This window comes from Arthrobacter sp. sptzw42, from assembly GCF_059089685.1.
The window spans coordinates 56534-107275 of sequence record NZ_JBNHEX010000013.1 but is presented as its reverse complement, the minus strand read 5'-3'; the positions used below and the strand labels follow the sequence as shown (position 1 = coordinate 107275).

Here is a 50742-nt window from a genome sequence, read left to right as displayed (position 1 = left end):
CTGCTCCGCCAGTACTTCCCGAAAGGAACAGACCTCGGCGTCCATAGTCCCGAACACCTCGCCAGAGTCGCCGCTGAACTCAATCGCAGACCACGCGAAATCCTAGGCTGGCAGAGCCCCATGGAGCACCTGGCTAGACTGACTTCACCGGCGATAGAACCATAAACCGTTGCAACGACCGCTGAACTCCGCCGCCCTCACAATGGCTCAGTTTTCGACCGTCACCGACAGTCCTCGTCCGGTGAGGATAACTTCGCCCCTATCTGTGGTGCGCGCAAGAACGACGTTGTTGTGAAGCGCGCAATACCTCCACGTTGTCCTCCTTTCGTCATTGACGAGACCGGCGGATGCTGAGGCTCAAGCAGTTCACAGCGATGCCAGCCAATATTCTGGCCGGCGCTGACTCTTAGAGGCTCTCGCCGTTGCCTGGTATGGCTGCTTTGCGTCGCCCGTTTGGCGAGAGCGTTTAAGGCAGGCGGCCTGTTGGCCGCTGCTTGGTAGCGGCGGGGCAGTTGCCGTTGCGATTGTCGACGGCCCGGGTGGCCGCCATACTGCCCCGCCGCAGTCAGGGGGCGGGCGGGTAGGTCCCGAGTGAGATCGCTGTGCCACTCGTGGAGGTCCGGTAGAGGAAACCCGGCCGGTCCTCGGAAGTCCATGCTTCGTAGCGTGAGGCCTTGTCATAGAGCCGTCTGTCGCCGCTGTGCTGCCGGACCCAAAGGATGTCTCCGTTCGAGGTGACAGCATCAACAAGGCCATGGCAGACGCTGTGTCCGTCCTGGCGGATTTCAACCCCGATTCCGGGCAAAGCACTCCAGTCCAATACGCGGCGCATCAAGTCAATCCTATGAGGCGGCGGCGAGGTGCCGGGTGTGAAGTCCCGTCAGAAAGCCCGAGGCGAGGTCCTTGGTGGCCGACGGTCAATTCCCGAACGGACCAATCCTTCCCATCCACCAGCAGCTCATACTGACCAAGCGTGTGCATCAGCGGAGCGTCACCGCCCAGCAGCCATCGGGTGTAATGGGCAGTGGCAAGCCACTGGCCGTCCTCCGGTGCCGAGTTCACGATCAGGTTGCTGATGTCATGCCGGTGCCCGTCCGGGGCACTCCACAACCGAGTGAACAACTGCCGCGCTCCCGCAGGATCCAGGAAGTGGCTGCAGGAAAGTACACGTAGCTGTTTCCCAGCAAGTCCACCACGGCTTCGACGTCCTTACGGTCTGCGATCGGGACGTACGTCTGAAGGAGATTGGCGATCTGGTGTCTGGCCTCAGCGGCATGGATGTTCATCGGGCCAATTCCGAATGTGCCGCCTGCCATTGACGGACCCAGGACCGGCCGTAGTCGTTGCCATGCGGGGTCCGCAGGACAGTGTGGACGTGGAACTGCTTGGGCGTGCGGTAATCCAGGAACACACCGCAGTGATGGTCGAGCTCGGCAATGATAACGGGGGACTGGATCCGGTAATAGAAGACATCGCCGGGCTCGTGCCCGCCGATCCAGGAAAACCAGGTCTCATCCAGATGCTCCCGGATTTCGCGCGTTCGTGCCGCGCGAGGGCCTTCCGGCAAGGGCAGGACGAATTTTTCGACGATCGAAAGGGCGATCTGTTGTGCTTCAGCGGGCATTTCTGCCACTCGGATTCCTTCAAAGGGGATAACCCGGTTGTCCTGGAACGCCCCGGCAAGGTGCCTTTCGTCCCCGGGATGCACCCGCCCTTCCGGCATGGCCGGGTCAACCATCTGCTGGTAGACCGTCGCGGCGGCCTTCTGTTCGGCGGGCAGTGCGGCCATGAGGTCGGTGCCAAGTTGGATCCGGTCTCCGAAAGCGGCAGTACCGGCGTGAGGGCCCTCGTCAATCTCGTTGGGTTCGGCTCCGAAAAAGACCGGGCTGAGGGACATGCGTCCTTCCACGACAAGGCAGTTGACGGCGCAATGATGCCCGAACAGTTGCCACCCCCACGGTGCGGTCTGATGCGGCGTCCCGTACAGGGCGAAGTTGTAGCTGAACTCGTTCAGGACACTTTCGAGTCCCACGACCTCTCCCAGGAAGCCGTTGATCAGCATCATGCCGTGGGCGAGTTCGTAGCCTTCCGGGCTTAGCGACGCTTCCACGAGCGCCAGTGCCATTTCACGGACGTTCCGGGGTTGGAACTCAAGCCTGAGGCCGGTATCGAACTGCATGAATTCGGGATTGGCCCAGGTCTGCCACTCCACGGCGTCCACCGGGTACGTGAGCTTTTCCCGGTCCTCGGCGGAAACCGAAGCCAGCAGAGCCTCGGCTGCCTCGGTCATGGCGGCAACCGGAGCCTCCTCGCCCGGCAACGCCGGCGCAAATGGGTAGAGACCTTCCCGTAGGGTCCCATCCTCGGTGACTCCACGGAATTCGTTCAGGTAGAGAGGTGTCCAGCCCTTAACCAGCTCACCGGTGAAGGTCCCCTCCTTTCGGGCCTCCTTGCGGTAGGCGTAGGCATCGAGGCCCTTCACGTCTTCAATGCGGGGATGGCCTTGCGGGAAGAGATACTGGCGGAACTCTGCTGTGCTCATGGGCGCACTCCTTCGTGCTCGGTAATCGGGTCAGTTGTTGTGGTTGGTGACGGCTTGCCTGACAGTGGTGATGTCACCACTGGCGATCGCTTCCACAAGTTCGGCGTGAACGCGCAGACGCTCAGCTCTGTAGGCCGCCGCTGCGGCCTCGTCCTCATCAACGCGTGAGGAAGCTGACGAAGACAAGTGCCCGAGCGTGCCGGTATATACAGCCCGGGCCATCGCGTTCGGGCAGATAGCGGCGATCCTCTCGTGCAGGGCCCAGTTCGCCCGCATGAATCCGTCCCAGTCCGTGGACGATTCCATGTTGGCCACGAGAAGACGCAGCTCGGAGATGTCCTCGTCGGTGCGGCATCGGGCAGCCCCGACGTCAATGAGTTCTTCGAGGTGGTCCCGCAGTTCAATGGCATCCATGACGGCCGAGGGCTGCTCACCGACCGTCAGAAGCGTGTGACGCAACCGGACCACAGGGCTGGGCTCGGCGACGAAGAGCCCTCCGGTACGGCCTGGACGGATTTCCAGCACCCCCCGCTCACGCAGGAGCCGGACCGCCTCGCTGACCGTCGCACGGGCATAACCGGTCTCTTCACGCAACGAGGCCAAGGTGCCCACGAGGGCGCCCGGTTCAAGACCCTGGGCACGGATCCGCTCTTCCAGGGCAGCAGCGAGATGATCCGCCCGCGAACGCGGCGCGGCCAGATTCAACCCGGCCACCGGAACCATGTGCGGTGTCCCGGAATCCTGCACGGCGGGCTGTACGGCGCCGGAAGTCTGTGTCATGCTCTTATTCAAGCACAAAAGGTGCGAATGTTTTAGCTCTTTTCGACAATGGCTGTCGGAACGTGAAGGGGAGTCCCATGAAGATCGTTGGTATCCGTCGCAATGCTGGTCCCGTGGAAGTCGCCGCACTTTCCCTGGACGGGCAGAGCGTCTCCGTGCTGGCCGGGCTTGAGCAGTTCTGGGCCGCCCCGGCCCAGCACCTTGCTTCAGCTGCCTCCGGGGAAACCCTGCCGTCGACCGGTGTCGAGTTCGTCCCGCCGGTTCTGCCCGGCGCCCGGGTGATCTGCATCGGGTTGAACTACCTCAAGCACGTCGCCGAGGGCTCCTTCAAGGACCAGGAACTGCCCGAACACCCGACCCTGTTCGCGCGGTGGACGCAGTCCCTCACGGTGGATGGAGCTGCGGTACCTGTCCCGTCCGGGGAGGACGGACTGGACTGGGAAGGCGAGATCGTCGCCTGGGTTGGTGAAACTCTCGTTGACGCCTCCCCGGAAGAAGCACTGGAAGCCGTTGTCGGCTATTCCGTTTTCAACGACCTCACCGCCCGGCGCGCTCAAAAACTCACCTCCCAGTGGATCCTGGGCAAGAACGCTGACCTTTCCGGTCCGGTCGGACCCATGGTTCCCGCCGGCGAGGTCGGTGACCTGCGCGACGGCCTGCGGGTCCAGACCCGTGTGAACGGTGAGACCGTGCAGGACGGGAACACCACAGAGATGGTCTACACCGTAGGTGAAACCCTGGCGCACATCTCCAAAACGTTCACCCTTCGCCCCGGTGACCTGCTCGCTACCGGAACGCCCTCAGGTGTTGGCTACGCACGCACCCCCCAGTGGCTCCTGCAGCCCGGGGACACCGTTGAAGTCGAGGTTGAGAAAATCGGCACGCTGCGCAACTCCATTGTTGGCAACGAAGCCCGCCATGCCGCGGCCCGCGAGATTCAGGCAGCACTGCGGTGATGGTCCACCGCCCCTCTATCGGGCTCGTGGGTAAAGGCGCAGCGGCATGAACAGGAGTGTTAGCCCACAAGGCCCCCTGGCTGGGCACCTCGTCGTCGACCTGAGCCGGGCACTGGCCGGACCGCACGCCGGGATGATGCTGGCCGACCTTGGAGCCCGCGTCATCAAAGTGGAGAACCCGGGAACCGGGGACGACACCCGCGGCTGGGGCCCGCCCTTCGTCGGCCCCGAAGACGACCTCCAGTCCACCTACTTCATGTCCTGCAACCGCAACAAGGAGTCCATCAGCCTGGACCTGAAAAGCGGCGACGGTCGGGCGGTGCTGCGCGGACTCCTGGAGCGGGCCGACGTGGTAATCGAGAACTTCCGCCCCGGAGTCATGGACCGGCTGGGCTTCTCGACCACGGCGATGCACGAGCTCAACCCGCGGCTGGTGATCTTGTCCATCACCGGATTCGGCCACGACGGGCCCGAGTCCCAGCGCAGCGGCTACGACCAGATCCTCCAGGGCGAAGCCGGGCTAATGTCCCTCACTGGCTCCGGGCCCGACGACCCCCAGCGGGTCGGCGTCCCCATCGCCGACCTGCTGGCCGGCATGAACGGCGCGTTCGGCGTACTGGCTGCGCTGGTGGAACGTGGCCGGACCGGCCACGGCCAGGTGGTCCGCACTTCACTGCTGGCGTCGCTGATCGGAGTCCACGCTTTCCAGGGCACCCGCACCACAGTGGCGGGTGACGTGCCGCAGGCCCAGGGAAACCACCATCCATCCATCGCGCCCTACGGCTTGTTTGCCTGCAAGGACGGAAGCGTGCAGATCAGCGTCGGCAGCGAAAAGCTGTGGTCCTCCTTCGCGGCGGTCTTCAATCTTGACCCGACGGCGCCGGGCTTTGCCAGCAACGCCGAAAGGGTGCGGAACCGCGCCGGGGTGATTGCCGCCGTCGAACGGGCCTTTGCTGCGTACGGTGCGGCGGAACTGCTGCAAAAGCTGAACGCTGCCGGGATCCCGGCAGGGAAGGTCCGCTCGCTGGATGAGGTGTATGCCTGGGAGCAGGTGGCGTCCCAGGGGCTCGTGGTGGATGTGGAGCATCCGCTGCTCGGGAAGGTGAGCCTGCCCGGGCCGCCGCTGCGGTTCTTCGCGCCCGGGGACGCCGCGGAAACCACGGTCACGGAACACGACGCGCCGCCGCTGCTCGATGAGGATGGTCCGGCGATCCGGGACTGGCTGGGACTGGCTGCCACCGTTGCGGAGGCGAAATAGCATGACGACGTCTGAAAAGGTGCGGCATATGAGCGCAACCGAGCTGCTGGAGACGGTGGTAGACCCGGGATCGTTCGTCTCCTGGGACACGGAACCGGACCAGCCGGAGATGTCCGCGGAGTACGCACGGGACCTGGCCAAGGCCCGTGAGCGCAGCGGCGCCGACGAATCGGTGCTCACCGGTGCAGGACTCATCCGCGGCCGCCAGGTGGCGCTGATCGTCAGCGAATTCTCTTTCCTGGCGGGATCGATTGGCCACGCTGCGGCGCAAAGGATCGTTGCCGCCGTCGAACGTGCCACTGCTGAGGGGCTGCCTCTGCTGGCCGGCCCTGCCTCCGGTGGGACACGCATGCAGGAAGGGACGCTCGCGTTCCTGTCCATGGTCAAGATCACCGGCGCTGTCCGTGCGCACCGCCAGGCCGGGCTTCCCTACCTGGTCTACCTGCGGCATCCCACCACCGGTGGCGTCATGGCATCCTGGGGATCCCTGGGGCACATCAACGTGGCCGAACCTGGCGCTTTGCTGGGCTTCCTGGGCCCACGCGTGTACGAGGCGCTGTACGGTGAGGCGTTCCCGGAGAACGTGCAGGTGGCGGAAAACCTCTTCAACAAGGGGCTGATCGACGGTGTAGTGGAGCCGGGCGATCTGGCCGACCTGGTGGGCCGAGCACTCGACATCCTCTCCTCGGGGAATTCGGTGGCTGAAGGGGCGACGCCGGCCCCACCCGAAACCCTGGACATCCGGCCCTCAACCGTCGACGCCTGGACCTCCATCGAGATCTCCCGCCGGCAGCGGCGCCCGGACCTGCGCCAGCTGCTGAAGTTCGGCGCCAGCGACGCGCTGCCCCTCAACGGAACCGGACAGGGGGAAAAGGACCCGGGGCTGCTGTTGGCGCTGGCCCGCTTTAGAACCCAGTCCTGCATTGTGCTGGGCCACGCCCGTCCGCTGCGGAGGGACGGAGCAGGGATGGGCCCCGGTTCACTGCGGGAAGCGCGCCGCGGGATGAAACTCGCTGAGGAACTGCGGCTTCCCCTGCTCACCGTCATCGACACTGCCGGGGCAGCGCTCTCCCAGGAAGCAGAGGAGGGCGGGCTTGCCGGAGAGATCGCCCGGTCGCTGCACGAGCTGATCGGGCTGGAATCGCCATCTGTCTCTGTGCTGCTTGGCCAGGGCGCCGGTGGCGGAGCCCTGGCGCTGCTGCCGGCCGACCGGACCATCGCCGCCCAGCACAGCTGGCTCTCGCCGCTGCCTCCGGAGGGCGCCAGCGCCATCGTGCACCGGACCACCGCGTTCGCGCCCGCCATGGCGCAGGCACAGGGGGTAAACGTGGCCGCGCTATATGCGAACGGCCTGGTGGACCACATCGTGGACGAGCGCGGGGATGCTTCCCTGGAGCCGCGGGAGTTCTGCACCCGGATGGCCCGTGCCATCGAGTACGAGCTAGCCTCGGTTGGCGTGGTGCCGGTCTCCCAGCTCGTGGCGTCACGGGCACGCAAGTACCGGAACCTCGGCAGCTAAGACCTGTCCGTCCGGCGGGCGCCGTCCTTCGCGGCGTCCGCCGTTGATACTGCACTCATCGCTATGCCGTTCCCCGTGGGCTTGCTTGGAACTGCAGCTTGCAGGCACAGGCAGACGGTGTTCACCCCACACCCCGCCACGGCCTCCGAGCCCTCGAACTTATGCTGCGGGAAGGCGTTCATGCGCCATGGAACGGGAGTTCTCGCAGCTACTTCTAATCCCGTTTGTTTAACCGCCGATAATGGATATTCCGTCAACCTGCCCAAGCCTTTCAAGAAAGCAGAAATCACGCCCGCGGCAAGTCGCCCTGCTTGATGCGCGGGAGAGGCAGCTGCAAGGCGAACTGTGTCCGTCCCGGTTGTGACGTTACGGTTACCCGGCCGCCGTGGGCTTCAACGATGGATTGGACGATGGACAGGCCCAGGCCGCTGGTGCCTTCGGCCGCTGATGCTCCCGCCTGGTCTCCTGAACCCTTTCGGGCCGCGTCTGCGCGGGCAAAGCGTGAAAAAACATGGTCCACGAATTCGGCTGGGATGCCGCCGCCGTCGTCCGTTACCGTTACGATCGCCGCGCCCTCGGGTGAAGTGCCGACGCCGGTCACCACTGTTGTGCCGGACGGTGTGTGCTTGCGGGCGTTTGAGAGCAGGTTGATCAGCACCTGGCGCAGCTGCGAGGCGTCGCCGTTGACCACCACCGGCTCATCGGGCAGCTCGAGGCGCCAGGTGTGTCCGGGGGCCATCACCTTCTCGTCGCTGACGCTCTCCACCACAAGCTGCGTGAGGTCCACTTCGCTGAGTTTGAGCGGCTGCCCCTCGTCCAGGCGGGCGAGCAGCAGCAGGTCCTCCACCAGCGCCGTCATCCTTTCGGACTGGCTCTGCACCCTGGCCAGGGACTTCTGGCCGTCCGGAGTGAAGTCCTCAGTCATCCTCATCAGCTCGGTGTAGCCGCGGATGGCGGTCAGCGGGGTCCGTAGCTCGTGCGATGCGTCCGCCACGAACTGCCGCACCTTGGTCTCGCTCTTCTGCCGCGCCTGGAGCGCACTGGCCACGTTGTCCAGCATGAGGTTCAGCGCATGGCCAACGCTGCCCACCTCCGTGCCAGGGTTGGAGTTCGACGGCGGCACGCGCACCGCCAGCGCCACCTCACCGGCGTCGAGCGGCAGCTGCGACACCCGGGTGGCCACCTCGGAGAGCTGCTCCAGCGGCTTCATGGTGCGCCGGATCAGTATGGTCCCGGCCAGCCCCACCAGCAGCAGGCCGCCCAGCGAGACGAACACGAAGGTCCACACCAGGGACGTGAGGGTGCTTTCCTTGACCGCGAGGGGGAGTCCGGTCACCAGGACATCGCCGAAATTGGTTTTCACCGCGACTAGACGGTAGTTACCGTTGGAGAGGTTGCGGTTCACCGGCTGCTCGTCAGTGTTGAGCGCGAGCAGGACTTGCTTGTCCTCAGTGGACAACGGGGACCGCGTGGTGTCCGGGGCGAGGAATCCGGCGCTGTTCACCTGGCCGTTTACCACCCGGGCGTTCAGGGTGCCCACGCTCTGCCCGCGCGCGTCCAGCGGGTCGCGTCCGTTAAAACCGCCCATCGGGGGACGGCCGGGATCGTTGGACCGCTCAGCGGCCTGGCTCAGCTGGTCATCGAGCTGCCGTGTCAGGAAGGCGTCCATGGACGCGTAGCTGACCACACCCACGGCACCGCAGATGGCGATCAGCAAGGCCATGGCCAGGAGGATCAGCCGGGTCCGGAGGTGCCAGGTGGCGGGTTTGAGCCAGCTCCGGCGATGGGACTGCGGAGCTTCGGGGGAGCTCATGGCGCCTACTCCGCCGGCTTGATGACGTAGCCGGCGCCGCGCACGGTGTGGATCATGGGCGGGTGGACGGCATCGATCTTCTTGCGCAGGTAGGAGATGTAGAGCTCCACGATGTTGGCCTGGCCGCCGAAATCGTAATCCCACACCCGGTCCAAAATTTGTGCCTTGCTGATCACCCGCTTGGGGTTCTCCATCAGGTAGCGGAGGAGCTCGAACTGGGTGGCCGTGAGCTGGACGTCTTCACCCGCCCGGGTAACCTCTCGTGTATCGACGTTGAGGACAAGGTCGCCCACCACCAGCTCGGCGGTGTCCATGGCGGCAACGCCCGAACGCTGCACCAGGCGATGGAGCCTGAGCAGGACTTCCTCCATGCTGAACGGCTTGGTGACGTAATCGTCGCCGCCTGCGGCCAAACCCACAATCCGGTCCTGGACGGCGTCCTTGGCCGTGAGGAAGAGCGCCGGCACCTCCGGCGCGAAGGCCCGGATCCTGCCCAACAGCTCAACGCCGTCGAACCCGGGAAGCATCACGTCAAGCACCAGCACATCCGGGCGGAAGTCTTTTGCAAGCTTCATGGCCTCCGGGCCGTCGGCGGCCACAGCGACCGACCAGCCCGCCATCCGCAGGCCCATACTCATCAGTTCGGAGAGGCTCGGTTCATCGTCCACAACCAGGGCACGGATGGGGGAGCCGTCCGGGTGGGTAAGCGTGGGAAGGTTGTTGGTCATGGAGTGCGAAGTGCCCATGGGACAACTCTCCGATCATTCGTTAAAGCCGGGCTATGGTGTTCCTGTGCCCAGGCTGTGAATAGCTTAGCCAGCTGGTGCCGACCGGACGCACGACCTGACATTCCCGGGCAGTGGCGCAGCAAAATTTTTTCGCTCCCGTCGGCTCCCAGCTGGATATGCAGGACACGGCGCTTCTGTAGCCGGATCAGCTAAGTCTTTCAACCCCTCCTGCCTGATCGTCCCCGCCATAAAGGCGCTATTGCTAACAGGGTTTACTCTCCCGGAGATCTTGGACAAAAACCATTCTTGGGTTTCCCATGCTGCCCCCTTCTGGTAAATCAATAATGGACGTTCCGTAGCCTGCCTCGGCCGGACAAATCCATGCTTGCTAATCACGCTCCGGACCTCGGGCGACTTTGAACCCGGCTACAGCTGGGGTCACGGGCTATCTGCGGCTGGAAATGGGAGACGTTGGAGTCGCTCCCTGACAACAGGTGTCTTCGTCAGGAACCGGCACGGGCCGGAAGGATAGCGGGCATGATGTTGCGGTCCAGTAATCCGTAGGGGGCGATGGCACTGGACTGAACGGTCTTGTCCGGGGTCAGGTCCAAATCCGCGGGCTATTGGAACGGAGGCTGCAGAAACGTCCGGGCGATGGCGGGAGGTGCAAGCGTGGGGCAACACCGTGCAAAAGGGTGTCAGAGGTTAGCGGCGCGGTCCGCCGCCACCGCCGCCGGGGCCCTGGGCCGCGGTGTACTCGCCGGCCGTAACCGTGCCCTGCTCTGTGGCGCCATCCAGGGACCCTTCGCCGATGCCAGCGCTGACCGTCGCCGTGCCGCCGGTGTAAATGGTGTATTCCTGTCCCTCGGCGATTGCAGCGGAGGAGAAGACCAGTGAGGCGGTGGCCTTGCTGGTGACGAATGCCGCCACCACGGTGCCGGAGGAGTCGGCAATCTGGACCACGGTTCCCGCGGCGACTGATGATCCAAGCGTGACCTGCACGCCGGACTGGGTGGAGGATGAGCCGGGCGTAACCACCATGCCGGCGCTTCCTGCCGCCGCCAGGGTTCCGCCGGTAACGGCCAGTTCTCCATTGACGTCGAGGGCACCGTTTCCGCTGTTGGTGGGTCCGTTGACGACGACGGTGCCGCCGGAGATGCTCGCGTTGCCGTTGGAGTCCAGGCCGTCGCCCTCGGAGTTGATGGTCAGCAGGCCGCCGCTGATGTCCACGGTGTAATCGCCTGCGGCCATTTCACCGCCGCCCATCCCGCCGGTGCCGGTGCCGGAGGTGCTGCTGCCGCCTGAGGCGTTAACGCCGTCGTCGTTGGCCGTGACGGTGGCGGTGCCGCCCTGCATCATGATGTGCTGGGCTTCCAGGCCCTCCTCGGATTCCTCTACCGTGGTGGTGCCTGCCGCGATGGCGAGGGTATTGAAGGCCTTGAGGCCGTCATCCCCGGCCACGACGTTGAGGGTGCCGCCGTTGATCAGGACCCATCCGCGGCCCTCGTCTTCCTCGTTGTCGGACTTGAATCCGTCACCGGCCGCGGACACCTGGTATGCCCCGTCGAGCAGCACTGTGTAGTCCTTGCCCACGATGCCGTCGTCCGCTGCGTCCACTGTCACGGATCCAGCCGCCAGGACCAGGCCGTCCTTCGAGGAAATGCCATCGTTGAAGTTGCCGTCCACCGCCAGTGAACCGGTGCCCGCGATCGTCAGGTCCGCCATCGAGTACAGCGCGGCATTCGGCGCGTCCGTCCCCTGGGCTGCGTAGGTTGACGCATCGGTGAGGGAGTTGGAGGTCTCATCCTCGAGGTAGATGATGGCCTCGTTGGCGCTTTGCACTACAAACGGGGAGCCGGTGGTGCTGGTGATGTCCGCGCCGTCGAGGATGATGCGGACCATGTCCTCTTCGCCGGCTGCCACCACGATCTGCCCGTCGGACAGCGAGCCGTTGAGGCGGTAAGTGCCGGCCGCGGTGATGGTGACGGTGCCGCCGTCGACCTTTACGGAGTCTGACGAGCCGGCTGTCACCGTGCTGGCACCATCAGCGAGGGTCACGGCTACTTCGGAGGGAGCATCCCAGGTGAGGTCGTCGGCGTCGTAGTGGGTGTCGGCGGCCAGGGTGTCCAGGGAGACGGCCTGCGTGGTGCCGGAGGTGGCGGCGGACGAGGTGCCGGTGCCGCTGATGGCTGAGACGCCGGTGGGGGAGGTGCCTGCTGCCGAGCAGCCGGCCAGGCCAATCGTGACGGCGAGGGCCGCGACGGAGAGGTGGGTACGGAGGTTTTTCATCGCAAATCCTTTGGGAAGTCTTGGGTGAGGGTTTAAGTGGGAAGGGGGGAAGCCAGGTTGGGGACTAAGCGGCGGCGCGGAGGGACAGGCCGCGGCTCAGCGTTCGGTTCCAGCGGTTGGCGGGAAGGTTGGGGCAGAGGGCGGCCATCCCGGTGGCGAACTTGGAGATCCGGGAGGGCCGGACGCCGTGGGCCCAGAGATGCCGGTCGAGCGGGCCGGCAGTGGAGCCCGATTTGGTCTCCAGGATCACAGCGTCATCCAGTACCCAAGCGGAGTGGGCGGGGCGCTGCCACGTCACGCCGGTATCGATCGTGGCCCGGCTTCCGGACTCCGGCAGGTACAGGGTGGTTCGCTTGTAACGGGTTTCCAGCACTGGCCCGAGACGGCCGGAGGGCATGGCACCAACTGACGCAGTGAGCGTTTCGCGTACGTAGTCCAGGCCCTGGGTGGTGAGCCGGGCGCGGTCTTCAAGGTGGTAAGGAATGCGCTCTTTGACCGTTGCTTCGCGGGCGCCTTCGGTTTTGACCTCCAAAAAGCTCACCCCGCTTTCCACGTAGGTTCGAGTGCGGATCTTGTAGCGGCGCCGGCGGCCACGGGCGGCGAGCAGGTAGCTGTCCAGGTTGGCGGTATCAAAGTAGACGGAATCGTAGGCGAAGCTGCGGGAGCCGCTCATCTCCAGCACCCGAACATCGGCCCGAAACGTGTCCAGCAGTTGGCGGGCGAGCCCTGCGTGAACCACGTACTTGCGGTCTACGCGGGTCTGGAGCGCGGCTTCGCTGTTGAGCTCTTCCAGCCCTACCGGGGGGAGGGAACGAAGATTGCCGGTGACGTCTGTTCCGGTGGTGCTCATGCGGCACCTGCCCGGGCCGTGCCGTGTGAATAGCCCGGAGCTACGACGCCCGGCTCAACGGATGGGTCTTCCGTATGGCGAGGTGCCGCCGTCGTGACGGCCGGGCTGCTGGCGGGAGCGGTGAAGACGGCGGGGGAGTAGGCGTACCGGACGTCAACGATGGTTTTGTCGTTGACAAGGTCCAGCTCCTGAACGGTAGCCGAGTGGACCTTGCCGTGCAGTACTTCCTCAAGCCGGGCGTAGAGTTCGCCGTCTTCCGCGATGGCGCGGTCCAGGACCACGGTCTGGTGGCGGTGGGCCGGCAGCACGCGGGGGTGGTCTCCCACGAACATCACCAGCAGGATCAGGGCCATCAGTGAACCGGTCAGCCACAGGGGTTCGATGCCCAGGCCCGCGATCAGGCCGAGTGCCAGGGCTGAGAAGTAGTAGGCGACCTCGTGCTGGGCCAGCTCGGTGGAGCGGAGCCTGATGATGGACAGGACGCCGAAGAGCCCGAGTCCCAGGCCGAGCCCGGCGGCTGATCCGGACAGTGCCGTGGCCACGGCCAGGACGCCGACGTTCATGCCCAGGTAGGACACCACCAGGTCGCGGCGGCGGTGGCGGCGGAGGTACAGGGCGAAGGTCAGGAGGCTGATGGCCGCGAGGTCGGCAAGGATGAAAATGACTGAGTTCATGGGATTCTCCGGGATGTTTCGGTGGGCTGGTCTTTACTTTCCCGGCCCAACCTGTGCAGGTGCTGTGCCCGAACCTAGCCGGATGTATGAGTGCGGACCGGTGCTTCACTGGATGTGCTGCCAGCCGCTTCCGCGGATGGCTTGCGCGCGAAAAGCCAGCGCTGCTGCACCGCGAAGCTTGCTGCCAGCAGGACGATTTCGGCCAGGATCTTGGCCGGCAGTGCCAGCAGGCCGGCGGCTTCGAGGGCCCAGATCAGGCCGAAGTTCGCGGCAAGCAGCACGGCGGCAAGGCTGAAGTAGCGCAGCCCCGTAGCCGTGGCGGGTTTGTCCCTGCCGTGGTCGAAGACCACATTCCGGTTCACCATGAAGTTCACGCCGGCGCTCACCGCGCGGGCGCCCAGCACTGCCAGGAGCAGGGAATCGACAAGCAGCGTGAGCAGCAGGAACAGCACGGTGTCCAGCAGGAAAGCCGTGAAGGACGAAGCCAGGAACTTCAGCAGCGGCGCGTAGATCCGCACCGAATCTGCCACCGGCCGGAAGTGCGATCCGGCGTTCTGGTCCAGGTAAACAGTGGCGATCTCCAGTGACCGGATGGAATAGCCGGCCTGCCTGGCTTCAAGCAGCAGGTTCAACTCATACTCGTAGCGGTCGCCGCGGACCGACCTCAACCAGGGGATCATCGCGGCCGGGTAGCCGCGGAGGCCGGTCTGGGTATCGGGGATACGCTCGCCGGTCGCCAGCGTGAAGAGTACCTTGGTGGCGTTGTTGCCCAGCCGGGAGCGCGCAGGGACCTGCCCGGTGAAGGACCGGCTGCCCAGGACCATGGTGGCCCAGCTTTCTGTACCGGCGCGGTTCTGTCCGAGGACTTCCGCCACCCGCAAGATGTCCACCACTGTGTGCTGGCCGTCGCTGTCGGCGCAGACCACATCATGGCCCGGGAGGTTGTCGGCAATGAAACCGAAACCGGTTTTAAGGGCAAAGCCCTTGCCGCGGTTGCGCCCATAACTGATGACGTGGCACCCAAGTGCCCTGACGCCGTCGAACACGTCCCGGTACTGCGGGCCGCTGCCATCGTCCACCACCACAATGGGAACATGCGGCTCGTCTTCGCGGATGGAACGGATCAGTGCAGGCAGCTGCTGATCCGGCTCGTAGCCCGGGATCAGGATGATCATGACGTGCCCTGGCCCTCGATGTAGAGGATGTCGGAGGTGCCGCGTTCCTTGTTCTCACCCAGCGGGTTGTTCACCAGTCCGCCGTTGAAGTACATGGTGGACGAGCCGCCGCCGTCGATGTTGTAGGCGGTGGTGGCGCCCAGGCCCTGCATAATTTCGGCGAGGCCGGTCATGGTGACACCGGCGCTGTAGCCAGGGCTGCGGCCGTCCACCACCACAAACACCAAATGGTTCTGGTCAATAATCCCAACGGCGGTACGCGGATGTTCTCCCTGGATGGAGTGGTTACCGAAGTTGGTGTCTACTTCAACGTCCTCGATGCCCTCGGCCACCTCGCCGTTGTCGAGGAGGGAAGGGCCAAACGAGAGGGTGTTCCAGACGCCGTCGGCCAGCAGCTGTTCGGCGGTGGTGGTGGTTTCGTCGTACACCTTGACCGTGCCGTCGTGGTAGAAGGCCAGGCCCTGCCGGGCGCCTTCATCCCGGAAGACCACGCCGTTGCGGATCACGATGCCGGTGTCGCGGAAGCCGTAGTAGTCCCCGTTGATGGCGAAGACGGCGTTGTTCGCCTCGGCGATCGCAGAGGTGGTTTCGGTGATGTTCTCACCGAAGCTGTCATTGGCGAACGCTGACTGGAGGGTGGTGGCATCATCGAGGACGACGTCGGCCACGTAGTAGGTGACCGTACTGTCGCCACTGCCGGTGGTCACCGTGGAAATGGTGATGTTCGACGATTCGGAGGAGTAGGTGGTGTCCGTGGTGACGGCAGTGGCGGAGGCCGTGTCCGCCGTCGTGCTGGTGGAGGTTCCCGTGGAAGTGCCAGCCTGGCTGGCCTCATAGGCGGAGACATCAGAGATCTCCACGTGCTGGACAACGAAACGGTCCAGAGCCCATGCGGTGGCGCCGCCGGCTGAAAGGGTCAGCGCCACGGCCCCCGCGACGACGGCGCGCCGGAAGCGGCCACCTTTACGAAATTTGATTTGCTCAGAAGTCATGCCTCATTTCTAGGCAGGACACTTAGCAGAGGGATGTGCCGGGTATGTGTGGAACCTGTGAAACGAGCTTGCTAAAAGGGTTCTGCTGTAAAGCGAGAGGCAGAAACCATTTGAGATCCTGCATTGTTGCATCGGTGTGGGCTTGCGGGCTTGGAGGAAGCGCTGGGATTGACGTTTTCGTGGATGCCCGTTTTGCCCGGACCGGGGGTCTGTACGTTCCGTGGCGTAGGAGGAACGCTTGCTCGTTCGCTCGTATCCCAGCTCCTTGATTACAGGCGTTTGGCCGGCCGTCCGGCTTACCTTCGTCTCCCGCTCGTCAGTGAGCACCCTGCCGCTGACCCAGCGCAGCCTCGGCGTTCCCCGGGGCGCCTCCTTCGCGGTGCCGCTGGGCGCCACCACCAAGATGGACGGCTGCGCCGCCATCTACCCGGCCATCGCGGCAATCTTCGTCGCCCAACTCTTCGGCATCCAGCTGGACTTCACCCAGTACCTGCTGATCGCCTTGGTCTCCGTCCTGGGCTCCGTGGCGACCGCCGGAACCACCGGCGCCGTCGTGATGCTTACGCTGACCCTCTCCACGCTGGGACTGCCGATGGCCGGCGTCGGCCTCCTGCTGGCCATCGATCCCATCCTGGACTGGGCCGCACCGCGGTGAACGTGGCAGGCCAGGCCTTGGTCCCCACCATCGTAGCCAAGCGCCGGGGCATCCTGGATGAGTCGCTGTACAACGCACCCCGCAGCGGCACACCGTTTGTGGATGACAGCGACGACGCCTCTGTAGCGTCCGACGGAACCAGCACGTACACCGCGCGGCCTGAACTGCAGGATGCGAGGGCATAACTGCACAGTGTGATCTGGGCGGTGTGATCCGCAGAGTGTGATCAGAAGGAAGTCCCCGGGAATCTTACCCGGGGACTTCCTTGTGTTGCGGGCTTTTTGGCGCCGGGTCAACGGCCGCCGATAACCCCGTTCTGCACTGCCTTGGTGACGGCATCGGCCTCGGTCTGGGTCAGCTTGCCGTCCGTCACCGCCTGGTCCAGCCGGGTCTTGAGGGCCGCAGCCTTCTCCGCCTGCCGCTCGCTGCGCAGCTCCTCCAGCGCCGCAGTCACCGTGGACTCGTCGATGTCCAGCGATTCGGCAAGCGACGTGGCCAGCGCAGCATCGCGAGTGGCAGCGTCCGGTTTGGTGCCTTCGGCCGGCGGCGTGGCGGGCTTGTTGGCTTCCCGGAAGGCCTGGAGCGCTTCCGTGACCTTTGCTTCCTCAACCCCGAGCTTTTCCGCGAGCACGGATGCCTGCGCCACGCCGCGTTCGCCGCCGCGGCCGCCGTGCTTACCCATGCCCTGTTCCGTGCTGCCATGGGCAGAGGCGCTGCTGCTCGCGCTCGGGGAAGGAGTCGGCGTGGTGGTGGCGGAGGCCATGCCGGCGACTCCAAGTCCGGCACCTAGGGCCAGCGCCGTAGCTGACAGGCCGAGGGTCATTTTCTTTGTGCGTGACATGTGTTTGTCTCCTGAATCCGCCGTCATTGACGGCTGCTGTTGGTTTGCCTCGTTTGGGACGTTTCCAGCATCGGAAAACAGCTTCTGGAGAACCTTTCGGGAACCTTTCATTCAGCTGTGAAAAAACTTGCTCAGAGTGCAAAGCTGCACGGAGCGTAAGGGCGTGACGCCCCCCTCCTCAGGGGCAACAGAAGCTCCCGCCGCCCTCTCGCGGCGCGAGCTCAACAAAGCCGCCACGCGCCTGGCCATCACTGAAGCCACACTGGACCTGCTGCGTGCCAAGGGACCGGGCAATTTCACCGCCGAGGCTGCCGGGATCTCCCGCCGCACGTTCTTGAACTACTTCAGCAGACTTCGAAGGAAAAGCCGCCTCTGACCCTGCACAAACAAAAAGCAGTGTCGGACGAGCTCTCTCATTAACTTCTACTCGTCCCACTCAAAACATCCACATTGGAGATTCCGTCAAGCTAGCTCGGCCGGCAAACCTTGCTTGCTGATCACCGGCCGGAACTGGGGATGACTTCAATCCATCGGTGGCTGTGGTCAAATCGGGTTAACCACGGCTGGGATTGGGAGCCTTTGCGGTAGCTCCCTGGCAGCGGTAGCGGTGGATAACCTATGAGAATTGTCCCCGGCTGTGGGCCGTGGCAGCAGACTTCTTCACTGTGATGCGAGAACCAATTCGGACTGTTTCTGCAGTGCAGGCACGGGGGTGTTTGTCAGGTTGGGGTGTGCCCTAGCTAGGCGAACCCCTCGTGATTCTGTGCCGAACAGGACTTTGTCCTGCAGCACGGAGTTGGCCGACGCGGAGGTGGGATTCAGGGAAGTATTTGGGGGAGTTGTGGGTCTCCGACTTCCATCTAGATCCCGGGCTCCTAGGCCGCTAGGATCTCGAGACTGAAAGTGAGCCTGCAGCTAGGGGCGAGGTGTAGAGCGAACTCCGGTGACGCAGGGCCTTTGGAGTTTCGAGGATGGTTAGGTCCTTCCCACGGAATTTTGAGGGATCGGAACAGGTTTCGTAGCCGCTGTCAGCCTAGTCGGAGCGGGCATCGGTACGTTCCTGATGCCCGTGTCCATGGAAAACGGACCCTCAGAAAGGGCTTCCACGGGCTAGTTGCTCTGGGGCAACAGATAAGTTCTTGAGCGGGCGGGCCATTCAAGGAGCGAACCTGGGTTCGCTGTCATCATTCCCCCAAGGAGATCATCCCCTGCCAGGGCCTGTACCTAGGCCAAGACTATATGTAGGGCCTTCGTGCCGGGTGAACGGCCAGTCGCTGCCGGAGACGAGCCTGTCTGCGCAATCTCGCTCCAAAAGTTCGGCGAACATCATTTCGGCCTGCTGGGGAGAGGACCGGTAGGGGCCGGATACTTTGACCCATACATGCTCGAGGAGGGCGAGCTCAAGCACCGTTTGGATGGCCTCGGGATAATCCGGTTGCGGAAGTCCGAGGTGGTCGATGACCAGCTTCCCGGGCCACGCCCGAAGCGCCGGAGTGAGATGGAGCCATTGCTGCCCCGAAGGCTGGATTTCCAGATGCCATCCATGCTTTGCCATCCCGGCAGTAGCTGCGGCTCGCCACGCCGAAGAGAAGAGGTCCGGAATTGTTTGGCCGATGGGATTTAGCCTTACCCGCGGACCCTGCGGCGTGCAGGCGCCCCAGGCTCTCATCGGCCAGTTCGGAGCGGACGTCTCCGGATGACAGCACGGCCGCTCCCGAAGTCTTTCGGGAGCGGCCGCAAGAGCAGACAGGAGATAGCTGTTATTTGAGCCGAGAAAGCTGGGCTAAACCAGAACAGCCCGGTCTACACCGTTAGCGTTCAGCAAAGCGAGGTACTGATCCAAAGTAGCCGCATAGTCCGGCACGTAACTTGCATCAGAAACCGCACGCAGAGCGGGCTCAAATATGGAGGAACCCGAGCGAAGATGGGAGCAAGGCTGCGCCGTGAGCCCATCTGCATAAGCGTCAATCGATGTACCGGAGTCGCTGCTTCCAGCGGACCGCGCACCGAGTAGATGTCCAAGCCAAGTTCGCCGGCGGTAAAGCGCCGGCGTTTGCCTTCTTTGCGGTTCGCTTTTGTGCTCTGCCGCTGCTACGTCGGCGGCCGGGGACGACGATGACGTCGTCGACCGGCAATTAGTGCAGCCACATTCTCCGGGGTCAGGCCTTAGATTCGGTGCGCACCATGGAGTCAAAGTCTGGTGCGTCCTTGACGAGGCCGCTCTCGTCGTGGAACGTGCGGGACACGTTGAATGAGGCGTCCGAGATATCAGGGCTTTTAGGTGTTTGTTTGGGAAGAATGTCCATCAACGCTGTGACGGTCGCTGGATCCGTTTCGTTCAGGTATTTGCTCAACAGTTCCTTGGTGCCGTCCGGATTGTTGTGAATTTCATCGAGTGAGCGTCCGATTGAGGTGTGGAATGCTTCGATCTGTTTGGGCTTGTCGGAGATAATCTGTTCACTGCTGAAGGCCACACCATGGAGTGCGCCCTTGAGGATCGGAACGTCACCCCGGCCGGGAGAGATGTAGATCTTGCCGACGTTCTGCGTCTCAGCCATCTGGCCGATGGGCTGGAAGAAAGCCAGTGCATCAACGCGGCCGGCCGTGAGCGCGCCGATGGCTGCTGTCGCTGCCGAGCCGAGGTTGACCAGCGTCACCTCCCTGGAAGCGTCCATGCCAACGGTACCCAGCAGGTAGTTCACCAGTGCTTCGGTTCCGCTGCCCGGGCCTGTTATGCCAACATTCTTCCCGGAAAGTGCACGGATTTTTTCCTCCAAGGGAGCATCCGCGCCGGGTCCTGCGAAGTTGGTGCCGGTAACAACGTCAACGTAGTATTCCGTAACCAGCGCCGACACGAGCTTTGCGCCTTTGTCGACCTTCGCCAGGTTGAACGCGTCGGTCATGACGCCCGCGCCAACGTCAATGCTGCCGGAGCGCAGGGCAGCCGCCAGTTTTGCGCCTGTGCCCAGGCGCGGACGTTCACCCATCTTGAGACCGGCATCGGTGAAATAGCCCTTTTCTTCGGCAACGAAGAGCGGGAAGAACGCCACTGAATTGCTGATCTGCCCAATGTTGAGGACTGACAAGCTGCCTGAGCCCGATGAGCCCGATGAGCCGGATGTCGGGTCAACGCACGCCGTTGTCCCCAATGTTCCCAGCAGGGGAACGGCAAGCATTGATTTCAGAATGTTTCTGCGGTTGGTGGTGTGCTGCGGGTTGAAGCGCTCTGCATTCATGGTTTTCCTTCTGAGTCTTTGTGCCTGTGGGTCCGTAGGACGGACTGCGCAGTCAGGCGGCTTCGCCTGTTGGCTTCCAACGGTTGACGCGCCTGCCCAGGCTGGCGACGGCGAAGTTGAGGATGGACGCGATGATGGTCAGGACGACGAGGGTGGCGAATACGCCTGCAGTGTCGAACTGTGAGGCCGAATCGTTGATGAGATAGCCAAGCCCGGAGTTCGAGGCCACCAACTCACCAATGACGGCTCCGATGAGCGCATAGGGGATGGCTACCTTCAGTCCGGTCAGGACGCCTGTCATGGAGGCAGGGAGGACGACTTTCAGCAGGACTTCTTTGCGGCCGCCGCCCATAAGGCGGACGGCGTCGATGAGGCCTTTGTCCACCTCTCTGACTCCCGCTGCGGTGTTTAGGAAGACCAGGAAGAAAACTGTTGCGGCGGCAAGCAGCACTTTCATGTCCATGCCGATGCCGAACCACACAATGAACAGCGGGGCGAGTGCCACTTTGGGAATCGAATAGAGGGCGAGCATGAATGGTTCGAACACCTCGTAGACGAGGTCCCAGGAGGCGAGCAGGTAGCCGACAACGGCGCCAGCCACCGCGCCCAGCAGGAATCCGTAGATGATCTCCTGGACAGTTACAAGGCTGTGTATCCAAATGGTTCCGTCTGCCATCCACTGAACGAGGCGTTCGACGATCAGGCTCGGACGGCTGATGAAAGTGGCATCGATCCAGCGCCCGGCGGCCACTTCCCAAAGCACCAGAAAAAGGGTCAGTGTCAGGACCCGAAGTATCCAGATAGTGGTTGATCGCCCGTTCTTTTGCCACCAGGACCGGTTGACTTTTTCTATAACGGGCCCATGGCCCGCGGTGGTGTTCACGTCAGTTTCCGACGGGATTTTGGTTTGGTGGACGACTGGCTCTGTGGCGCCGGCGGAGCTCATTGGGAGCCCTCCTTCAATGCTCGGGACATGCGGTGGTGGAGTTCAACGAAGACCGGGTCAACCCGGGCGTCGTCCAAATCCCGGGGCCTGGGAATATTGATCGCTTCGTCGAGCATGATCCTTCCAAGCTTTCCAAGAACAACGACCCTGTCCCCCATCAACAGGGCTTCCTCAATGTCGTGTGTCACGAAGATGACTGTCTGGCCGCTGCCTTCCCAAAGGCGGAGCAGTTCAGCTTGGAGTTCGGACCGCAGTTGCGCATCCAGCGCACCGAAGGGCTCGTCCAGCAGCAGCGTTTCAGGGGAGTTGGCGAGCATGCGCGCGAGGCTCGCACGTCGGCGCATGCCGCCGGACAGTTCACGGGGATAGTGTTTTTCAAAACCCTTCAGGCCCACGCGGCGGATTAGATCGGCCGCGGCGGTCCGCCGGGCATCCTTCTCGGTGCCCCTCAGTTCCAAGGGCATTTCGACGTTGCGCTGCACGTCGCGCCATGGCATCAGTGTGTCTGACTGGGTGAGGTAGCCGATATCGATCCGCGGGCCGCTGAGCTTCTGCCCTTTGTAGTGAACTTCGCCCGCGCTGGGTTTGGTGAGGCCCGAGAGCAGATTCAGCATTGTTGACTTGCCGCAGCCGCTCCGTCCCAGGATTGTGACGAAGCTGCCCTTGTGGATTTCGAGGTCGAAGTCGCGAAGGGCGACTGTGGCCACGTCATTGCGTTCAAACTGTTTGGTGAGGCCTTTGATTTCCAGGAGCGCGCTCATAGCGAATCAACAACTTTCGGCATCAGCCGGCGGGAAGCTTCGACTGGATATGGGGGTGGTACGGCCAGGAGTCTGTGCTGTGCCATTACGCCTTCTTTCAGGGGATCTTGTTAGTTCTCGTGATGGAACTTGGAGGGTGCGTCTTCAAGAGGTGCAGCGCCGGCAAGCCACCGGCTGTTATGGACCGCCATGGTGCGGATTTCTTCGTCAGAAAAGCCGACCTGGAGAAGGCGGTCCGCCGCCAGGGCCAATCCGTGTTCGACCGGAGGATTAAACGGCTGGCCAAGGTCGCTGCTTATGACTGAATGTTCCGGGCCAGCGTGCCGGATATTGTGAAGCCAAAGTTCCCAGGAGACTTTTCCCGTGAGGGGAGTGGTCAAGCACCGTTCCAAGAGCGCGCCCCGGTCCGCGAGTTCCTGTTGCCTCTCGAGCACCATCCGCTGGGATGTGAACTCCGGATGCGTAATTACCATCCGTTTTACACCCAGCTCGCATGCTGTCCGGATGATGCTGCGGGATTCATCGGGATGCAGATGCCCGGTAGCAAGTGTCATCTCGTGTTTTGCTATCAACTGCAGCACCTGCCGCGCCTTGATCGTGACGTTTCCATCACTGTCCAGCAGCTCGACGGCGTCTGCAGCCATGCCGGCTTCGCGAAGGTCGTCCTGAAGCTGTGCCCACATCGGCGGAGTTGCGCCTTCCGGTTCTTCCGCCAGGCAGGAGCGCTGATTGGAACTGTCAACGGTCGGCAGCCAAACAAAGCGTGCCCCTCCGCGCGCCGCAATTTCGACGGCAATGGGATTCAGGCCACCGACTGAGGCGTTCAGCGTTATGGCACCAACCGCGTCGACGTCCGGACGCAGGCGCCTTACGACAGCTGCACGCTCCGCGGTGGGAACGTAATGCGACTTCAGGACGAATCCCGCCAGGCCTTCTTCCGCAAAACGCTCACTCAGGGTGACATCGTCGATTCGGCGCTTCATGACGTCCGGGGCGACATGAACATGCACGTCGTAGCCACCCTTCACAAGCTCCCGGGCGTGAGCGCTCGGTACGGGATCATCCACGTTGTTTGCTCCTTTGCTAACAAGGTTGTGTCTTTATTGTGAACAATCTTGATCACAATGTCAACGATTTTTGTGACCCACGCCATGCCCGCGGCTGCGGGACCCGGCGCCCGTGCAACGGGGTGGACGGAAGTGGACTCCTCACCTATGGTGAGGGGCAGTTAGCGGGCGACCGCCCGAGTTGTGTCAAGAATTGGGAGTGGATTTCAGGGACGATATCCACTCCAAGGTCCCCTGGGTCATCCAGTATGGCGTGCCCAGTTCCTTGAGGAACCTCAGGGCCTCGTTGACTTCATGGGTCCGGCGAGCTGCATGGTGGTGCGAGCCGCTGATAAGCCGGTCCACAAACTCCCTTCCATTGGGACCTAGCTCTCCCGCAATGTCAGCGAGGAGCCATTCCGAGCAGTCCGCAGCTTTTCCCGCAGCTTCACATTCGAGTACCAGGCCGGCCAGGCCCTTCATGAATACGCTCCGCAGAAGCTTCCTGCCGGCTGCTGCCCCGGCTGGGCCGGGCACGATATCTACCGGAGTTTCCAATGATCTGAGAATCGCGGCGAAATCGGCGGCTCTTTCGCCACTCACCATCAAGGGCGTCCTACTGCCGGCCCGTGGGACTGGTGCCATGACCGCAACGTCGACCATGGAGGCCCGATGTGATGAAGCCAGTGCAGCCAGCTCGGCCTTCGCGGAGGGGCTTGCGGTGTTGAAATCTGCGTAAATGGCGGAAGTCGGCAGGAGCGGCATTATGCTTTGGGCAACTCGCAGGCAGGCAGCTGCACCTACCAGGCTGATAACCACATCGGAGCCCTCAACGGCGGCCTCCATATCGTCCAACTGGGTTATGCCGGCGGCTCGGACGTCCACGAACGGGTCGTAACCGCGGACCGTGGCACCTGCCTCGTTCAACCCTTTGACATAGAACAGTCCGGCTTCGCCTAGACCAAGAACGGTTATAACGCTCATAACCTTGCCTTCGGTAACTTCATGTTCACCTTCTGTTCTCGAGTAAGTGCGCGTTTGGACTCTTAGGCGACGGGCCAGGACGGCCATTGCGGAAGACTCGGGGCATGCTTCGTGAACCGGCGCCGGTGCTCCCTTCTCACTGCAGACGTGTGCTCATGGCACCCGGGAGGTGGCGCTCGGCAAGGTCGCCGACGGTGTAGGCGTCAGATCCTCGTAGCGGCTCGCCTGGGAGGGGGGCGCCGGGCGTGTCTTGGGGCCGAAGATGGCGAGGACAATTGCCCCGAAGAGCCAAGTGCCGGCAATAAAGAAGAACACGCTTTGGTAGCCACTCCCTGTGTACAGGCCCGCGATGATCAGCGGACCCGCGGCATTGGAAAGCCGGCCCAGCCCGTAGGAGATGCCAGTGCCCAGGGAGCGACCGGCGATGTCAAACACTTCGGGGGAGTAGGCGTAGGCGAGGGCCGTGTAGCCGCGTTCGAAAAGGTTCACCAGGAACCCGAAGACGACGATCAGGATGGGGTTGAAGGTGAGCCCGTAGACAAGTCCGCAGATGGCTATGGTGGTGCCGAAGACGACGAGGCACCACTTGCGCTCGAAGCGGTCGGTGACCAGGGAGGCCAGATAGGACCCCAATGGTGCTCCCACGGTGGTGAGGGCCACAAAGAAGATCGAATCCTTTACGCTGAAGCCTTCCTGGGCCAGCAGTGTCGGCGCCCAGCTGGAGTAGCCAAAAAAACCGATGGTTTGGGTGACCCAGAGGACCGTGAGGAGCAGGGTGGGGCCGAGGTACTTTTTCTGTAGCAGAAGTGTGAGCGGTGCCTTGGCCTTCGTTGTCTGTACTGGCGCGGATACCGGCGCCAGAGGCGTGGGCAGCTTTCCCGTCTCCGCCGTGACGCGGGCTTCGATCTGGGCGAGGACGGCCTCCGCCTTGTCGTACTGACCCTTGCTCTCGTACCAGCGGGGGGACTCTTTGAGGTATTTGGTGAAGAGGATAAAGAAGACGCCGAGCGCTCCCCATAGGTATACGAGCCGCCATGACCAGTCACTCAGTGGAACCACCGCGCTGGCAAGGAGGTTTGTGGCAGGGGTTCCACAGATTCCAATGACGATGGCGTATGCCTGGTACTTTCCGCGGACAGCAGCGGGGAAAATTTCGTTGACGTAGATGACCGCTACCACGGTCATGGCTGCCAGTCCGGCCGAGGTCAGGACACGGAAGGCGCCGAGTGAGACGATGTCCCACGAGAATACGGCGGCGAAGGAAAAGACCGAATACCAGACGGTGGTGATGGTCAGCGCTTTTTTGCGCCCCCAACGGTCGGCCAGCCAGCTGGCGATCAGTGAGCCGAAGAACATGCCGATGAACGATAGGGACGTGACGTAGGCGATCTGGTTGATCGTGACGCCCCACAGGCTGATGAGCGCCGGGACGGTGGTTGCGAAGCTGTTGATGTCCGCGAACTCGAAGAAATAGGCGAATGAGACAGCAATAAGCGTTACTTTGTGGAATCTGGAGATCGGAAGCCGGTCAAGCCGGTTTGCCGCATTGGAATGCATCGTTGGAGTCCTTGGAAGAAAGGGTGCGGAAGGGATCAGACTTCTTGGCCCGGCCAGTAGAGCCGCATGGGGTTGGCGACGAGGAGCTTATGCTGCTGGTCGCCTGTCCGGGCTACCTGGGGGATGTAATCCACAAGGAGTCCGTCATCGGGCATGTGCCCCGATAAGTTGGGGTGGGGCCAGTCAGTGCCCCAGAGCACCCGGTCCGGGAATTCCTCGATGACCCTGCGGCCAAAGGGTACTGCGTCCCTGTATGCCTTTTGCTCGCCGTCCAAGGCAGGAGGCCCGGTGATGCTGAGGCGCTCCGGGCAGCTGACTTTGACCCAGACGCCATTCTTGTCAACAAAGCGTAGGAAGTGGTCGAAGTCGGGGCCATTGACAGGTTTCGTCACGTCCGGCCGTCCCATGTGGTCCACCACCAACGGCGTGGGAAGAGAGCCGAAGAATCCTTCCAGGTCTTCCAGGTCTTCGCCCTCGAAGTAGATGACGACGTGCCAGCCCAAGGGGGCGATCTTCTTGGCGATGGCGGCGAGGTCATCCTGCGGGGCGGCGCTGACTAATCGCTTGAGGAAGTTGAACCGTACGGCCCGCACCCCGGCGTCGTCCAGTCGGCGCAGCTCTGCCTCGGTCACATCAGGACGGACCGTGGCGACACCACGTGCGCGCCCGCCGGAAGCCTGCACCGCGTCGACCATGGCACTGTTGTCAGCGCCGTGGCATGTTGCCTGCACGATGACGTTGCGGCTGACTCCGAGATGATCCCGGAGGGCAAAGAGATCTTCCTTGCTCCCGTCGCACGGGGTGTACTTCCGTTCCGGCGCAAAGGGGAACTCGGCGCCTGGACCGAAGACATGGCAGTGCGCGTCCACTGCGCCGACGGGCATCTGGAATCGGGGCTTGGATGGGTTGTTGTACCAGTCCAGCCACCCCGGGGATTTTGTAAATTGTGTACCCACGCGGGTCTCCTATGAGCAGATTGTTCTCAGTCGATGTATCGAAGCCCTGCAGCTTCGAGCGGGCCGCGCATGGAGTAGATATCCAGGCCCAGTTCTCCGGCGGCGAAGCGCTGGCGTTTACCTTCCTCGTTCTTTTCGCGGGTCTGTGCCGCTGCTGCCACCTCAGCGGCACGGGCGGCGGGGACCACTACCACGCCGTCGACATCGGCAATGACGACGTCCCCCGGATTGACCAGGGCGTTGGCGCACACAACGGGGATGTTGACCGAGCCCAGAGTCGCTTTCACGGTGCCTTTTGAGTTAATGGCACGGCTGAAAACAGGGAAGTCCATGTCTTGCAGCGTAGCCACGTCGCGGCAGCCGCCGTCGATAACAAGCCCTGCGGCCCCGCGAGCCTGCAAGGACGTGGCGAGCAGGTCCCCGAAGAAGCCGTCCTCGCTCTCTGTCGTGCAGGCGGCGACCAGCACGTCGCCGGCCTGGACCTGTTCGGCAGCGACATGCATCATCCAGTTATCACCTGGCTGCAGCAGGACGGTGACGGCAGTGCCGCAAAGTCTGGCACCGGGGTAGACGGGCCGGATGTACGGGCGCATCAGGCCCAGGCGGCCCATGGCTTCGTGGATGGTGCTTACGCCAAATGCAGAGAGGGCTTTGACATCAGCCTCGGCTGCACGGTTGATGCTGCGGTGGACTACTCCAAGTTCTTGCATGGATCCTGCTCCTTTGGGTCGGCTTGTGCTCAGCGGCCCTGCTGCTTGAGCAGGGCATTCAGGCGGGGGTAAACGGATCGGGAGTTGTGTTCCTGAACGGCGGCTATATCGGCTTCATTCAGACTCGAGGAGTTGATATAGCGGGCGGTGTCATCGAAGTTGTGTCCCGTGCAGGGGTCGATGTCCCGGACGGCGCCGATCATCTCGGACGCGAACAGGACGTTGCGTGTTGGAATAACGTCGAGCAGCAAGTCGATCCCGGGCTGATGGTAAACACAGGTGTCGAAAAAGACGTTGTCCAGCAGGTGCTCTTCCAGGCTTGGCTTGTTCAATGCCATGGCCAGACCGCGGAACCTTCCCCAGTGGTAGGGGACGGCGCCGCCGCCGTGCGGGATAACGAGTTTCAGGGTGGGAAAGTCGGCGAACAGGTCACCCTGGATCAGCTGCATGAAGGCAGTAGTGTCGGCGTTCAAATAGTGCGCGCCGGTGGTATGAAAGGCCGGATTGACGCTGGTGCTCACGTGCACCATGGCCGGGATATCGTACTCCACCATTTTTTCGTAGATCGGGTACCAGTATCGGTCCGTCAGCGGCGGGGCGCTCCAGTGACCGCCGGACGGGTCCGGGTTCAGGTTCAGGCCAACCGCACCATACTCCTCGACGCAGCGTGCAAGTTCGGGGACGCAGGTCGCCGGATCAACGCCGGGGGACTGAGGCAGCATGGCTGCCGGGACGAAGCGTTTGGGGTAGAGCTGGCTGACCCGGTAGCAGAGCTCGTTGCAGATCGCCGCCCACTCGGCCGAGGTCTCGAAGGTGCCGACGTGGTGGGCCATGAAGGAAGCACGGGGTGAAAAGACTGTCATATCGATGCCGCGCTCATCCATCAGGCGCAGCTGGTTTTGCTCGATACTTTCCCGTAAATCGTCGTCGGAAATCTTCAGATCGGAGGGATGGGGGGCTTGGGAGGGCTCCTTCAGCCCTTCTATTTGCCGGTCGCGCCACTGGCCGAGAGCGGGAGGGGCGGTGGTGTAGTGGCCGTGGACATCGATGATCACTGTTCTTGCTCCTTAAGAGATGAGACGTTCGGTGTCTGGAGGTTTACGGGAACCAGTACGTCGCCGGCCATGATCAGGCGGGCGGTGCGGAGCAGGCCGGACTTCCCTACACCGCCGGGACCAGCAGGGTCCAGACCCAGTTGGACGGAGAACTCCCCGCTGGGGTGTTCCACCGACACCGTGAGCAATCCATGCCCGGACACCGCGGCAATGCGGTTCGCCACGGTGCCGCCTATGACGCAGGCTGTGGCGGCGGTGACGGCCGCCAGCACGCCGATCGATTCGTGGCAGACGTGCGGGATGAAGCTGCGGGTACTGATTGTCCCGCCGGCGGCAGGAGGGGAAACGAGGGTCATTTTGGGATAGTTTTTGGCGCTGACGTCACCGAGGCCCATCAGATTGCCGCAGGTGAGGCGGAGGGCTTCGAGACGATCTTTCAGATCACTGTCCTTGTTGAGCTCGGTCGCTGACTCCTGGCCGGTGCGGTGGAGGTCGGCGGCGTTGACGATGACCAGCGGCTGACCGTTGTCGATGCACGTGACATCTATTTTTCCGAGGCCAGCTATATTCACGGTGTCCCTGACGTTGCCAGTGGGCAACAGGGAGTCGCAGATGGAACCGGCGGTGTCCAGGAAGTTGATGGTCACAGCGGCGGCAGTACCGGGGACACCGTCGATTCTGGCGTCCCCGGCATACTGGACGTACCGGCCATATTCTCCTACCGGCGTCTGGATGCTGATCTCGGCCACCAAGCCGGTATTCAGCGTGAGGACGCGGAGGGTGGTGACGTCGCTGTCTGGGACCAGGAGGCCGGATTCGACGGCGAACGGCACCACGGCGGCCAGCATGTTGCCACAATTCGGTGTTGTGTCCACGCGCTCACTGTTCGGTTGGAGCTGGGCAAACAGGAATTCAAGGTCCACCCCGGGACGTGTACTGACGGACACGATTCCGGCCTTGCTGGTCAAGGGGTGGGCACCGCCCAGGCCGTCAATCTGCCGCGGATCGGGGGAACCCATCGCTGCCAGCAGAATTGCGTCTCGGGCGGCAGCGTCCCGTGGCAGGTCGTCGGCCCGAAAAAACGGGCCCTTGGAGGTACCGCCGCGCATGAACCAGCACGGGACAGCCAGTTGGCTCCCTGAGTATCGACGGCGGGCCCTCTCGGCGCCCTGGATGGTCGCTTGAACCACTTTGTTCGCTCCCTTGATAGTGATGCAGACAACAATATCGGCTAGTAAAATTGTTTGCAATCTAGTTAGCAAAATGTTGTGGCAAAGTTTTCCTGTGAGCAAGGTCCTCGGTCCCGGGTCGGCGGCAGGGGAAACCCAGTCCTTGAGGCCCGAACCTAACGAATAAGTGCGGCTCGGCGAGCTGGCCGACCAGGGGCGCCGCGGCTCTGCGGATGCGCATGAAGGCCTGGTGGCGTGCGTGCTGTTCGTCCTCCAGGGCGTTTGCAAACAGATTCGGACAGCGGCTAGGTGCACCTTCAAGCGGCTAATGTTCTGAAAAATTGTTTACAATACTAGGGGAGATAATTGCCGATCACAGGGAGACAATATGACGGCAGTAGGCGCAGGCACCGAAGCGGGCCTTTCCGCGCACGAACTCGCGGATCTGTTGCGACGGGCCATTATCAGCGGTGAACTCGTGCCTAAGCAGCGCCTCGTAGAGGCCGATCTGGCCGCCGAATATGGAGCCAGCCGAGGCAACATCCGGGTCGCTCTGGCGGAGCTAAGTGTCGAAGGCCTTGTCGAACGAGTCCAGAACCGTGGCGCACGTGTACGGGCCGTCTCGGTCGATGAAGCTGTAGAAATCACAGAAGTCCGCGCCGCCCTAGAGGCTCTATGTGCCCGCAAGGCTGCGCAGCGTATATCCGTTGCCGAGGCGGAGGAGCTGCGGGAGCTTGCCAGACAAATGGAGGATGCGGTCTCCCGAGGAGACAGAGAATCGTACTCGGCGTGCAACAAGCGGCTTCACGCCAAGATTATCGCGGTGAGTGCTCAGGTAACAGCTGCAGCGACCATCCAGCGGCTGCGGGGCCAGGCCGTGCGCTTTCAGTTCCAACTGGCGAGGCAACCGGGCCGGCCTAGTGTTTCTCTCCCGCAGCACTTGGCTATTATCGACGCAGTGTGTCGGCATGACGCCGAAGGGGCAGCCGAAGCGATGAGACTTCATCTGGAGAGCGTCGCGGAAGCAATTAGCGCGAGCGGTCGCTAGTTCTGCCGCTCGGTTCCTTAGTGCCAGATCGCTGGTCTGTCAGTCTGGATCTGTCTGGGGCACCCCGACGTCAGGTCGATGCCTCCGGTGAGGTGCCGCTTGTTGGACGAGGCCCGCCACGGACGTTGTTCCGGGTGGACTTGTGACGGCCTTTTCCTCATGAATGAGACCGAGCCACATGCAGTGGCACGTGTTGGATGTGCGCGTACCGATCTGCCATTTATTGTCGTGCAGAGCGATGGCTCAAATCGGCGTTGCCGACCTTCACGTCCACGGTGCCACCAAGAGTCAAGGTCTCCTGTCGGGCACGGAGTAGTATCTCCTGTCGCCGTGAGGCGCGCCCTGGTCTATGCCGAAGATCAATCATGCCTCAACCTGGAGCTGCCGCCTGAACACAGAAGAATGACGATACGAAGCAGTCCCTTTGCATGCACCCCCACCATTTTCAAACGCCGATAGTGGATATTCCGTCAACCCGCCTCGGTGGGGCAAACGCGGCAAACGCGTGCTTGCTGACCACGCGGCCGGAACTGGTGGCGACTTCATTCCGTCCATGGTTGGGGTCAATTCTGGTTATCCACGGCTGGAGTAGGGAGCCGTCGGGGTAGCTCCCTGGCAGCAGTAGCGGTGGATAACCTATGAGAATTGTCCCCGGCTGTGGGCGGACGGACCGGACTTCTCGTTCAAAACGTAGATCAATTCCCGTTGTTCCGAGCACCAGGCAAAAGAGCCGTGTGTCAGCTTTGAGTGTAGTCCAGTCTGGATGCTCCCTCCGTGCTTAGAGCTTTGTTTTGGTACTGCGAGATTATGGTCCTTGCGCTAGACGCTTCTTCGGACATCCACTGCCCTCTGGTCCTGCCGGGCTGCTACACCGCGGCTCTGAGCGGGACGGGGACGAGTTCCTGGAGTTCCTGGAGGGTGCAGCCGAAGGTTTCGCGGACGGTGACGCCGTCGGGTCCCGTGAGGAACACGGCTCTGTCGGTGTAGACGCGGGTGACGCAGCCGACGCCGGTGAGCGGGTACGTGCAGGATTCGACGATTTTGGAGGCGCCTTCGCGGGTCAGGAGGGTCATCATGACGAAGACGTCCTTGGCCCCGGTGGCGAGGTCCATGGCACCGCCGACGGCGGGAATCGCCCCGGGTGCGCCGGTGTGCCAGTTCGCGAGGTCGCCGGTGGCGGAGACCTGGAACGCGCCGAGGACGCAGATGTCCAGGTGCCCGCCACGCATGATCGCGAAGGAGTCGGCGTGGTGGAAGTAGGACGCCCCGGGGAGTTCGGTGACGGGGATCTTGCCGGCGTTGATCAGGTCCCCGTCGATCAGGTCCCCTGTGGCTTCAGGGCCCATTCCGAGCATCCCGTTCTCGGTGTGAAGGGTGATGTTCTGCTCTGCGGTGAGGTAGTTGGACACCAGGGTGGGCTGGCCGATCCCGAGGTTCACAAAGGAACCGGGGGCGATGTCCCTGGCCACCAGGCGTGCCAGGTCATCCCGGCCCATGGCCGTCTCCGAGGTCTTAATGGATGTTGCGATGCTCATCTCAGGCCACCTTTTCTGCAATGTTGCCGGTTACGCGGACGATGCTGTTGACGTAGATGCCGGGGGTGACGATGTTTTCCGGGTCCAGTCCGCCGGTGGGGACAATCTCGGAGACCTGGACAATGGTGTGCTTCGCCGCGGCGGCCATGATGGGGCCGAAGTTCCGTGCGGTCTTGCGGTAGACGAGGTTGCCTTTGCCGTCCGCCTTCAAGGCTTTGATCAGTGCCACGTCGGCATGGATGGGTGTTTCGAACACCTGGCCGCGGCCGTCGATGATCCGGGTTTCCTTGCCCTCCGCCAGCATCGTCCCGTACCCGGTGGGAGTGAAGAACCCGCCGATCCCGGCCCCCGCGGCCCGGATCCGCTCGGCAAGGTTGCCCTGCGGCACGAGTTCCAACTCGATCTCCCCGGCCTTGTACTTGGCATCGAAGTGCCAGGAGTCGGACTGCCGGGGGAAGGAGCAGATCATCTTTTTCACCCTGCCTTCCTTGATCAGCAGCGCCAGGCCCTGGTCGCCCTGCCCGGCATTGTTGTTCACCACGGTCAGGCCGGAAGCGCCGCAGTCCATCAACGCATCGATCAGTTCGAACGGCTGCCCGGCGTTGCCGAACCCGCCGATCATCACGGTGGAGCCGTCCTTGATCCCGGCCACCGCTTCTGCCACGGTGTCTACAAAATTCAACATTCGCTTATGCCTTTCCTGTGCTGTTCCCGGAGGAGGCGGTGACGTTTTCGAGGACCACGGCCAGACCCTGCCCCACACCAATGCAGATCGCCGCGACGCCCCAGCGCTGACCGGAGGCCTGCAGGGACCGGGCGAGGGTGCCCAGGATCCGGGTCCCGGACGCACCGAGCGGGTGGCCCATCGCGATGGCCCCGCCGTGCCGGTTCACAATGGACGGGTCAATGCCCCAGGCGCTGATACAGGCCAACGACTGCGCGGCGAACGCTTCGTTGAGCTCGACGGCGCCCACCTGGTCCCAGCCGATGCCCGCCTTCGCAAGGGCCTTGTTCGCCGCCTCCACCGGGGCAAACCCGAAGTACTGCGGATCATTGCCGTGCGCCCCGCGGCCCGCGATCCGCGCCAGCGGCTCCAGGCCCAGCAGCCCGGCGGCACCCTCGGATCCAATCCAGGCCGCGGAGGCGCCGTCGGACAACGGCGAAGCATTCCCGGCCGTGACCGTGCCGCCCACCTCGGCCCCCTCGGGCTCGTTCCGGAACACCGTCTTCAAGACGGCGAGTTTCTCGGCGGTGGAACCCGGGCGGATACCTTCGTCCCGCACCAGGTCCGTTCCCGGCACAGGGGCGACGAGGTTATCGTAGAACCCCTCGTCCCACGCCGCAGCGGACAGGTTATGAGAGTTGGCCGCGAACTCGTCCTGCGCCTGCCGGGTGACGCCGTACTTCTCCCGCAGCCGCTCGGTGGCCTCACCCAGAGAGATGGTCCATTCCTTCGGCATCGCCTTGTTCACCAGGCGCCAGCCCAGCGTGGTGGAGGCCAGGGTCATGTCACCGGCCGGGTACGGTTTCTCCGTCTTGGGCAGCACCCACGGGGCGCGGGACATCGACTCCGCTCCGCCCACCAGCACCAGGTCCGCGTCACCGGCATTGATCTGGCGCGAAGCGATAATTGCAGCATCCAAAGACGACCCGCAGAGCCGGTTCACCGTCGTGCCCGGGATGGACACGGGGAGGCCGGCCAGCAGGGTGCCCATCCGGGCGATGTTGCGGTTCTCCTCGCCGGCTCCGTTGGCGTTGCCGAACACCACCTCATCAATCCGCTCCGGATCCAGCGAAGGTGCCCGCTTTACGGACTCGCTGATCACGTGCGCGGCCAGGTCATCGGGGCGGACGGCGGCGAGGCCGGAGCCGAACTTGCCGAAGGGGGTGCGCACGGCGTCGTACACAAAAGCCTGGTTCATGGGGTGGTATCCATTCCGGTGTTGTCCATTTCATGGAACACCTGCTGTGCTGTCTTGAAGGCGGTGTTGGCAGAGGGGACTCCGCAGTAGATGGCGGTCTGCAGCAGGATTTCCTTAATCTCGTCCCTGCTGAGGCCGTTGGTGAGGGCCGCGCGGATGTGCATGGCCAGTTCCTCCCAGTGCCCGTGCGCCACCATCGCGGTGATGGTGACGGCGGACCGCATCTGCCGCGTCAGACCGGGCCGGGTCCAGATGCCACCCCAGGCGATCCGCGTGATCATGTCCTGGAAGTCTTCGGTGAAGTCGTCCTTGTTGGCGTTGGCCCGGTCCACGTGCGCGTCGCCCAGGACTTCGCGCCGGACCGTCATGCCGCCCTCGTAAATGTCCTGGCTGGTGGCGTCCGGCTGGACTACTCCGTGCCTTTCGATCCGGCTCATTTCGCTACTCCACGGGATTCGGCCCAGGAGAGAAGGCTGCGCATCAGTTCGGCAACGTGGGCCGGTGCTTCGGCAGGAGCGAGGTGAGCCACACCCTCGAGGGTGACGGCCGTGGCGGTGCCTCCACCGGCAGTGATGCCTGCCGCCACTTCCTCGGCCAGCGACGGGGGTGCGACGCCGTCCTGTGCTCCGGCGATCACCTGGGTGGGGACGTGGATGCTCTCCAGCTCCTCCCGGACGTCAAAAGCTGCGAGGGCTTCGCAGCAGTAGGCATAGCTGAATCGCTCGGCGTTGCGCAGGGCGTGCAGGAGCCTGCTGCTGAGCTCGGGCTCACGGTCCATAAAGCCCGGGGCAAACCAGCGCTGCGCAGAACCCTGGATCATCACCGGTGTGCCCTGGCTGCGGACAGTTCCGGCGCGTTCCAGCCATCCCTCCGGCGTGCCCAGTTTGGCGCCGCTGCACTGGACGGAGAGGCTTTTGAGCCGTTCGCCGTGCTTGATTCCCAGCTGCAGGCCGGTGGCCCCGCCCAGGGAGACGCCGGCGTAGTGGAAGGCTTCACCGGGGGCGATGGAGTCAATCAGGTCCACCACGGCCTCTGCCAGGTCCGAAACGTCGAACGCTTCGGTTGCAGCTGGTGAGACGCCGTGGCCGGGGAGGTCCCATGCCACCACGTCGTAGTCCTTGCCCAGCAGGCATGCTGCCCGGTTCCAGAGGAGGGAGGACGTACCCAGGGAAGAACCGACCACCAGGAGGGGGTGGTCGCCAAGGGGCCGCTGGGGCGACAACAGTGCGGCTTTCAGGGCAGGTTTAGCCACGGCGGGCTCCGTTCGCGTCGGATTCTGCAGATGCTGTGGGGAAGAATTCGGGGTAGGCGGCAAGGATGCGCCGGGCGATTTCAGCGGCCTCGCCCAGGTAGCCGGCGGGGTCCAGGAGCTCCCCAAGACGGAGATCCGTCACCAGGCCGGGCGGCAGGGCTGCCCGGAGCAGCTTCCGGTAAGCGGCTGCCTGTTCAGCAGCAGGTGCCTGGAGGGTCCTGTCCACAACGTTCTGGAGTTGCTGCTTGCCGCTGCGGCCGTCCTTTTCCTCGAGCAGCGGTGCGACGGCGGCGTTGACGCCTTCGGCCAGCAGCAGCGGGCCGGCGAGGTCCAGGTTGCGGCGCATGCCATCGGGGAAAACCTGCAGCCCTTCAACGAGCTCCCTGACGTGGCCGGCAGCGCCAAGGGCCAGCGAGAGGAGCTGCCGGATTGCCGGCCACTCGATGTGCCAGGCTCCGTCCGGCCGTTCATCGTTGAAGTTGGCCGCAGCCAGGTGAAGCTGGGCGGCCAGGTTCGGTGCCTGCAGGGCGGCGCTGCGGACCAGCACCGACAGCACGGGGTTTTGCTTCTGTGGCATGGCTGAGGAAACGCCGCGGCCCGCAGCGCGGGGCTCGGCCAGTTCGGCCACCTCGGGCCTGCTGAGGAACAGGACATCGGCAGCGATCTTGCCGAAAGCATCCAGCAGAACGGCCAGGACGTGTCCCAGCGACGTGACGGCCAGCCGGTTGGTGTGCCAGGGGGCGGGCGCGGGGGTCAGGCCCAAATGGGCGGCCAGGGCGTCGGCAAGGCTGAAGGGTGTTGCCGGCGAACCGGAGGTGAGGACGGTTCCGGCAGCAAGCGTGCCTGCGGCCCCGCCGAACTGGACCGGCAGCGCCAGGTTTTCCAGCTGGCGGCCCGCGGCGGCAACACTGTGGAACCACTGGGCTGCGCGCAGCCCGAACGTATAAGGGAGGGAGTGCTGCGTCAGGCTCCTGCCCACGCACAGGGTGTCCGCATGCTGTTCCACCAAGGCGGCGAGCCCCGCCGTCGTGCGCTTCACATCGGCGAGCACCGCCTCGACGCTGTTGTGCGCGAGCAGCATCAGCGCCGTATCCAGCACATCCTGGCTGGTCAGCGACGTGTGGACGGCCTTTTCTGCCCCGATGCCAGCCGTATCCAGTGCCGCCACCTGCTTGCGGAGGTCGGACAGGAGGGGGATCACCGGGTTGCCGCCACCTTGGGCGCGGCGGGCGACATCGGCAGGGTCGTAGCGGCCCGGGTCCGCGGCGGATGCGACGACGGCGGCGGAACCGGCAGGTGCCAGGCCGGACTTTTCCAGTACCGCGGCCCAGCCGGACTCGACGGTGAGGATTGCCGAAAGCACGGCGCGGTCCCCGGTCAGCGCGCCCACCAGGGGCGACGCCGAGACGGGGCTCAGCAGGCCCACGTCTGTTCCAACGGATTTGTCCAGGTCAGTCACTGGAAATCCAGGAAGACCGTCTCGCCCTCACCCTGAAGGCGGATATCGAACGTCAGGCCGCTGTCGGCATCGCGGCGGGCAATGAGCGTCTTCCGGCGTTCCGGGTCCAGGGAACTGAGCAACGGATCGTTGGCCAGCGCCTCCTCGTTTTCCGGGAGGTAGATACGGGTGAACAGCCGGTTGGTCAGGCCGCGCGCGAAGATGACCATCGAGATGAACGGTGCAGCGCCCGGCTTGGTGGGGCCGGGGTTGACCGTAGTGAAGGTGAACACGCCGCTGTAGCCCACGGAGCCGCGGCCCCAGCCGCTGAAGGTGTAACCGTCACGGACCAGGGACCCCGTCTTTTGGACGATCCTGCCGTCGGCGTCCGGCTGCCAGATCTCCAGGATGGCATCCGGCACGGTCTCGCCGGCGCCGTCGTAGACAGTGCCCTGAAGCCGGATGGAACCCGGCGAGCCCGGGGCCAGGAGTTCGTTGTCTTTCTCGAACGGCAGCGCGTAACCGTAGAACGGGCCGACGGTCTGGCCGGGCGTGGGGACAAGCTGTGTGGTCTGGTTGCTCATGTACCTATTCCTCGTCACCTTCTGCGCCCAGCGCCTCGTTCTCGGTCCAGGTCCGCTTGGGACCTGTCAGGACGATGTCCCAGTTGTAGCCCAGCGCCCACTCCGGCTCGGTGAGGATGTGGTCGTAGTTGGCCACCAGCCGGTCCCGGGCGTCCTGGTCCACGATGGTCTGGTAAATCGGGTCCAGCGGGAAGAGCTGGTCGCCGGGAAAGTACATCTGCGTGATGATGCGCTGGGTGAACTCTGTGCCGAACAGCGAGAAGTGGATATGTGCCGGGCGCCAGGCGTTCAGATGGTTCTTCCACGGGTAGGCGCCGGGCTTGATGGTGGTGAACCGGTAGGAGCCGTCAGGTCCGGTAATGCAGCGGCCGATGCCCGTGAAGTTGGGGTCGATCGGTGCCGGATGCTGGTCCCGCTTGTGGATGTAGCGGCCGGAGGCGTTGGCCTGCCAGATCTCCACGAGCTGGCCCGCCACCGGGTGTCCGTTGCCGTCCAGGACCTTGCCCGCCACGATGATCCGCTCGCCCTGGGGCTCGCCGTTGTGCTGGATGGTCAGGTCCGATTCCAACGCGTGCACGTCCTGGTGGCCGAACGCCGGGGAGTACAGCTCAATGGTTTCGGGGTCCGCATGGTGCAGGCTCTTAGTGGGGTGGCGCAGGATGCTGCTGCGGTACGGCGGGTAGTCCAGGCGCGGCTGGGTCTCGGTCGGGGCGCCGTCCTTAAGCGCCCGGTTGTAGGCGTCGGCCAGGCCGTTGATTTCTGCGCTGAGGTCCTGCTGTGTTTCCACAGCCCGGTCCACCGGCGCGTGTCCTGCCTTGGGTTCGGCAGCCGGTACGAGCTCGTCGGTCTGGGCGTTAACATCGTGCAGCACGGCTGGCTCCTATCTGATGGGTGGTTGGTCGGGGCGGCTATCGGCGTTGCTTGATTGCTCTACACCAGGCCGGGCCAGCCGGTGTACGCCTCGGCGAGGTAGGCCATGCCGTGGCGTGAGGATACGACGGAGTTGAGTTCTCCGAGCTGGCGCGCGCGGGAGAAGTCGTCTGCGTCGGTGGGGGTGTGCAGCATGGTGGTCATCCAGTAGGAGAATTGCTGAGCTTTCCAGACGCGGTCCAGCGCGCGGTCCCTGTAGGTTTCAAGCAGGTGGTCCGAGCCGGAGTTGTAGTGGCTGTCGAGTCCTTCGAAGAGGACTTTGACGTCGTTGATGGCCAGGTTGAGGCCTTTGGCGCCGGTAGGCGGCACGGTGTGGGCGGCGTCGCCCACGAGGAAGAGGTTGCCGTGGCGCATGGGGGTGTGGACGAAGCTGCGGAACGGCAGGACCATCTTCTCGATGACCGGCCCTTCGTTGAGCTCGAAGCCGTTCCCGTTGACCCGGCTGCGGAACTCAGCCCAGATCCGGTCATCGTCCCACTCCGCCACGTTCTCCTTGGGATCACACTGGAAGTACATCCGCTGGACTGACTCGGTGCGCTGGCTGATCAGCGCGAAGCCATTGTCCGAGTTGGCATAGATCAGCTCATCGGAGCTGCGCGGGGCTTCGGCCAGGATGCCGAACCAGGCGAACGGGTACTCATGGAAGTACCACTTGCGGTTCGCCTCCGGAATCTGGAACCGGCAGTGACTGCGGGAGCCGTCAGCGCCCACCAGGAAATCCGCTCGGATCTCGTACTCCTCGCCATCGGCGTCGGTGAACCAGACCTTCGGCTTGCCCTCGAGGTCACCGATCGTGGTGTCGGTGACGCTGTAGCGGACATCGCCACCGTCGTCCTTCCTGCGTGCGGCGAGGTCCAGGAAGACGTCCGTCTGCGGGTAGAGCCAGACTGATTCACCCACGAGTTCCTTGAAGTCCACGCGGTGGCTCTCGCCGTTGAAACGCAGTTCAATGCCATCATGGCGGTCCCCGTCACGCAGGACCCGGTCCGATACCCCGCTGTCCACCAGCATGTTCACCGTCCCATGCTCCAGGATGCCAGCCCGGACGGTTTCAGAAATCTCCTTGTGACTCCGAACCTCGATGACGGTGGACTCGATACCTGCTTTGGCCAGCAGATGGGAGAGCATCAACCCTGCCGGGCCGGCGCCCATGATGGCTACGTGGGTAGAGATGATCTTGCGTGGCATTGCTTTCTCGCTTCGTTGCGGGGCCCGCAGGCCGGTGCCGGTGATTGCGTTTGCACCAGTGTGAGCCACCGCCCGTGACGATAGTTACAGCAATTCCGTTCAATGGGAAATTTGTTCGAAGTTTATAAGGCTGCGGGCAACGCCTCTGGCTGCGGTCTGCAGGACCGGGACCAGCGCTTGCAGTCGCATTTCCCGAAGGGGGACCACGACGCCGAGTGCGGCCACCGCCCGTTGCCTCCGGTTAAGCACCGGAACCGCGATGCCCCAGGTATCGGCATCCACCACCCCTGGCAGCTGGGCGTAACCCTGGCGGGCCGTTTCGCTTATCAGGGCCCGCAGCGAATTCGCGGTCATGTTATTGCCAGGGTCCTCGAACTGTTCCACGTAGCGGTTCTGCAACGCCTTGTCTTGAAACGCCATCAGCGCCAGCCCAGCCGACGAGATGTTGACTGGCATCCTCCCGGCAACCTGTGCCCGGTTAACAACAGAACCCGGCCGGGACAGGCGCTCCACAAACAGGACGTCCCATGCCTCCAGCACCGCTAGATTCACGTTCTGATTCAGGACCTGTTGAATGTCCTCCATAAAAGGAATGGCCGCCTGCCGCAAAGCAAGAGTCGGAGAAGTGCGGTTCGCCAGCTCCCATAACCGTAACCCCGGACGTACCGATCCGCCCGGCAGAGTTTCCAGCAGGCCGTGGCCTGCTAACTGCTGAACCAAGCGGTGAGTGGTGGTCAACGGCAGACCGGCCCGCTGAGCCAGTTCGGACAACTGCAAGGCGTTAACATCCTGCGGAAAGGCCGAGAGCAGCCGGACAATCCGGTCCACCATCGAATCCCCTGAACTCGAGTTCGCCACCTGCAATACCTCCGATAGAACGCGACCTCATTAGGCTGGGACTGAAAAAAAGAACTGTGACGGGATCGTAGGAATCGTCCCTAACAGCATGTTCAAGGTATCAGGACGACGCTCATACCCAGGGCGAACTCTTGCCGCTGTCCGTACCGGAGTCACTAACCGGCAGTAGATTCATTGCCTTCCACCTGTGAACGGGTCAGGGCTTGTCTTATGCACCTGCGAGCCTGTGTAACTGGCTGTAGTGGTGGAAGCTGCTGTGACGGACTAGCTATCCGTTCCATGTGGCTGACGCTGGTTTATTCTCGACGTTACCGGGCTACAGCAAATTGTTCTGAGCGTTCCAGGTCGCTCATCAGGCCTTCGATTCTTTGCCTTGCCCGGGAAAGAACGTCCTGACCGCGCGACATGGACGAGGCCTTCCTCAATACGGCTATCGCGGCCTCTGCCACTTCCAAAGCTGTAAGGACCTCCCGCGGCAGCCGCCATGCTCCGCATCGATACTCTCCCCGTAGCACCTGGCAGGCGGGTAAAGGCCCCCGGCGGCAGGACATCCTGTCCAGGGCCGGTATCGACCAGTCCGGGACAAAGGACTCTTGCGCCCAGCGCCGGCCCCTCTTCGCCGAGCTCAATCGCGAGCGTTTCGGTCAACCCCACGACGGCGTACATTGCCGCGGCATACGGCGTCCGGTGTGCCAGGGGGCGAGTCCGCCCGAGGACGCAGTGTTAAGGATATGACCGCTGCCCTGGCTGACCATGATCGGAGCAAAGGCCCGGACGCCGTGAACGACGCCCATCCAGGCGGACACCCTGGCCACAAGGGCCTCCGCTAGACCATACCCAATGCCGCCCGCACCCCCAGTAATGACGGCGACCCGCCCAGAAGCTATCTTCATAATTCTCTTTTTCCTAAAAATAAGGGCGTCAGACCCGTGCGGTTAGGTGGGTGGGCTCATTGCAAAAAGCGGTGAGTAGCCCACTCGCTGTCACGTTGAAGGGTGAGCACCTATTCCCGGCTGTGGGCGGCGGCAGCATATTGGAGAACCAATTCCCGCTGCTTCTGCCGTCTAGGCAAGGAGCCCTTTGTCCGGTTGGGGTGTAGTCCAAGTTCAAGTTGAATAGCTGATGACCCGATCACGGCCGGCGAGCACACCGGTCACGGCGACGACCGCCATGATGCCAGCGGTGACAAGGAGCGGAAGGGTCCAGCCTCCGCTCATGTCGCGAAGACCACCGAACATCACCGGCCCCACAGCACCTAGCCCATAGCCGATGGACTGCGCCATGCTGGACAGGGACGCTGCTTGTGGGTGGTTAACGGTTCGCAGGCTGAACAGGGACAGGGCAATGACGATGAGGCCCCCGCACCCGATTACCCCAAGAAGGACCCACAGCAATATGAGGTAGGGCGCAATCGCCAGCCCGAGAAACGTCACAAACATGAGTGCGCCGCCCGTAAAGGAAACGAGCCGTTGGTCTGACCCGCGGTGAAGGATTCCCCCCGCGGCAAGGCTGGCTAACATGCTGATGAGCAGGAACACGGACAGGTGGATGCCGGCAGTAGTGGCCGGGACCCCGCGGCTTTGTTCGATGGTTGGCAGCCACGCCATCAGGACGTAGAAGGCGATGGATTGTAGGCCCATAAAAATCGTCACCTGCCAGCCCAAGGCAGAGACCCAGGGCGAACGGTAGGAGACTTCCTGTCCGTTGACGTTCACCACGGCTGTCTTGTGCCGGCGCAGCCACGGCAGGAGCACCGCCATGGTGATAAAAACCACTCCCACCCACATTCCTAGGCTAAACCGCCATCCCGTCGTGGACGTTTGCGCCACGGGAACGACGACAGCTGCCCCCATCGCGGCGAAGGCGGCCTGTGTGGCGGAGTAGCTTCCGGTGACCTGGCTGACCTTCGCTGGGAAGTCCCGTTTGACGAGGGACGGCACCAGGACATTAAGAAAGGCGATAGCCAAGCCGATAAGTGCGGTGCCGGCCCAGATAACGCCGGGCAAAGGCAACGAGCGAAGAAGGGTACCCGAGGCCAGGATCAGCAGGGACATCCACAGTGCACGGTCCAGCCCCAGACGGGAAGCGAACCCGGGCGCAACAGGTGAAAAAGCAGCGAAAGCAATGAGCGGAAGACCAGTCAGAAATCCTGCTGAGGCGCTGGAGAGGGCGAGGTCGCTGCTGATATTCGCGAGTACTGGTCCCACGCTGACAATGGACACCCGCAGGTTTACTGCGATGAGCAAAACTCCGATAAAGGCGAAGCCGAACCTGGCAATGCGGTCCGGCGCACGCTTGGTGGGAGCGGGCATACCTAATTCCATTCTTCGCCACGTGTGGAGCGCCCGGAGCGCCTGTCCGATCGCACCCTGTCCGCGCAAAGTGGCAGCCTGGACGCGGCGACTAGGGCGTCATTCCAAGATGCCGCCAACCTACATCAAGTTAAGCGTGGGTCCCGATAACTACGAGTTCCTCGGGCTTTCCGGGTACTCTCGCCGGGCAGATCGGGAGAATGCGCTTAACCTCATTAGGACCAAGGCTCTATGTGACCCGCGCACGGATTGCCCTGGGCTGGCCGGCGTTCAAAAAACCCAGAACAGAGCGGAGGGAAGTGACATTAGTGCAGTTGGGTGTCGGTCATTCGGTAGGTCATCTGTCCGTCAAGCAGGCGCGGTTCGATCCAGACTTCGCATTTTTCCTCCGCTGAAAATAGGGTGCGGCCGTACATGGCATCAGCCGCTATCCACAGGAGGGCGGAGTCCGGCATGGCATCCTCAACAACTCCGGAGCGAATGGTTGTGCCTTTCTGCCGTATTTCCACCGGGGCGCCGATAAGACGGCTCCATTCTTTATGCAGGTACTTTTCCATCGTGCTTCCTCAAGGCTCGGCCGTCGTCGCGGCTGGTCGGGGCAACGCCGGGGGCTAACGTCTTTGCCCCTACGCTCCGAGTTCCCGGTACCTTCTGGACCGGGAACTCACTAGGTCGGTTACAGGAATACCGGCGAGCGTTCCTAGTTCGTATTCAATTGCACGGGCCATGCGGGCACAGAACTCCTTCGGTTCCAGTGACGCGTCATCCCTTTCGTCTACGATGTGGTCTACCAGGCCGTTGGCATAAAGCTCAGCCACATTGACGCCCTGGGCGTCAGCCATTTGAGGCGCAAACTCGGTAGTTCGGTGCATGATCGCGCTGGCTCCTTCCGGCGGCAGGGGGGAGAGCCAGCTGTGCTGTGCGGCGATGGTTCTGTCTGCCGGGAGTAGTGCCAGCGCGCCTCCGCCGGTGCCTTGCCCCAGCAGAACTGAGACTGACGGGGACTGCAGCCCGATCAGTTCGTAGAGAGAACGCGCTATTTCCCCTGCCAGCCCGCCTTCCTCGGATTCCTGGGAAAGCGCGGCGCCGGCGGTATCGATCACCGTCAGCAGCGGCAATCGTAGCTCTTCAGCCAGCTTCATGCCGCGGCGTGCTTCGCGTAGGGATCCTGGCCCCATTCCGGCAGCGCCTTTACGCAGGGGCCTGGTGTGGCCGAGGACGATGCAGGGTTGTCCGCCGAAGCGGGCCATGGCCAGCAGGAGGCCGGGATCCTTCTCGCCTTGGCCGGTTCCGTTGAGAGGCAATGAATCGTCGGCCCCGTACTTCAGCAGTTGGCGCAGATCTGGGCGGCGGGGGTTCCTGGAAATGGTGATGGATGTCCATGCGCCTACCGTTGCGGGCTGCACTGCGAGAGTTGCCGGTTGAGGGATTGGCCCGGCTTCTGGCTTCGTAGCGAGGATGTCCAGGGCGCGCCCGACGATTGCCGGCAATTCGGCAGGTTCAACGACGGCGTCAATTAGGCCCTTGTTGAACAGGTTCTCTGCTACCTGCACCCCCTCAGGAAAGGCCTCCCCGTGCAGGGCCTCATAGACCCGGGGCCCTAGGAACCCCAGCAGTGCGCCCGGTTCGGCCACGTTGATATGGCCTAGTGAGCCCCAGGAGGCCATGACTCCTCCGGTAGTCGGGTGCCGCAGATACACCAGGTACGGCAACCCTGCCTGTCGGTGGGCCCGCACGGCGCCGGTGATCTTGACCATGGAGAGGAAGGCGAGGGTTCCCTCCTGCATGCGTGTTCCGCCGGATGCCGGTCCGGCGAGCAGGGGTAAGCCTTCAGCTGTGGCCCGCTCCACTGCCGCTACGATTCGCTGTGCCGCGGCGTGTCCGATTGATCCGGCCAGGAAGGCGAACTCGCTGACGATGACCGCCACGCGGTGGCCGCGGACCATGCCAAAGCCAGTGATGACGGATTCGTCCGTAGCGCTCCGGTCCTGCGCCCGTGTCAGGTCGCGGGCATAGTTGTCGTTGACCTGCGGCTGGCTTGCCGGGCTGTCCCACGAGACGAACGTACCGTGATCGACAACGGCGTCCAGCAGTTCTGCGGCGTTCAGGTGGCGGACTTTCTCCCTGGTTGTTGGCACCGCTACTGCACCCCCGTGACCGACGCGGTCATTCCCAGCCATTCGCGAATGCTATGCCCGTCCTCATCCAATAGAGGTGGCGCGTCGTGGGAAGTCACAGTGGTTTCTGCTGTGTCGCCTGGCGCGAAGAACCGCAGCGGCGGCCCCGGCAGGCTGATCTTTCCAAGCACGGGGTGCTCCACGTCGACCAGGAGTCCTTGGGACGCAACCTGTTCCCAGGCGTACACCTCATCCAGTGAGCGGACCTTCCCCGCTGGAATCCCGGCGTCGTTCAATTTGGTGAGTAGCTCTGCGGCGTCATAGTGGGCGAAAGCCCGTTCGACGGCGGCGATCACGCCCGCGCGGTTCCGCACCCTTTCAGCGTTGCTGGCAAATCCTGGGGCGGCGGGGTCAAGACCGAAGGCCTGGGCAAATGAGGCCCACAGCTTTTCGCTGCCGACGCTGATCTGCACGCTGCCGTCCCGGCAGGCGAAGAGCCCGTAGGGTGCGATGGATGGGTGGTGGTTGCCCTGGGCCTGGGGGACTTCGCCGGCTACGGTGGTGCGGGTTCCTTGGAAGGCATGGACGCCGACCAGTGAAGCCAGTAGTGAGGTGCGTACGATTTGCCCGCGGCCGGTCCTGTCGCGCTCCACCAGCGCTGCGAGGACGCCGAAGGCTCCGTTCATGCCGGAGAGCAGGTCGGCGATGGGGACACCTACGCGCTGGGGGTCATCCGGTCCGGAGCCCGTCAGGGACATGAGCCCGGCTTCACCCTGAAGGATTTGGTCATAGCCGCTGCGCTGGGATTCCGGGCCGTCGTGCCCAAAACCGGTAATGGACAGGATCACAAGCCGGGGGTTGAGCTCGTGCATGACGGCAGTGGAGAAACCCAAGCGGTCCATGACACCGGGGCGGAAGTTTTCTATGACGACGTCGGCGCGCTGCAGCAGGTTGCGAAGCACGGCCTTCCCATCGCTGCTTTTCAGATCAAGGCCGATGGATTCTTTGTTCCGGTTGCAGGACATGAAATAGGTGGACTGCAGATCGTCCTCGGGGCCGACGAACGGCGGACCCCATCCGCGGGTGTCGTCCCCGGTGCCGGGGTTCTCCACCTTGATGACCCGGGCGCCAAGGTCAGCCAGCATCATTGCTGCGTGCGGTCCGGCCAAGGCTCGGCTCAGGTCGACAACGAGATGGCCGGACAGCGGACCCCGCCTGCGGTCTTCGTTTGTTGTACTCATTTAAAATGGCTTCCTATAAAGAGGGGTAGATGCTGTAGCGGCAGGAGTTTGGTGCCCGTCTTTGCTCACGTCCTTCGGGCCTTCTAGGGCATGAAGCAAACGGCGTTCGAGCGCGTTGAGGACCGTGACGGCGGGCAGGGTGCGGCCGCACCGCCGGTCCCCTCCGGGGAAAGGGACCGGCGCGCTCTGCGCACCAGTTCCGTAGCCGCGGCACCTTGTGACGAAGAGGAGTCACAATCGTTTAGCGCTTCACCGCGAACGGCTGAGCTTTCTTGGGGTTAGGCGGCCCGAACAGGGATGGTTGAGTTCTCGGTCAGCCAGCAGGCCGCCCTGCCTTCATCACGGGGGGTCAGCGGTGGAGCTTCCACGCACTTATCAAAGGCGTGGGGGCAGCGGGGCCTGAAGGGGCATCCGGTAGGCCTGTTGGCCGGGTCGGGAATGTCCCCTGCCAGCGGTTTTGGGAGTCGTGCGTCCTTTCCCACGCGCGGGATGGCTTCGATGAGCGCGGCTGTGTAGGGGTGGGCCGGGGTGTTCCATAGTTGGTCGGTTGGTGCCCATTCGACGATCTGGCCGAGGTACATGACGGCAGTGATATCCGCGATGTGGTGGACGAGGGCAAGGTCATGGGAGATGAAGAGCATGCCAAGATCAAGCTCCTTCACCAGGCTGAGCAGTGTGTTGACCACCTGAACCTGCCCCGAGGCGTCGAGCGCGGTGACGGGTTCGTCGGCGATGAGCACCGAGGGGTTGGTGACCAGTGCCCTGGCGATGGCAATGCGCTGGAGCTGTCCGCCGGAGAACTGGTGGGGAAACCGGTCAGCGGAGCTGGCGGCCAGGCCGACTCTTTCCAGTTGTTCCAGTGCCAGGTCCCTTCGCTGCCCCTTCGGCAGGTCGGTCGGGACACCGTCCATGAGCTGATCGCCTATCCGTCGGCGGGGGTTCAGCGAGGAGTAGGGGTTCTGGAACACCATCTGCAGGCCCAGCTGGTTCTTTTCACGGCGACGCCAGCTCAGTGCAGGCACGGGATTGCCGTTTAGAGTTACTGAGCCGCTGGCGGGTTTGATGAGGCCTGCGGCAACCCGTGCCAGGGACGACTTTCCACAGCCCGACTCGCCGACCAGGCCGACGATTTGGCCCGCGTCCACCGAGAGGGAGACGCCATTGACGGCTGCTACTTTTTTATTGGACGCGCCGCGGTATTCCACGACGACATCGTTAATTTCCAGCACGCTCATACTAGATCCTTAGCTGTGCTGCCGCTGCGGGCAGAGGATGGGCCGGAAGTTTCGCTTCGGTCCGTATCGTTTCGGCGAGCGGGTGCGTGGACGACGCAGGCCGCCAAGTGAAGAGGTGTGCCCCGGCCGTGGTCAGGCACCTGGACGAGGGGCGGGACCTCGGGGTTGCATGCTTCGATACGGTCCGGGCAGCGGGTCGCGAAGGGGCAGCCCGCCGGCGCTGTCGATGCTGTGACAGGTTGTCCGGGGATGGGCTTTAGTACTGCCCGCTCGTTGCTGCCGGCGGTGGTTTCCGGGCGGGCCTGTAGTAGTGCTTTGGCGTAGGGATGGCGTGGATGCGTCATCAGTTCGCTCGTGCCGGCTGTTTCCATGATGCGCCCGGCGTAGACGATGTAGGTCCGGTGGGCCAGTGCTGCCAGCACCCCCAAGTCGTGCGTGATGAAGATGACGCTCAAGTCCATCTCCTGGCTGAGGCGGTGGAACAGGTGAAGTATTCCTGCCTGGACGGTTACATCCAGTGCGGTTGTTGGCTCGTCCGCTATCAGGAGTTTCGGACCTGCGGCCAAGGCGATGGCAATGGATATTCTCTGACGCATGCCTCCGGAGAACTGGTGCGGGTAGGACTTCATCGCACGGGCGGGGTCCGGGATACGGACCTGGGCCAGGAGCTCAAGGGCGCGGGCGTCTGCTTGCGCTTTCTTCAGCCCCAGGTGTGCTTTGAGGTGGTCTGTCAGCTGAGTGCCGACAGTCAGCATGGGATGCAGCGATGCAGTGGGGTCCTGCGAAACCATGGCGATCTTTCCGCCACGTAATTCGTTCCATCCCTTGGCGTCAAGGTTGCGGAGGTTCATACCGTCAAACTGGATCTCCCCCCGAACGCTTGCGCCTGCGGGAAGAAGATTGAGCAGTGTCTTGCCCGTCATGCTCTTTCCGGATCCGCTTTCGCCGGCGACCCCGACGATTTCGCCCGGGTAAACCTCCAGCGAGACATCCGAGAGGACATCAAATGGTCCTTGGAAGCTTTGCAGTTCAATGCCGACGTTGGTCATTTTCAGCAGTGGTTCCATGGTCAGCGACCTCCGTGAGCGTGTGGGTCCAGGCGGTCACGCAAAGCGTCGCCAATGATGTTGCAGGCCAACACGACGGTCAGGATGGCGAGGCCGGGGAAGACGCTAACCCACCACATACTGATGTCGTTGGTGCCCAAGGCGATCATGGCGCCCCATTCAGGTGCCGGTGGCCTCGGCCCCAGGCCAAGGAAGGACAGTGCCGCGAGAAGCAGGATGGCGTTACCGAATTCGAGTGTTGCCAGAACGATTGCCGGTCCAAAGCTGTTGGGAACAACGTCCTTGCGCAGTGCCTTGAACGGTCCGACGCCAAGCATTCTTGAGGAGTGCAGGTAGTCTTCGCCCCGGATGGTCAGGACGGCCCCACGAATCACACGCGCGTAGGCCGGCCAGGAAACGATAACGAGCGCCAAAACCGCGTTGGCCGTGCTGGGGCCGAGGGCTGCGGTGACGGCCATCGCCAGGATGATCTGAGGGAAGGCGAAAACGAGGTCAGTCAAACGCATGATCGCCTCGTCGACGAACTTTCCGACGTAACCGGCGATCATCCCCAGGAGGCCACCGACCACCAGTGACGCGATCACGATGGAAAGGGCCAGGGGGATGGACAGCTGGGCGCCGTAAATTACGCGGCTGAGCACGTCCCGCCCGAGTTCATCGGTGCCAAAGAGGTGCTCTGAGCTGGGCTCTGCGTAGATGTTCTCGGTCTGGTCCAAGGGGCCGTAAGGGGCCAGGACGGGAGCCAGGATTGCGATGACGGCCCAAGCTGCTGCAATGAGAAGTGCGGCGACGACAATAGGCTGCCGCCAGATCTTGCCGGAATCGCTTTTCGCCTTCCACCAGCGTGTGCGGGCCTTGGGGCCCGTCTTTGGGTCTGCTCGAAGGGCTGGCATCGGGCTGCCTGTCCCCTCGGGGGTTTGGGTCTGAGTCACGTGAGCCTTACTCTCGGATCGGCCAGCCCGTACAACAGGTCGACAACTAGGTTGATGAGAAGGTAAACCGCGGCGACAAAGAGGGTTATCCCCAAAATCGCGGGACGGTCCAGGGCGGCGGCGCTCTGGTATGCGTACTGTCCGATGCCGGGCCAGGAGAAGATGCTCTCAACGAGGACCGTCCCGGCCAGGAGTGAGGCGAACGCAATGCCGATGACGGTGATAATCGGGACGAGTCCGGCCCTCATCAGGTACCGCAACATGACCGTCCGGTTGGGAAGACCCTTGGCATAAGCGGCGGTGATGTAGTCCTTCCGCAGCACCTCGAGCAGGGCCGAGCGCACGAATCTGGTCAGCATCGCCACGGTGGACAAAGTGAGCACCGCGATGGGCAGGGCCATGTGCTGGACTGCGTCGGAGGCAACCTCCAGGTCTCCTGCTAGTAAGGCGTCAACTGAGTACATTCCGGTGATCGTCTCGGGAGGGGAATATTGGGGGCTCAACCGGCCGCCGTTGGGCGAAACGCCCAGGACGAAAAAGAAGAGGTACAGAGCGAGGATGGATACCCAGAAAGGTGGGGTGGAAAGACCGAGCAGTGAAACCACCCGGACCACCTGGTCCGGCCAGCGGCCGTGCCGTACGGCCGCAATGAGACCAAGGCCGGCGCTGATCAGGATGGAGAGCACCATTGTTGGGATGGCCAGCTCCAAGGTGGCCGGAACGTAGTCCAGGAGGTCGGTCATCACTGGACGGCCGCTCTGCTGGGAGGTTCCCAAGTCACCTTGAAGCAGGTTTCCCAAGTAGGTGAAGTACTGGACAATTACCGGCTGGTCCAAACCCCAGCGGCTGCGGAAAGCAGCAACCGCTTCAGGATCGCCCAGCGCCGCGTCAGAGAGGTTTGCCGAAACCGGGTCACCCGGAACTGCCTGAACCAGGATGAAGGAAGCTACCGTTGATCCAAGGAGTAACCCGACCGTGGTGACCAGGCGGCGGCCGAGGTACCGCAGGAACGCACTTTTTATGCGTGGCCGGACGATAATTCCTTTGTCCTGCTGCCCTTTATCCTCCGCCTCGCCCCCTCCATACAGGGAGGGGTCGGACGGCAACTGCGCATTGGTGGTCACTACTACCCCGCAGCCTTGATGTCTGCCAGGTCAACGATCCATCCGGCGGAGGTGTAGTTGGCGTCGGTCACCTGAGGCGTGGACACGATCGCACCGGAGTTGACGGCCAGTGGGATGAACGGGGCATCGGTCTTCATGACCTTCTGCCATTCAACAATTTTCTCCGTCCGCTGGTCCTCTGAGGTTGTTGCGAAAACGGCATTGGATGCTTCAACAGCGGCAGGGGACGCATTCTGTTCCGTCCAGCCGACCCGTACGGAGTTCGTTCCGCCTGGCTTCATCACGGTGACGAAGTTTTCTGCCCGGGGGTAGCTCAGGGCGTGGGGGGTCATACCCATCACCGACTTGCCGCCGCGGTATCCCTCAAGGAATGCGGTCAGCGGCTGCGGGGTCAGTTCGAGCTTAATTCCGGCCTTCGCCACGTCTCCCTGGACCTTTGTTGCGACGGTTCCCATGTCCACGCCTCG

The 50742-nt window shown here is 63.2% G+C and carries 46 protein-coding genes and 4 pseudogenes (1 of these 50 running past the window's edge); 7 read left to right on the top strand and 43 right to left on the bottom strand.

Features of this window, described 5'->3' with window-relative positions; genetic code table 11:
- Nucleotides 1-165 (top strand): annotated as a pseudogene (locus AC5RT4_RS15170) (IS30 family transposase); the annotation flags it as partial.
- Nucleotides 166-565: 400 nt separating this feature from the next.
- Here the strand turns inward: AC5RT4_RS15170 and AC5RT4_RS15165 are convergent.
- The 4 genes from AC5RT4_RS15165 to AC5RT4_RS15150 all read right to left on the bottom strand — a co-directional run bounded on the left by AC5RT4_RS15165 (nucleotide 566) and on the right by AC5RT4_RS15150 (nucleotide 3322).
- Nucleotides 566-832, bottom strand: a complete 267-nt coding sequence (locus AC5RT4_RS15165) for a hypothetical protein (protein WP_494106302.1) — start codon at nucleotides 830-832, stop codon at nucleotides 566-568.
- A gap of 232 nt (nucleotides 833-1064) precedes the next feature.
- Nucleotides 1065-1286 carry a hypothetical protein gene (locus AC5RT4_RS15160; protein WP_494106301.1) on the bottom strand — a complete coding sequence of 74 codons (222 nt, stop codon included), beginning with the start codon at nucleotides 1284-1286 and terminating at the stop codon, nucleotides 1065-1067.
- Entirely contained in the window at nucleotides 1283-2542 is a 1260-nt protein-coding gene (locus AC5RT4_RS15155; RefSeq protein ID WP_494106300.1) for a DUF3500 domain-containing protein, read from the bottom strand. The genes AC5RT4_RS15160 and AC5RT4_RS15155 overlap by 4 nt, the downstream gene beginning before the upstream one ends.
- A gap of 30 nt (nucleotides 2543-2572) precedes the next feature.
- Nucleotides 2573-3322, bottom strand: a complete 750-nt coding sequence (locus AC5RT4_RS15150) for a FadR/GntR family transcriptional regulator (RefSeq protein WP_494106299.1) — start codon at nucleotides 3320-3322, stop codon at nucleotides 2573-2575.
- A gap of 77 nt (nucleotides 3323-3399) precedes the next feature.
- On the opposite strand from AC5RT4_RS15150, the gene AC5RT4_RS15145 reads away from it, so the two are divergent.
- The 3 genes from AC5RT4_RS15145 to AC5RT4_RS15135 are packed head-to-tail and all read left to right on the top strand — an operon-like array spanning nucleotide 3400 to nucleotide 7055.
- Entirely contained in the window at nucleotides 3400-4278 is an 879-nt protein-coding gene (locus AC5RT4_RS15145) for a fumarylacetoacetate hydrolase family protein (RefSeq protein ID WP_494106298.1), read from the top strand.
- Nucleotides 4279-4324: 46 nt separating this feature from the next.
- Complete coding sequence (locus tag AC5RT4_RS15140) at nucleotides 4325-5536, top strand: CaiB/BaiF CoA transferase family protein (protein ID WP_494106297.1); 1212 nt, start codon at nucleotides 4325-4327, stop codon at nucleotides 5534-5536.
- Between the two features lies 1 nt (nucleotide 5537).
- Nucleotides 5538-7055: a carboxyl transferase domain-containing protein gene (locus AC5RT4_RS15135; RefSeq protein ID WP_494106296.1), complete on the top strand. Its 1518-nt coding sequence runs from the start codon at nucleotides 5538-5540 to the stop codon at nucleotides 7053-7055.
- A gap of 286 nt (nucleotides 7056-7341) precedes the next feature.
- Here AC5RT4_RS15135 and AC5RT4_RS15130 read toward each other — a convergent pair whose 3' ends face one another.
- From AC5RT4_RS15130 to AC5RT4_RS15100, 7 genes are all read right to left on the bottom strand, one after another.
- Nucleotides 7342-8868, bottom strand: coding sequence for a HAMP domain-containing sensor histidine kinase (locus tag AC5RT4_RS15130; protein ID WP_494106295.1), 1527 nt, complete (start codon nucleotides 8866-8868; stop codon nucleotides 7342-7344).
- 5 nt (nucleotides 8869-8873) lie between these two features.
- The gene (locus AC5RT4_RS15125; RefSeq protein WP_494106294.1) at nucleotides 8874-9614 is read right to left on the bottom strand and encodes a response regulator transcription factor; all 741 of its coding nucleotides are present in this window, start codon (nucleotides 9612-9614) and stop codon (nucleotides 8874-8876) included.
- 687 nt (nucleotides 9615-10301) lie between these two features.
- A complete protein-coding gene (locus AC5RT4_RS15120) occupies nucleotides 10302-11885 on the bottom strand; it encodes a carbohydrate-binding domain-containing protein (RefSeq protein ID WP_494106293.1) in 1584 nt (527 codons plus the stop codon).
- Nucleotides 11886-11949: 64 nt separating this feature from the next.
- Entirely contained in the window at nucleotides 11950-12735 is a 786-nt protein-coding gene (locus AC5RT4_RS15115) for a polyphosphate polymerase domain-containing protein (protein ID WP_494106292.1), read from the bottom strand.
- Nucleotides 12732-13409, bottom strand: coding sequence for a DUF4956 domain-containing protein (locus AC5RT4_RS15110; protein ID WP_494106291.1), 678 nt, complete (start codon nucleotides 13407-13409; stop codon nucleotides 12732-12734). The genes AC5RT4_RS15115 and AC5RT4_RS15110 overlap by 4 nt, the downstream gene beginning before the upstream one ends.
- A gap of 74 nt (nucleotides 13410-13483) precedes the next feature.
- Nucleotides 13484-14584, bottom strand: coding sequence for a GtrA family protein (locus AC5RT4_RS15105; RefSeq protein ID WP_494106290.1), 1101 nt, complete (start codon nucleotides 14582-14584; stop codon nucleotides 13484-13486).
- Entirely contained in the window at nucleotides 14581-15576 is a 996-nt protein-coding gene (locus tag AC5RT4_RS15100) for a phosphodiester glycosidase family protein (RefSeq protein ID WP_494106289.1), read from the bottom strand. The genes AC5RT4_RS15105 and AC5RT4_RS15100 overlap by 4 nt, the downstream gene beginning before the upstream one ends.
- A gap of 238 nt (nucleotides 15577-15814) precedes the next feature.
- Here AC5RT4_RS15100 and AC5RT4_RS15095 point away from each other — a divergent pair.
- Nucleotides 15815-16416, top strand: a pseudogene (locus AC5RT4_RS15095) (dicarboxylate/amino acid:cation symporter); the annotation flags it as partial.
- 107 nt (nucleotides 16417-16523) lie between these two features.
- On the opposite strand, the gene AC5RT4_RS15090 reads toward AC5RT4_RS15095, so the two are convergent.
- Complete coding sequence (locus tag AC5RT4_RS15090; protein WP_494106288.1) at nucleotides 16524-17072, bottom strand: hypothetical protein; 549 nt, start codon at nucleotides 17070-17072, stop codon at nucleotides 16524-16526.
- A 163-nt stretch (nucleotides 17073-17235) separates the two neighbouring features.
- On the opposite strand from AC5RT4_RS15090, the pseudogene AC5RT4_RS15085 reads away from it, so the two are divergent.
- Nucleotides 17236-17421 (top strand): annotated as a pseudogene (locus AC5RT4_RS15085) (TetR/AcrR family transcriptional regulator); the annotation flags it as partial.
- An 852-nt stretch (nucleotides 17422-18273) separates the two neighbouring features.
- On the opposite strand, the pseudogene AC5RT4_RS15080 reads toward AC5RT4_RS15085, so the two are convergent.
- The 11 genes and pseudogenes from AC5RT4_RS15080 to AC5RT4_RS15030 form a co-directional block, all read right to left on the bottom strand.
- A pseudogene (locus AC5RT4_RS15080) lies at nucleotides 18274-18834 on the bottom strand (amidohydrolase family protein); the annotation flags it as partial.
- A gap of 397 nt (nucleotides 18835-19231) precedes the next feature.
- Nucleotides 19232-20308 (bottom strand): ABC transporter substrate-binding protein, encoded by a 1077-nt coding sequence (locus tag AC5RT4_RS15075; protein WP_494106287.1) that lies wholly within the window; start codon nucleotides 20306-20308, stop codon nucleotides 19232-19234.
- A 52-nt stretch (nucleotides 20309-20360) separates the two neighbouring features.
- The gene (locus AC5RT4_RS15070; protein ID WP_494106286.1) at nucleotides 20361-21254 is read right to left on the bottom strand and encodes an ABC transporter permease; all 894 of its coding nucleotides are present in this window, start codon (nucleotides 21252-21254) and stop codon (nucleotides 20361-20363) included.
- Nucleotides 21251-22015 carry an ABC transporter ATP-binding protein gene (locus AC5RT4_RS15065; RefSeq protein WP_494106285.1) on the bottom strand — a complete coding sequence of 255 codons (765 nt, stop codon included), beginning with the start codon at nucleotides 22013-22015 and terminating at the stop codon, nucleotides 21251-21253. The genes AC5RT4_RS15070 and AC5RT4_RS15065 overlap by 4 nt, the downstream gene beginning before the upstream one ends.
- 110 nt (nucleotides 22016-22125) lie before the next feature.
- Nucleotides 22126-23082: a DUF6282 family protein gene (locus AC5RT4_RS15060; RefSeq protein ID WP_494106284.1), complete on the bottom strand. Its 957-nt coding sequence runs from the start codon at nucleotides 23080-23082 to the stop codon at nucleotides 22126-22128.
- Nucleotides 23083-23268: 186 nt separating this feature from the next.
- The gene (locus tag AC5RT4_RS15055; RefSeq protein WP_494106283.1) at nucleotides 23269-24045 is read right to left on the bottom strand and encodes an NAD(P)-dependent oxidoreductase; all 777 of its coding nucleotides are present in this window, start codon (nucleotides 24043-24045) and stop codon (nucleotides 23269-23271) included.
- A gap of 153 nt (nucleotides 24046-24198) precedes the next feature.
- Nucleotides 24199-25602, bottom strand: a complete 1404-nt coding sequence (locus AC5RT4_RS15050; protein ID WP_494106282.1) for an MFS transporter — start codon at nucleotides 25600-25602, stop codon at nucleotides 24199-24201.
- Between the two features lie 35 nt (nucleotides 25603-25637).
- On the bottom strand, nucleotides 25638-26558 hold the full coding sequence (locus AC5RT4_RS15045; RefSeq protein ID WP_494106281.1) for an amidohydrolase family protein: 921 nt from the start codon (nucleotides 26556-26558) through the stop codon (nucleotides 25638-25640).
- A 26-nt stretch (nucleotides 26559-26584) separates the two neighbouring features.
- Nucleotides 26585-27268 carry a 4-carboxy-4-hydroxy-2-oxoadipate aldolase/oxaloacetate decarboxylase gene (gene ligK / locus AC5RT4_RS15040; RefSeq protein ID WP_494106280.1) on the bottom strand — a complete coding sequence of 228 codons (684 nt, stop codon included), beginning with the start codon at nucleotides 27266-27268 and terminating at the stop codon, nucleotides 26585-26587.
- A 29-nt stretch (nucleotides 27269-27297) separates the two neighbouring features.
- The gene (locus tag AC5RT4_RS15035) at nucleotides 27298-28323 is read right to left on the bottom strand and encodes an amidohydrolase family protein (RefSeq protein ID WP_494106279.1); all 1026 of its coding nucleotides are present in this window, start codon (nucleotides 28321-28323) and stop codon (nucleotides 27298-27300) included.
- Nucleotides 28320-29513 (bottom strand): 4-oxalomesaconate tautomerase, encoded by a 1194-nt coding sequence (locus AC5RT4_RS15030; RefSeq protein ID WP_494106278.1) that lies wholly within the window; start codon nucleotides 29511-29513, stop codon nucleotides 28320-28322. The genes AC5RT4_RS15035 and AC5RT4_RS15030 overlap by 4 nt, the downstream gene beginning before the upstream one ends.
- A 367-nt stretch (nucleotides 29514-29880) precedes the next feature.
- Between AC5RT4_RS15030 and AC5RT4_RS15025 the strand changes: the two genes are divergently transcribed.
- On the top strand, nucleotides 29881-30540 hold the full coding sequence (locus AC5RT4_RS15025; protein ID WP_494106277.1) for a GntR family transcriptional regulator: 660 nt from the start codon (nucleotides 29881-29883) through the stop codon (nucleotides 30538-30540).
- A gap of 866 nt (nucleotides 30541-31406) precedes the next feature.
- On the opposite strand, the gene AC5RT4_RS15020 is transcribed toward AC5RT4_RS15025, so the two are convergent.
- The 20 genes from AC5RT4_RS15020 to AC5RT4_RS14925 all read right to left on the bottom strand — a co-directional run.
- Nucleotides 31407-32075, bottom strand: a complete 669-nt coding sequence (locus tag AC5RT4_RS15020) for a 3-oxoacid CoA-transferase subunit B (RefSeq protein ID WP_494106276.1) — start codon at nucleotides 32073-32075, stop codon at nucleotides 31407-31409.
- A gap of 1 nt (nucleotide 32076) precedes the next feature.
- The gene (locus tag AC5RT4_RS15015; protein WP_494106275.1) at nucleotides 32077-32760 is read right to left on the bottom strand and encodes a 3-oxoacid CoA-transferase subunit A; all 684 of its coding nucleotides are present in this window, start codon (nucleotides 32758-32760) and stop codon (nucleotides 32077-32079) included.
- Between the two features lie 4 nt (nucleotides 32761-32764).
- Nucleotides 32765-33997, bottom strand: coding sequence for a thiolase family protein (locus tag AC5RT4_RS15010; protein WP_494106274.1), 1233 nt, complete (start codon nucleotides 33995-33997; stop codon nucleotides 32765-32767).
- Nucleotides 33994-34434 carry a 4-carboxymuconolactone decarboxylase gene (gene pcaC, locus AC5RT4_RS15005; protein WP_494106273.1) on the bottom strand — a complete coding sequence of 147 codons (441 nt, stop codon included), beginning with the start codon at nucleotides 34432-34434 and terminating at the stop codon, nucleotides 33994-33996. The genes AC5RT4_RS15010 and pcaC overlap by 4 nt, the downstream gene beginning before the upstream one ends.
- Complete coding sequence (locus tag AC5RT4_RS15000) at nucleotides 34431-35249, bottom strand: alpha/beta fold hydrolase (RefSeq protein WP_494106272.1); 819 nt, start codon at nucleotides 35247-35249, stop codon at nucleotides 34431-34433. The genes pcaC and AC5RT4_RS15000 overlap by 4 nt, the downstream gene beginning before the upstream one ends.
- A complete protein-coding gene (locus AC5RT4_RS14995) occupies nucleotides 35242-36708 on the bottom strand; it encodes a lyase family protein (protein ID WP_494106271.1) in 1467 nt (488 codons plus the stop codon). Before AC5RT4_RS14995 ends, AC5RT4_RS15000 begins: the two co-directional genes overlap by 8 nt.
- Entirely contained in the window at nucleotides 36705-37271 is a 567-nt protein-coding gene (pcaG, locus tag AC5RT4_RS14990; protein ID WP_494106270.1) for a protocatechuate 3,4-dioxygenase subunit alpha, read from the bottom strand. Before pcaG ends, AC5RT4_RS14995 begins: the two co-directional genes overlap by 4 nt.
- Before the next feature lie 4 nt (nucleotides 37272-37275).
- On the bottom strand, nucleotides 37276-38142 hold the full coding sequence (gene pcaH, locus AC5RT4_RS14985) for a protocatechuate 3,4-dioxygenase subunit beta (protein ID WP_494106269.1): 867 nt from the start codon (nucleotides 38140-38142) through the stop codon (nucleotides 37276-37278).
- 59 nt (nucleotides 38143-38201) lie between these two features.
- Nucleotides 38202-39389 (bottom strand): 4-hydroxybenzoate 3-monooxygenase, encoded by a 1188-nt coding sequence (locus tag AC5RT4_RS14980; protein ID WP_494106268.1) that lies wholly within the window; start codon nucleotides 39387-39389, stop codon nucleotides 38202-38204.
- Nucleotides 39390-39488: 99 nt separating this feature from the next.
- On the bottom strand, nucleotides 39489-40247 hold the full coding sequence (locus AC5RT4_RS14975) for an IclR family transcriptional regulator (protein ID WP_494106267.1): 759 nt from the start codon (nucleotides 40245-40247) through the stop codon (nucleotides 39489-39491).
- Between the two features lie 644 nt (nucleotides 40248-40891).
- Nucleotides 40892-41140 (bottom strand): hypothetical protein, encoded by a 249-nt coding sequence (locus AC5RT4_RS14970; protein ID WP_494106266.1) that lies wholly within the window; start codon nucleotides 41138-41140, stop codon nucleotides 40892-40894.
- Between the two features lie 213 nt (nucleotides 41141-41353).
- Entirely contained in the window at nucleotides 41354-42559 is a 1206-nt protein-coding gene (locus tag AC5RT4_RS14965) for an MFS transporter (RefSeq protein WP_494106265.1), read from the bottom strand.
- Nucleotides 42560-42864: 305 nt separating this feature from the next.
- A complete protein-coding gene (locus AC5RT4_RS14960; protein WP_494106264.1) occupies nucleotides 42865-43116 on the bottom strand; it encodes a hypothetical protein in 252 nt (83 codons plus the stop codon).
- Nucleotides 43117-43185: 69 nt separating this feature from the next.
- Entirely contained in the window at nucleotides 43186-44739 is a 1554-nt protein-coding gene (locus tag AC5RT4_RS14955) for a carboxyl transferase domain-containing protein (protein ID WP_494106263.1), read from the bottom strand.
- Nucleotides 44700-45917, bottom strand: a complete 1218-nt coding sequence (locus AC5RT4_RS14950; protein WP_494106262.1) for a CaiB/BaiF CoA transferase family protein — start codon at nucleotides 45915-45917, stop codon at nucleotides 44700-44702. The genes AC5RT4_RS14955 and AC5RT4_RS14950 overlap by 40 nt, the downstream gene beginning before the upstream one ends.
- Before the next feature lie 278 nt (nucleotides 45918-46195).
- A complete protein-coding gene (locus AC5RT4_RS14945; protein WP_494106261.1) occupies nucleotides 46196-47152 on the bottom strand; it encodes an ABC transporter ATP-binding protein in 957 nt (318 codons plus the stop codon).
- A complete protein-coding gene (locus AC5RT4_RS14940; protein WP_494106260.1) occupies nucleotides 47149-48219 on the bottom strand; it encodes an ABC transporter ATP-binding protein in 1071 nt (356 codons plus the stop codon). The genes AC5RT4_RS14945 and AC5RT4_RS14940 overlap by 4 nt, the downstream gene beginning before the upstream one ends.
- 2 nt (nucleotides 48220-48221) lie before the next feature.
- Nucleotides 48222-49151, bottom strand: a complete 930-nt coding sequence (locus AC5RT4_RS14935; protein ID WP_494106259.1) for an ABC transporter permease — start codon at nucleotides 49149-49151, stop codon at nucleotides 48222-48224.
- The gene (locus AC5RT4_RS14930) at nucleotides 49148-50275 is read right to left on the bottom strand and encodes an ABC transporter permease (protein WP_494106258.1); all 1128 of its coding nucleotides are present in this window, start codon (nucleotides 50273-50275) and stop codon (nucleotides 49148-49150) included. The genes AC5RT4_RS14935 and AC5RT4_RS14930 overlap by 4 nt, the downstream gene beginning before the upstream one ends.
- Nucleotides 50276-50277: 2 nt before the next feature.
- Nucleotides 50278-50742 carry the final stretch of an ABC transporter substrate-binding protein gene (locus AC5RT4_RS14925; protein ID WP_494106257.1) on the bottom strand. The gene runs 999 nt beyond the window's last position, so the window shows 465 of its 1464 coding nt (coding positions 1000-1464); its start codon lies beyond the right edge, outside the window — the gene reads right to left on this strand; its stop codon occupies nucleotides 50278-50280.

Bases quoted from the DNA above. Each gene is read 5' to 3' on its own strand.
- AC5RT4_RS15165 (WP_494106302.1), bottom strand. From the start codon at position 832: ATGCGCCGCGTATTGGACTGGAGTGCTTTGCCCGGAATCGGGGTTGAA.
- AC5RT4_RS15160 (WP_494106301.1), bottom strand. From the start codon at position 1,286: ATGAACATCCATGCCGCTGAGGCCAGACACCAGATCGCCAATCTCCTT.
- AC5RT4_RS15155 (WP_494106300.1), bottom strand. From the start codon at position 2,542: ATGAGCACAGCAGAGTTCCGCCAGTATCTCTTCCCGCAAGGCCATCCC.
- AC5RT4_RS15150 (WP_494106299.1), bottom strand. From the start codon at position 3,322: ATGACACAGACTTCCGGCGCCGTACAGCCCGCCGTGCAGGATTCCGGG.
- AC5RT4_RS15145 (WP_494106298.1), top strand. From the start codon at position 3,400: ATGAAGATCGTTGGTATCCGTCGCAATGCTGGTCCCGTGGAAGTCGCC.
- AC5RT4_RS15140 (WP_494106297.1), top strand. From the start codon at position 4,325: ATGAACAGGAGTGTTAGCCCACAAGGCCCCCTGGCTGGGCACCTCGTC.
- AC5RT4_RS15135 (WP_494106296.1), top strand. From the start codon at position 5,538: ATGACGACGTCTGAAAAGGTGCGGCATATGAGCGCAACCGAGCTGCTG.
- AC5RT4_RS15130 (WP_494106295.1), bottom strand. From the start codon at position 8,868: ATGAGCTCCCCCGAAGCTCCGCAGTCCCATCGCCGGAGCTGGCTCAAA.
- AC5RT4_RS15125 (WP_494106294.1), bottom strand. From the start codon at position 9,614: ATGGGCACTTCGCACTCCATGACCAACAACCTTCCCACGCTTACCCAC.
- AC5RT4_RS15120 (WP_494106293.1), bottom strand. From the start codon at position 11,885: ATGAAAAACCTCCGTACCCACCTCTCCGTCGCGGCCCTCGCCGTCACG.
- AC5RT4_RS15115 (WP_494106292.1), bottom strand. From the start codon at position 12,735: ATGAGCACCACCGGAACAGACGTCACCGGCAATCTTCGTTCCCTCCCC.
- AC5RT4_RS15110 (WP_494106291.1), bottom strand. From the start codon at position 13,409: ATGAACTCAGTCATTTTCATCCTTGCCGACCTCGCGGCCATCAGCCTC.
- AC5RT4_RS15105 (WP_494106290.1), bottom strand. From the start codon at position 14,584: ATGATCATCCTGATCCCGGGCTACGAGCCGGATCAGCAGCTGCCTGCA.
- AC5RT4_RS15100 (WP_494106289.1), bottom strand. From the start codon at position 15,576: ATGACTTCTGAGCAAATCAAATTTCGTAAAGGTGGCCGCTTCCGGCGC.
- AC5RT4_RS15090 (WP_494106288.1), bottom strand. From the start codon at position 17,072: ATGTCACGCACAAAGAAAATGACCCTCGGCCTGTCAGCTACGGCGCTG.
- AC5RT4_RS15075 (WP_494106287.1), bottom strand. From the start codon at position 20,308: ATGAATGCAGAGCGCTTCAACCCGCAGCACACCACCAACCGCAGAAAC.
- AC5RT4_RS15070 (WP_494106286.1), bottom strand. From the start codon at position 21,254: ATGAGCTCCGCCGGCGCCACAGAGCCAGTCGTCCACCAAACCAAAATC.
- AC5RT4_RS15065 (WP_494106285.1), bottom strand. From the start codon at position 22,015: ATGAGCGCGCTCCTGGAAATCAAAGGCCTCACCAAACAGTTTGAACGC.
- AC5RT4_RS15055 (WP_494106283.1), bottom strand. From the start codon at position 24,045: ATGAGCGTTATAACCGTTCTTGGTCTAGGCGAAGCCGGACTGTTCTAT.
- AC5RT4_RS15050 (WP_494106282.1), bottom strand. From the start codon at position 25,602: ATGCATTCCAATGCGGCAAACCGGCTTGACCGGCTTCCGATCTCCAGA.
- ligK (WP_494106280.1), bottom strand. From the start codon at position 27,268: ATGCAAGAACTTGGAGTAGTCCACCGCAGCATCAACCGTGCAGCCGAG.
- AC5RT4_RS15025 (WP_494106277.1), top strand. From the start codon at position 29,881: ATGACGGCAGTAGGCGCAGGCACCGAAGCGGGCCTTTCCGCGCACGAA.
- AC5RT4_RS15020 (WP_494106276.1), bottom strand. From the start codon at position 32,075: ATGAGCATCGCAACATCCATTAAGACCTCGGAGACGGCCATGGGCCGG.
- AC5RT4_RS15015 (WP_494106275.1), bottom strand. From the start codon at position 32,760: ATGTTGAATTTTGTAGACACCGTGGCAGAAGCGGTGGCCGGGATCAAG.
- AC5RT4_RS15010 (WP_494106274.1), bottom strand. From the start codon at position 33,997: ATGAACCAGGCTTTTGTGTACGACGCCGTGCGCACCCCCTTCGGCAAG.
- pcaC (WP_494106273.1), bottom strand. From the start codon at position 34,434: ATGAGCCGGATCGAAAGGCACGGAGTAGTCCAGCCGGACGCCACCAGC.
- pcaG (WP_494106270.1), bottom strand. From the start codon at position 37,271: ATGAGCAACCAGACCACACAGCTTGTCCCCACGCCCGGCCAGACCGTC.
- AC5RT4_RS14980 (WP_494106268.1), bottom strand. From the start codon at position 39,389: ATGCCACGCAAGATCATCTCTACCCACGTAGCCATCATGGGCGCCGGC.
- AC5RT4_RS14970 (WP_494106266.1), bottom strand. From the start codon at position 41,140: ATGAAGATAGCTTCTGGGCGGGTCGCCGTCATTACTGGGGGTGCGGGC.
- AC5RT4_RS14965 (WP_494106265.1), bottom strand. From the start codon at position 42,559: ATGCCCGCTCCCACCAAGCGTGCGCCGGACCGCATTGCCAGGTTCGGC.
- AC5RT4_RS14960 (WP_494106264.1), bottom strand. From the start codon at position 43,116: ATGGAAAAGTACCTGCATAAAGAATGGAGCCGTCTTATCGGCGCCCCG.
- AC5RT4_RS14955 (WP_494106263.1), bottom strand. From the start codon at position 44,739: ATGGCTGGGAATGACCGCGTCGGTCACGGGGGTGCAGTAGCGGTGCCA.
- AC5RT4_RS14950 (WP_494106262.1), bottom strand. From the start codon at position 45,917: ATGAGTACAACAAACGAAGACCGCAGGCGGGGTCCGCTGTCCGGCCAT.
- AC5RT4_RS14945 (WP_494106261.1), bottom strand. From the start codon at position 47,152: ATGAGCGTGCTGGAAATTAACGATGTCGTCGTGGAATACCGCGGCGCG.
- AC5RT4_RS14940 (WP_494106260.1), bottom strand. From the start codon at position 48,219: ATGGAACCACTGCTGAAAATGACCAACGTCGGCATTGAACTGCAAAGC.